This is a genomic window from Enterococcus sp. GC34 (assembly GCF_040886645.1).
Classification (GTDB): Bacteria; Bacillota; Bacilli; order Lactobacillales; family Enterococcaceae; genus Enterococcus; species Enterococcus faecalis.
This window is the reverse complement of record NZ_JBFOEF010000008.1, coordinates 1-57,671: the sequence shown is the minus strand read 5'-3', so window position 1 is coordinate 57,671 and position 57,671 is coordinate 1. Positions and strand designations below refer to the sequence as shown.

Below are 57,671 nucleotides of genomic sequence, written 5' to 3'. Positions count from 1 at the left end.
TAGTCTTGCGCTATGCGTATGCTAGTAATAGCCAACCAGTTATCGATTCTATGAAGAAATTCGGTGAATTGGTAGAGGAAAAAACAGATGGTAAAGTTCAAATTGAATACTTTCCAGATGGTCAATTAGGGGGAGAAACAGAACTAATTGAATTAACACAAACAGGTGCAATTGATTTTGCAAAGGTCAGTGGATCAGCATTAGAAAGTTTTTCTAAAGATTATTCTGTATTTGCCATTCCGTATATTTTTGATAATGAAAAACATTTTTTTAAAGTAATGGATAATCAAGCGCTAATGCAACCAGTGTATGATTCTACAAAAAAATTAGGATTTGTTGGTTTAACTTATTATGACTCTGGTCAACGAAGTTTTTATATGAGCAAAGGGCCTATTACATCTCCAGATGATTTGAAAGGTAAAAAAATTCGGGTCATGCAAAGTGAAACCGCCATCAAAATGGTAGAACTTTTAGGGGGTTCGCCAGTACCTATGGGTAGTTCGGAAGTATATACTTCTCTACAATCTAATCTAATCAACGGTGCAGAGAATAATGAGTTCGTTTTATATACAGCTGGCCATGGCGGTGTGGCTAAATATTATTCTTATGATGAGCATACTCGAGTGCCAGATATTGTGATTATGAACGAGGGGACAAAAGAACGTTTGACAGCGAAACAAGAACAAGCGATCGAAGAAGCAGCAAAAGAATCGACCGCTTTTGAAAAAACGGTCTTTAAAGAAGCGGTTGAAGAAGAAAAGAAAAAAGCACAAGCAGAATATGGCGTTGTGTTCAATCAAGTAGACAGTGAACCATTCCAAAAACTCGTTCAACCGTTGCATGAATCATTCAAAAATAGCTCAGAATATGGCGAACTGTATCAGGCTATTCGCCAGTTGGCGGACTAATTAAGGAGGTAATTATGAAAGGTTTTAGAAAATTTTTAAATCGACTTTTAGAAATACTTGGATCAATCATTCTTGCTACAATGGTTTTGGTCGTTTTGTACCAAGTGTTTGCCCGGACAGTGTTAAAAAATCCTAGTACCTTAACAGAAGAATTTGTTCGCTTTGCATTGGTCTGGCTGGCGATGTTAGCTTCTGCTTATGTGGTTGGAAAAAAGGGACATTTAGCAGTAACTTTGTTAAGTGAAAAATTACAAGGGAAACAAAAACGCTTTTTAGAATTTATTGTTCAATTGTTGTTCCTACTTTTTGCAGGAGTGATTATGATATTTGGCGGTTGGAATGGTGTAGTAATTACGTTAGGACAAATTTCACCATCTTTGGCAATTCCTATGGGTTATGTCTATTTAGCCGTTCCAGTAGCAGGTGTTTTGATGTTTATTTATAGTTTGATGAATTTGCTAGAGTTATTCACGCAATCAAAAGATTCTTAATGCGTTTATAGAAGAAAAAGAATAGGAGTAAAAATATGGCTTTAGAAGCAGGCATTATCTTATTTGTAGTTTTTGCAGTCTTATTGGTAGTTGGTATGCCAATTGGTATGAGCATTGCGGCATCTTCAATTGCAACATTGTTATTAGTAATTCCTTTTGAAGCAGCTGCATTTACCTCAGCTCAAAAAATGGTCTCTAGTTTAAATAGTTTCTCTCTCGTAGCAATTCCGTTTTTTATTTTTTCTGGCGTGATTATGAATAATGGAGGAATTGCCCAAAAGTTGGTAAATTTTTCTATGTTATTTGTTGGTCGTGTTCCCGGCGCGCTAGCACATACTAATGTGTTAGGGAACGCATTATTTGGTTCGATTTCTAGCTCTGCAATTGCAGCATCTACTGCTATTGGTGGCGTGCTAATTCCGCAACAAGTAAATGAGGGCTATGATCGGAAATTTGCAACGGCTGTAAATATTGCCTCTGCTCCTACAGGAATGGTTATTCCACCAAGTACAGCGTTTATTATGTATTCATTGGTGGCTGGTGGGGCCTCTATTTCTTCTTTATTTTTAGGAGGTTATTTGGTAGGTTCTTTGTGGGCGTTAGGAATTATGGTGGTAGCCTATGTTATTGCAAAACGTCATAATTATCCTACTGTGGCAAAAGCAAAAAAAGGAGAAGTCAGCAAGGTTCTGCTAGAAGCAGTTCCCAGTGTATTGTTAATTGTCATTATTATTGGCGGTATTTTGACGGGGTTATTTACAGCGATTGAAGCATCAGCAATCGCTGTCGCATACTCATTATTGATTTCAATGTTTTACTACAAAACAGTGAAAATAAACGATTTACCTAAAATGTTAAAAGAGGCTGTCTTGATGAGTGGAACCATTATGTTCTTGTTGGCAACTTCTTCAATGATGTCTTTTGCGATGGCTTTTACAGGGATACCAGAAGCAATCAGTACAGCTATTTTAGGAATCACAGACAATAAATACTTAATTCTATTACTAGTAAACGTTGTCCTATTGTTTGTGGGAATGTTTATGGATGTTGGTCCAGCTATTTTGATTTTTACGCCAATCTTTTTACCAATTGTTATGAATGTTGGGGTGGATCCAGTTCATTTTGGTTTATTTGCGATTATGAACTTGTGTGTTGGTTCAATTACACCACCTGTTGGAACAGGATTATATGTTGGTGCTAGTGTTGGGGGTGTTAAAGCTGAGCAAATGCTGAAACCACTAGTTCCATTTTATCTGGTAATCTTAGCAATTTTACTTTTAATCACATATGTACCTGAACTTGTCATGTGGTTACCAAATCTAATTTCTTAATTCAATACAAATTGTCTAACAACCCCAATTGAGCGAAATATAAGTTGTTCAATCAACTAGATTTGGTAATTTACTATAAAATATTGAGTTTAGGAGGCATAGAAATAAAAAATCTCTCTATGACGTTATGTGTCATAGAGAGATTTTTTAGAAGCCACTTTTACGGTATTGACTAGGAGTTAATCCAGTTCGCTTTTTAAATAATCGACTAAAGTAAGCATAGTTTTCTAAACCAACATCTACAGCAATTTCTTTCACTGTTTGATTAGAATAGCGTAGTAAATCTTTTGAATAAGAAATTTTTTTACTAATTTGATATTTAATTGGCGGTAATCCAATGTATTTGGAGAACTCTTTGTTCAATTGATATTTATTTAAATGAAAGAGTTGAGCCAAGTCTTCTAAAGAAATTGTTTCTTTGAAATGTTGATCAATGTAAGCTTTCATTTCCAAAACCAATGATGGAATCGTTTCGTAGGTAAAGTCTTGACGATACTTTTGCAACAATAATTCGTTCAGTAATTGATGAATTAAAACGGAAGACTGGTAATCAGTTTGCGCATGTTGTAAATCTTGTAATTGTAATAGCTGCTGAATGATTAAATGAATAGGATTATCTTCTGGAAGCTGATTAGTGGAGAAAACCGGTGAACCATTTTTCATAAATTCTTGGAAAAAAGCACCAGAATTTCCTCCTTCAAAATGAATCCAGTCCATTTCCCAAGGCTCTTCGCTGGTTGCTTGATAGTATTGATAATCCCGACAGTCAATAAAGAATAAATCACCTCTCTGTAAGCTGTATGTGTGATAACGGTAGCGTAATTCCCCAGTACCATTTAGCGTAAATTTAATTAAGTATGATGGTAAATGTGCCCGCTCCGTATAATAAGGGCGCGAGGCTTTAAACTGTCCAATTTCCTGTATGTAATAAAAAAGTGTGCGACTTTTGCTGCTAGGTGTCAAAATATGTCGCTTAGAATCGTCTGACCAAGAGTAGTCGGCTTTTTCCCAATAATCCATAAGAACCTCCTAATTACCAAGATAGTACAATTATATCTCAAAATTGTGAGAGGTGAAAGCGCTATTTTTTGTTTATGATAATACATAAAGTTAGTCTAACGTACAAAAAATAAAAATAGTGAAAGGATTGACAACTATCAACAAAGTGAAAAAAGAACAAGTTGAGAAACGAACCTATTTAGCGGTTGATATTGGCGCTTCTAGCGGTCGCATAATGAAAAGTCAACGCTTAGCGAATGGTCAGATAACAATAGAAGAAATTCATCGTTTTAAAAATGGTTTTCATCAAAAAGATGGGTATCAGCGTTGGGATATGGCTAGTTTAGTCCATGAGTTACTGCTTGGTCTGCAAAAAGTTAAACAATTAGGTATCAAGGAATGTTTTATTGGAATTGATACTTGGGGTGTTGACTATTGTCTGCTGGATCAATCTGGACAACTTTTGGACGAACCGATTGCTTATCGAGATGGATGGACAGAAGCAGCTGTAACAAATTTTTCAAAAGGCTATTCATTAGAAAAATTGTACCAACAAACGGGGATTCAAGTTCAACCTTTTAATACCATTTTTCAGTTATTTGTAGAGGAAAAGGAACGTTTGGCTGCAGCCAGTCAATTGTTGTTAATCCCTAATTACTTAGGTTATGTCTTTACTGGAAAAGCAGTCATCGAAGCAACCAACGCCTCCACCACGCAACTGTTGAATGCTGGAACGAAACAATGGGAAAGTGAATTACTGGATTTCCTAGGAATTGATGAAACACTATTTCCAACATTAGTAGAGCCGGGCACGATTTTAGGCGACCTGCAAACAGCGGTTTTTCCAGACTATGATTTACCAAATGCAACGTTGATTACGATAGCTAGTCATGATACAGCTTCAGCAATTTTAGGTACGCCAGGCATTGGCGATGACTGGGCGTACATTAGCAGTGGTACTTGGTCTTTATTAGGCATTGAAACTACTGTTACAACAATTTCTGCTGAAGCTTTCCAAGAAAATTACACGAATGAATGGGGCGCCCAGAACACAATTCGTTTCTTAAAAAATATTATGGGTATGTGGCTAATTCAAGAAGTGGCACGGCACCAAAACTACCAATATAGCTATGCTGAATTGGCCGCCTTAGCTGAAAAAGAACCAGCATTTCAACAATTTATTGATGTAAATGATCCTCGTTTTTTAAATCCAGGAAATATGATTACTGAATTACAAGCTTATTGCCGTGAAACACAGCAAACAGTTCCTGAAAGCCCTGGTGAACTCGCTCGTTGTATTTATGATAATTTAGCATTGTGTTACAGCGTAGAACTAGAAAAATTAGCTCAATTAACAGGAATCGAACGGAAAATTACAACTTTACATGTTGTCGGTGGTGGTTCCAATAATCGTTTATTGAACCAGCTAACTGCTGATATTGCTAATGTTACAGTGAAAGCGGGACCTGGGGAAGCAACTGCTTTAGGTAATCTTTTGATGCAGATGATTGCAACAGGTGAACTTAAAGATATTCCAGCAGCTCGTACTTGTATTCAAACATCTTTTCCCACGGAAATCTATCAAGCAAATCCAATTGATTCAACAATAAAAAATCGCTATCAAGCATTTATGAAAAGGAGCTCATTATGACAACCATTACACAAAAATATGAAGAAGCGAAAGAAAAATATGCCAGTATTGGCGTAGATACCGAAGCTGTATTGGAAAAAATGGCTGATGTCAAAATTTCAATGCATGTGTGGCAAGGAGATGATGTGAGAGGCTTCTTAAGTGAGGATGAACTTTCTGGCGGTATTTCAGTTACAGGGAATTATCCAGGCGTTGCTCGAAGTCCCCAGCAACTACGTCAAGATTTAGAAAAAGCGTTTTCTTTAATTCCAGGAAAACACAAATTGAATTTGCATGCTATTTATTTAGACACAGAGGAAAGGGTGGATTTAAACGAACTGGAACCAAAGCATTTTGAACCATGGGTAACGTGGGCAAAAGAAAATGGCTTAGGATTGGACTTTAATCCAACTTTTTTCTCGCATCCAATGTACCGCGATGGCTTTACTTTAGCTCATCCGAATCCGCAAGTTCGAGACTTTTGGATTGAGCATGGGAAACGTTCACGAAGAATTGCTGAATATTTTGGAAGAGAATTAGGACAAGTAGCTGTCAATAACTTTTGGGTGCCAGATGGCTTTAAAGATAACCCAGTTGATCGTTTAACGCCGAGAAAGCGGCTAATGGCTTCGCTAGATGAAATTTTTTCAGAGGAAATTGATCCAGCTTATACAGTCGATGCGGTGGAAAGCAAGCTCTTTGGGATTGGTTCAGAAGCCTATACAGTTGGGTCTCATGAATTTTATATGGGCTACGGTTTAACGCGGAATAAATTAATTTGTTTAGATGCTGGTCATTTTCATCCAACAGAAGTGATTTCTAATAAGTTATCCTCATTATCCTTATTTGGCGAAGGAATGCTATTACATGTCAGTCGTCCAGTTCGCTGGGATAGTGACCACGTTGTCATTATGGATGATGAATTGCAAGAAATTGCCAAGGAGTTAGTTCGCAATGATTTATTAGGAAAAACACACGTGGGCTTAGATTTCTTTGATGCCACAATCAATCGTGTTGCCGCGTGGGTGATTGGCACTCGCAATACACAAAAAGCGTTAATGAAAGCGATGCTTGAGCCAACAAACGTCTTAAAAGAAGTTGAATTTATAGGAGATTTTACCACACGTTTAGCCTTAACGGAAGAGTTAAAAGACTTTCCATTCGCCGATATCTGGAACTACTACTGTCAAGAAAATCACGTACCTATCGGCTTAGATTGGTTAACGGATGTTCAAGAATACGAAAAAGTGATTTTACCAACTCGTCAATTGCCAACAGGTAAAGATAGTTGTCGTTTTTCATAAAATTAACAAACGAGAGGAACTTCTAAAATGAAAAAAATGAACGTGTTACAAGCACCATTTGTGGAAGAAATGGTCAAAACGACCAAAAATTTATATCGTTTAGGTTGGGATGAACGAAATGGCGGAAATATTTCGTATTTATTAAAAGAGGAGGAGATTTTACCTTTTCTAAATCCAACACAAGTGCTCCGAAAGATTCCAATGAAATTTGATGCAACGAAATTAGCAGGAAAATATTTTATCGTGACAGGCTCAGGAAAATATTTTAAAAATGTCTGTGATGCACCAAGCGAAAACTTAGGGATTTTACGAGTTAGTGAAAATGGCCAGGAATTGGAACTATTGTGGGGCTTAGAAGATGAAGCTGTGCCAACGAGTGAATTACCTAGCCATTTTATGAGCCATATTGCTCGTTTAGCTGTTGATCCAGAAAATCGCATTGTCATGCATAATCATGCGAGTCATTTATTAGCAATGAGTTTTACCCACGAATTAGATGAAAAAGTCTTTACTAGAACATTATGGCAAATGTGTACCGAATGTTTAGTAGTATTTCCAGACGGTGTTGGTATTATTCCATGGTTGGTTCCTGGAACGAATGAAATTGGTATAGCAACGGCTGAAAAAATGAAAGAATCTCGTTTGGTTTTATGGCCGCAACATGGTATTTATGGTACTGGCCGTGATATGGATGAAGTATTTGGTTTAATTGAAACTGCCGAAAAAGCCGCTGAAGTGTACACTTATGTTTGTGCGCAAGGAGGCGTTCGCCAAACAATTTCAGATGCAGATTTATGGCGCTTAGCAGAAGCGTTTGGTGTGACACCGAAAGTTGGCTATTTGGAAGAGAAAGTATCAAAACGGAGAAAGCTATGATAAAAAAAGCCTTTTGTATGCAAGTATATCCTGATCAACATGCCGAATATCAACGACGTCATGAGGAGTTATGGCCAGAAATGCGTCAAATGCTGAAAGAACATGGGGCAATTAAGTATCAAATTTTTTTAAATTCTGAAACCAGTACACTTTTTGGTTATTTAGAAATAGAAGATGAAGCTCGCTGGGAGCAAATAGCACTGACGCCAATCAATCAAAAATGGTGGAACTATATGGAAGATATTATGGAAACAAATCCTGATTGCTCGCCGGTGACGACTGAATTAAAAAAAGTTTTTGAATTATAATTTAAAATAGAACAGTTTGTTATAGTGAATCGTATGATTGTACACAAAACAACTTACTTGAGTAGAGTTGTTTTTAAGGAATTGTTCTGGAACTTACAAAGAAAGCCTTTGTGGTAACGCCTGTTCCAGAAAGTAATAAATTGTACCAACATTAGCTGTAACTGTGTATTCAAAAAATATTTAACTTCTAAAAAAAGAGGTGAATCTTGTTGAAGAGTGTAAAAGAAATCCGGAAATCACAAGTAAATAGTATGATTTCAGATCAATATGAGATCTTTCATGTAAAAGATATGGTTAGTCCAGAAAAAACCATCTATCATTACCACGATTTTTATGAAGTCCATTGTACGTTAAAAGGGGTAGCAACGTTCTTTTTAGATGGACATCAATTTGATGTTGAAGCAGGGACCGTTTTACTCATTCATTATCATGATTTACATCGAATTATTAAGCAGAGTACTGATGATTTCGAACGGATGTATATTTTTTTAACACCCGATTTTTTACAACAACGATCTAGTAAACGGACAAACTTGTCTGCTTGTTTTCAACATTTTGGTCAGCGTCGTAGTAAAGTTATCAAAGTGGATGTAGCAAAATTAGCAAACTACTTGACCCCGTTAGATCATTCTCCTTTGCCAGAAGAATATGGTGCGGATGTTCGTTATGAACAACAACTGTTAGACTTTTTAATTTACTTAAATCAATTAGTTCTGAAAGAAGAGAATGAGAGCCAACCAAAACAAATGATTGAAAATGAACGAATTGAAGCAATGATTACCTACATTTCTCAAAATTTGGATCAACCATTAACCTTAGAACAGATGGAAAAAAATTTTTTTGTGACTAAGTATTATATAACGCGGGAATTTAAGAAACATACAGGATTTACTTTCCATCAATTTGTGCTGAAAAAGAAACTACTTTACGCTAAACAGTTATTAAAAGAATATCGCAGTGCTAGTGATGTTTACCTGAAATGTGGATTTAAATCATATCCACACTTTTTGAAATCCTTTAAAAAAGAGTTTAATATGACACCAAAAGAATTTTTGGTGCAACATAAAAATAATCAGATCATTCATTTTGATCATTACGAAGAATCTATCAAGAAAGTGAGGCTTGAATAAAATGTTGACACTTGCAGTACGTGCCCATGATGTTGGCACCAAAATATCTCCTGTGGAATTGGCTAAAAAAATTGCTGAAACGAACATAACTTCAATTCAATTTGCCTTAGGTATTTCTTATCCAGAATATGCAAGTGCTGCTGTTCTATCTCCAGGACTAGGAAGCCAATTGAAGAATATTTTCGAAGATGAAAAGATTACGATTAGTGTCCTAAGTTGTTATATTAATCTGATTCATCCAGATTTAGAAGAGCGAGAAAAACGACTGCATCAATTTGAAACATACATTCGTTACGCTTCAATGTTTGGGGCAAAAATCGTTGCAACTGAAACAGGCAATATATATGAAACGATTTATTACACTGAAGATAATTATACAGAAGAAGCCTACGAAGAAGTTTTATTTTCTGTTAGAAGATTATGTCGAGAAGCTGAAAAGTATGGGATAATTGTTGGGATTGAACCAGGAATCAATCATCCAATTCATACAATTGAAAAAATGCAACGATTGATTGACGAGGTTGCTTCAACTAATTTAGGCATTATTTTGGATCCTACCAACTTAATTCGAGTAGATATAGATAAAACGTATTTGGAAATAGTAGAAGAAGCGTTTGAGTGTTTTGGTGAAAAAATCGTTGCTTTTCATTTGAAAGATTTCATTATAAGAAATCAGCAGATATTTCCGGTAGCCATTGGCGAAGGGCAGGTACCTCTTAAAGAAACCATTCAATTTTTGAATAAACATAAGCCCGGACTGTTCACTATTTTTGAGGAAACACCATTTGAAAAAATAGCAAGTGCCTATCAAAAAGTTTCGCAATATCATTCCATTTAGATAAAAATGTGCAACAAAAAACATCTCGATTTTTTGAGATGTTTTTCGTTGCTTAATAAGACAAAATATAAAATATACTTGCCTTAAAAACTCACATAAAAGAAAGAAGCAATCGCCACAGCAAATGAAATAATAGCAAACACTAAACTACTCCATAGTCCTAACAGAATAAATGGTGAGGTTCTTTTGCCGCCCTCTTTCTTTAAGTAGGCAAATGTCCGTCCAGTAACAATGAATTGCCAGATACTAATCAATAAAAAAATACCGCCAATTAAGTAACGCATGTCCTCGTCCTCCTTCTATTTAGTATACCACTTGATGAAAACGTTATCAAAAAGCTGTATAAAAAAGTTGCCTTTCAAAAAAGAGAAAGGCAACTTTTTTGACGGTTTAACGGACGTCACCCATTAAGTTTTGGATTGGTTTTTTCACAATGAATAAGAGAATCCCAGCAACGACAGCTACAAGTCCGACAATCCCAAAATATGCTGACTCTGTTCCAGGTGTATAGAAACGAGCAATTTGAGCGTTAATGGCTTGTGAAGCGGCATCTGCTAATAACCAAATAGCAACGGTTTGAGCTTCGAAAGCTTTCGGTGCTAATTTTGTAGTAATCGATAAGCCAACGGGAGATAAACACATTTCTCCGACAATCATAATGAAGAAACTAAAGAATAACCAAAGTGGACTCACCCGTCCTTCGGTACCATAAAGTAGACCTGGCAACATTAATAAGACGAAGGAAAGACCAGCAAAGACTAGCCCTAGTGAAAACTTCACAACTGTTGATGGTTGACGTTTACCTAGTTTTGTCCATAATGTAACAAAAATAGGGGTCAAAATAACTACGAATACAGGATTTAATGATTGGAACCAGCTAGCGGCAATCGGGAAGCCAAACAAACTCGTTTGCGTCCGTTCATTTGCAAATAGAGCAAGAATAGACGAACCTTGTTCTTCCAATGACCAGAAAACAATTGCTGCTAAGAATAATGGCAAGTAAGCCAGAACTTTTGGTTTTTCTTCAGCAGTGACATCTTTAGACGTTAACATTTTGCTGAAATAATAAACAGGTAACAGGATTCCTAACACGCTGATGGTATTAATAAAGAAATCAATTGTTAAATGTCCTGTGACATAGGCTCCACCAAAAATAAGTAAAGCAACGACAATTGCCAACATAAATGCTTTAGCAAATTTCTTTTGCTCTTCTTTAGACATTGGATTAGTTGGGGCCTGACCAATCCCAGCAAGAGATTTACGTCCTTGGAAATAATATTGTAGTAGCCCGAAGAACATCCCAACTGCGGCAACGGAAAAGCCTAAATGATAATTATATTCTTGTCCTAAAGTTCCGACAACAAGGGGAGCGATTAAGGCTCCGATATTAATCCCCATGTAAAAAATGGAGAAGCCTGCATCTCTACGTAAGTCAGTTTTTGAATAAAGATGGCCAACCATCCCTGAAACGTTTGGTTTTAACATCCCAGTCCCAAATACAATTAACATAATAGAAACGAATAAGGCGGGGACACCAAATGGGGTAGCGAGAACAATATGTCCAGCAATGATTAACAAACCACCAATAAAAACAGTTTTCCTTGAACCTAAGACACGGTCAGAGACCCAACCGCCAATGATACTGGACATGAAAACCATTGATCCATAAATGGACATGATGGCTAAGGCAGTTGCTTTGGGGAGACCTAAACCGCCATTGGCTACGGTATCGTAAATGTAATACATTAGAATAGCACGCATGCCGTAGTAACTGAAACGTTCCCACATTTCTGTGAAGAACAGTGTTGCTAGTCCTTTCGGTTGTCCCAGAAAGGATTTGTCTAATTTCTCAAGTTGTTCTTTGTCACTCATAGATAAAACTCCAATTCTTATAATATTCAGAATATTTGATAATAAAATGACTTAAATGTAGATTCATATATTTTATTACTCATAGATTGGAAAATAGAAAGAGAAAAAACTGATTATGTTTTTAAATAACAAGTGTTCGAGCGATTGTTTGTTTTTTATTCGTGAATTATGATAAAAATGAATATTTATTCTGCTTTATTTTCAATAATTTGTTTTCACAGTCGTTTTAGCTGTTCTTTTTTTGAATAAGATTAAAATGAATAAATAACAAGCAAAATATAAGATTTTTTTGTTTAACTCTTTTTGTTTCAATAGGAAGTGCTTAGTGTTTTTTCAGAATCGAAAAATGAATACGACAAAAAATTTATCTATATAATAGAAGGAAAAATAAAAATAGTGAATGATAAAAAAATTCAAAGAAAACACCTGTTCTTTTTAGGCGTGAGTTTTTGAAAAAAACATTCTCATGTCTAGTATCTTTAACATTTTGTTACTTTTTGACTGAAACGAATGTAAAAAAACCGACATTTAATGGCTAATCAAGGGTTGGAAAACGGTTTCTTAAAAATAAAATCCTGTTTTTTTAACTTTTTTTCGCAAAATATAAACAGGATAATATCAAGCTTCCAGTAGCTTTTTATTACAAAATGTAACAAAACCGACATTCTAGTAATAAATTGTCACGAGATATTCACCTACGGCCGGCCATTCGATGATAAAGTATGTGAAGTCGTTTCGATAAAGCGAAGCAGACGTGGTTGTTGCCGAGAGCTAAGAGCAACAATCAAATATTTTTAATTACAAAGGAGAAACATACATGAAATCAATCAAAACGATTTTACTTGGAACAACTTTGGCCGCAGGTTTAGGATTATTCTTAGGAACAGACGCAAACGCAGAAAGCTTATATACAGTTAAAGCAGGAGATACTTTATCAACAATTTCTCATCAATTTGCAGGAGACAATAGCTTAATTCAAAAAATTGCTTCTGATAACAAATTGCCAAACCTTGATTTAATTTTTGAAGGAGAACAATTAGTTATTCGTTCAGAAAAAGAAGTTGCTAATACTCCAGCACCAGCTGTAGAAGTTGCACCAGTGCAACAAGTAGTTGAACAACCTGTTGCTCAACCAGTACAACAAGAAGTACAACAACCTGTTGCTCAAGAAGTAGCGCAACCAGCAGCACCTGCCGCAAGCAGTGATGCAAAAGAGTGGATCGCACAACGTGAATCTAGTGGTTCTTACGATGCAACAAACGGTCAGTATATCGGTCGTTACCAATTATCTGCCTCTTATTTAAATGGTGACTATTCACCTGCCAACCAAGAACGCGTGGCAGATCAGTACGTAGCAGGTCGCTATGGTTCATGGGATGCAGCTAAATCATTCTGGTTAGCAAATGGTTGGTACTAAAATTAAATAAACGAAGTAATCTAATTACTTATTAAAAACCATAAACAAAAAAACAGTAACCTGTAAAGATTACTGTTTTTTTTGTCGATTTGTTAAGGTACAACGCCCAACGCTCGTCAATTGGTGGTCTGCGTTATAAATTTTTGCTTCCCAAACTTGAAGGGTCTTTCCCGAGTGATTGGGCGTCGCAATCACGGTAAGGCTACCATCATGGACACTGCGAAGATGATTTACTTGTAAGTCTATGCCGACAGCAAAAGTGTTTTCAGGAACGTTTTCGTTCGCACCTAAACTACAGGCAGTTTCAATTAAGACGCCGTTTAAGCCCCCGTGGACAAGGCCATAGGGTTGTTTATGCACGTCTTTTACCGTTAAAGTAAGCTGACATTTCTCAGCAGAAACGTGTTGAATCGTGATGCCTAAATACTCTAAAAGATGAATAGTAATCAGTCCTTTCTAATAAAAGAGAGAATAAAAGGTTTTTTATTTATTATACAGGAATGAAGAAAATTTGAAATAGCCATGTTTTTTCTTAAAATTCAAGCGACTTTTTCTCTAAAGTGCCGATTCTTGTGTATAATAGAAAAGATGAGATTAATGAAGGAGGTTTCCTAATGAGAAACTGGACAACAATTAAAGAATATGATGAAATTTTATTTGAGCAAGCAGGCAAAGTAGCAAAAATTACTATCAACCGCCCGCATGTTCACAACGCATTCACACCAAAAACAGTCATGGAAATGATTGATGCATTCAACATTAGTCGTGATAAAGAAGATGTCGGGGTTATTATTTTAACAGGCGCAGGTGACCAAGCATTCTGTTCTGGTGGCGATCAAAAAGTTCGAGGTAATGGTGGTTACGTTGGCGAAGACAACATTCCACGTTTAAATGTGTTAGATTTACAACGGTTAATCCGTGTCATTCCCAAACCAGTCATCGCAATGGTGAAAGGCTGGTCCATTGGCGGCGGCAATGTTTTACAATTAGTTTGTGATTTAACAATTGCGGCGGAAAATGCTAAGTTTGGGCAAACAGGACCAAATGTCGGTAGCTTTGATGGTGGATACGGCTCAGGTTACTTAGCGCGTGTTATCGGCCATAAAAAAGCGAAAGAAGTTTGGTTTATGTGTAAACAATATTCTGCTCAAGAAGCTTTAGATATGGGCTGGATTAATACCGTTGTTCCATTGGATCAAGTAGAAGATGTGACAATGGAGTGGGCAGAAGAAATGTTAACCAAAAGCCCGATTGCTTTACGGATGATTAAAGCCTCTTTAAATGCCGATACAGATGGCTTGGCTGGTGTGCAACAATTAGCTGGTGATGCGACACTTCTTTACTATACAATGGCTGAAGCACAAGAAGGCCGAGATGCATTTAAAGAAAAACGGACACCAGATTTCGATCAATTCCCTAAATTCCCATAAACCAATGACTTGGTTAAATAAACAAGTACAAAAACGTCCCGATCATCCTGCTTTTTATTTTCAGGATGAATCTTGGACGTTTTTAGAAGTGCAACAAGAAGTCAGCCATTGGGTAGCCACATATCAACAGGTGCTTGCACCAGAAGAAAAACGTGTGGCTTTATTCAGTAAGAACAGCAAAGAGTTGTATTTTTCAATTCTAGCCTTATGGGAATTGGGGAAAGAGTTATTATTTTTAAATACGCATTTGACACTTGCTGAACTGACTTTTCAGTTAAAAGATGCGCAAGTTAAAACGATTATTGGTGCGCCTGAAACGCAGGCTTTGTTAGAAGAAATTTCTTTTGTCGACGTTCAGCCAATGATTAAAAAACAGCATAGTCTTTCACATCAGGAGTTTCAACAGCCAAGTGACTTAGAGTCGGTGGCTTCTATTATGTATACATCAGGAACTACAGGACAGCCTAAAGGGGTCTTGCAACGGTTTAAAAATCATCTGGCCAGTGCTAGAGGCACTCAAGAAAATATGGGGATTACTGCTGAAGATTGTTGGTTGTGTGCAGTCCCATTATTTCATATTAGCGGATTGTCGATTGTTGTTCGACAACTCGTCTTAGGTTGTAGTATTCGCCTTTACGATAAATTTGATGAACAGCAAGTGACACAAGATTTACAAGAAGGCCGTGGAACCGTCATTTCAGTGGTTGCGACAATGTTGCAACAATTATTGTCTGTCTATCCTGAGGCTGGCTACAGCGCCAGCTTTAAAGGAATGCTATTGGGCGGCGGACCGATTGCACCGGATAAATTAGCGCAGTGTGAGGAAAAAGGGATTCCAGTTATTCAATCTTATGGGATGACGGAAACGTGTTCGCAAGTTGTTGCCTTGAAATTTGAAGATGCGGCACTGAAAATCGGCTCTGCTGGGCAACCGTTAAAAGATATGCAGATCAAAATTGTTGATGAACTAGGACAAGAACAGCCAGAAAAACAAGTCGGGGAAATTTTACTTAAGGGACTAAACGTTGTTTCAGGTTACCTTAACCATCGTCAACCTGAAAAATGGACAGCGGATGGTTGGTTTAAAACAGGCGACATGGGCTATTTAGATGCACAAGGTTACCTGTATTTGGTTAGTCGTTTAAGTGAACTCATTATCTCTGGTGGTGAAAATATTTACCCTACTGAGGTTGAACAGGTGTTACAGGCGATAACAGGAATTAAAGCAGCGGCAGTTGTAGGAGAACCAGATGTGCAATGGGGAGCCGTCCCAGTTGCTTATGTGATTAGTGACCAAGAACTCACCTTAGCGCAAATTCAAGACCAGTGTTCACGAAAACTGGCAAAATATAAACGACCGAAACGCATTTATTTTTGTCATTCTTTCCCGCAAACAGCGAGTGGAAAGATTGCCAAACATCGTTTCATGACAGAAGAAAGAGAGGCGTTTTTAATCAGATGAAATTGCCTGATGAATTACGACAAGCCTATCAGAAGAATGCCCGTCAGTTCAGTTGGGTTTTTCCATTAGAAACAGAACAAACAGCCTTGGCAATTTTTGCCGCTGGTGAAAAGGCATACCAAGGAGAACGTTTTTTTTGGCAAACGCCGAAAAAAGATTTTGCTTTGGTTGGCTTCGGATATGAAACTATCTTAAAAGGCGCAGAAACAGAAACGCATCAATTGAACAACTTTTTAAAAAAAGAGGCGGCAACTCGTTTTCAAAATATGTCTATTTCTGGTACGGGGGCTCTTCTGTTTGGCGGTTTGCCTTTTGATACAGAACAAACGCCTACTGAGGCCTGGGGAGAGTTAGGGGAAGGTTGGTTTTATCTACCAAGTATTCTATTTACTTTTTCAGGTTCACGTATTTATGGAACGCTGAACTTTTCAGGTTCTAGTGAACAAGAAGTCGAGGAACGTTGGTCGACTTTGGTGGCTCAGTTTGATCGCTTGTTAGCTACCTGTGAGGAGTTGCCAGCTGTAGCGGAAACAAAGATTGAAAAGGAAGAAGTTGCCGTGACTGAATGGCTACAAGCTGTCAACGAAACCGTAGCAGTCTTAAGAGAAGATGGCCCTTTAAAAAAAGTGGTTTTGGCTCGACAACTTGCTGTGAGCAGTCCTGAAAAAATTCGAAGTAACCAAGTGCTCGTTAATTTAATAGCACAACAACAAAATACGTATTTGTTTGCTTTAGAAGCCAACGACACAAGTTTCATTGGTGCAACACCAGAACGACTTCTGTTGGGTACTAGAGAAACGTTTGCGACCGCTTGTATTGCAGGAACCATTAAAACGGGTCAAACACCAGAAGAAACGAAAACTTTAGGAGCACAACTTTTGCAAGACCGCAAAAATACCGGAGAACACCAAATTGTGGTGGAACGTTTAGCGAAAGAGTTGGCGAAGATGACGACTTCTGAAAACAGTATTCAAGCACCCATTATTTTGGAAAATCGAGATGTACAACATCTTTATGTGCCAATCTCGGGTCAACGTAAACCGGGAATTTCGTTTTTGGAAAGTGTGATGCAGCTACACCCAACGCCAGCTTTAGGCGGTGAGCCCAAAGAGTTGGCAGTCGAATGGATTCGACAATATGAGCCAGGGAGTCGTGGGTTATATGGTGCGCCAATCGGTTGGATTTCAGGGAATGATGATAGTGGCGAGTTCGCTGTGGCCTTGCGTTCAGGTGTCTTTGCTGGTCAGCAAGGCGTTCTTTATGCAGGTTGTGGTATTGTTGCGGATTCCCAAGCAGAGCTAGAAAGAGAAGAAACGAAAATAAAATTTCAACCGATGTTACGAGGAATTGGAGGGCAGGTTTAATGAATCATCAAGAAACAATGACCGATTATTTAACGGCCTTTATTGAAGGCTTAAAAAATAGCGGGGTTGAACAAGCAGTCATTAGTCCAGGGTCCCGTTCCACACCACTGGCTTTATTACTTCATCGGGAAACTGCAATCCAAACATTTGTCGATGTCGATGAACGTTCCGCTGCTTTTTTTGCTTTAGGATTAAGTAAAGCGAGCCAAAAACCAGTGGTCTTACTTTGTACCTCTGGAACAGCAGCTGCAAACTATTATCCAGCAATTTGCGAAGCCAATATTAGCCATGTGCCTTTAGTCGTTTTAACAACGGATCGGCCGCATGAGTTACGTCAAGTTGGTGCTCCTCAAGCCATGGACCAATTACAAATGTATCAAAATCATGTGAAATTATTTGTTGAAATGGCTTTGCCAGAAGCAACAGAAGAGATGTTGAATTACGCCTATTGGCAAGGCGCTAAAGGAGCAGCATTCGCGCAACAAACGCCTGCAGCACCTGTTCATTTGAATTTTCCTTTGCGGGAACCATTATTACCTGACTTAGAGAGAAAAACAAAGAGTTCTCAACAAACGGCTTTATTCGCTGGTCAATCAATCCTTTCTACAGAACAAGTGCAACAGTTAGCGGATCAATGGTACCAGAAAAACGGCGTCTTGGTTGTCGGTGGCAGTCATACAGAGGAAGAAGCGACGTTATTTATTCAATTAGCCGAAGCTTTGCAATGGCCGTTACTAGCGGATCCTTTAGCAAACATTGTGACACATGGGCAAAATAGTGAAGTTGTTATTGCACACAGTGATCTGTTTCTAAATGTGGCGACCTTGCCGCAAGAACCAGAAGTGGTAGTGCGTTTTGGTTCGCTGCCAATTTCTAAAAACATCATGTTATGGTTGAAACGCTTAGCAACGACAGAGACTGCTTTTTATTTTGTGGACGAAAATGGTCAATGGCAAGAGCAATTGAAAAAATCACAAACCGTTATTCAGGCAAAGGAAACCACGTTTGTAGAACAACTACTAACGGTTGTCAAAACAACAGAAGCGACTTGGTTAGCACAATGGCTCCTGCTGGAAAAAACGGTCTCTGAAGTTCTTCTAGAAACGCTGAACGCGACAGAATTAAATGAAACAACAGCCAGCTTAGCTGTTCACCAAACGATGAAAGAGAACGGTCAGTTATTTGTATCTAATAGTATGGCTATCCGCTACTTAGATCGATTTATGGATAGTCGCCCTTATCGGATGTTTGGAAATCGCGGCATCAACGGGATTGATGGGATTGTTTCAACTGCTTTAGGAATGAGTGCCATAGAACCGACACAGCAAAACGTTCTACTGATTGGTGATTTAGCGCTATATCATGATATGAATGGTTTATTTTTGGCTAAACGTTATCAGTTGCCGTTAACAATTGTTTTATTAAATAACAATGGTGGCGGGATTTTCTCTTTTCTATCTCAACGAACTTTACGTGAGGACGATTTCGAGCCTTTATTTGGAACACCGCTTGATTTAGATTTTTCGTTAGTTGCTGAACTTTACGGTGCTTCGTACCAAGAAGTCAAAACAATCGTGGAGCTCAAGCAAATTTTACAAGCAGCGGCTGAAGAACCACAATTTCAAGTGATAGAAGTCAAAGGAAATCGCCAAGAGAATGTTCATTTGTACGAATCAATTTTAGCTGAAATTGGTAGACGAGTAGAAAGACAGGGGATTTCATGGAACGGTTAATTCGGGGGATGCAGTACCATTATCAATGGTTAACACCTTTTGATGCAAAGCGAACGACACTAGTCTGTTTACATGGTTTCACAGGAACGTTAGCCACGTTTGCAGCTGTTTTTCCCAGTCAAACACCTTATAACGTTTTAGGCATTGATTTACCTGGGCATGGCGCGACTGCTAGTTTGGTAGCACCAGAGCGTTATACCATGAAACAGGTTTGCCATGATCTTGCTGAACTAACCGAATCGCTAAATTTGCCTTGCTTTTGTTTACTAGGCTATTCAATGGGCGCTCGAACAGCTTTAGGTTTTGCATTACATTATCCACAAAAGGTACAGCAGCTTTTATTGGAAAGTGGATCACCAGGTTTGGCCACCGCCGCAGAACGTCAGGCTCGTATCTGTCAAGATCATCGTTTGGCGGAACGTCTCTTAGAGGAACCGCTGGTGGATTTTATTGATTTCTGGCAAGAATTACCGTTATTTCAAACGCAAAAAGCCTTGTCTGTGGCACAGCAAATGGCCATTCGTCAGGAACGTTTGAGCCAATCGGCCTTTGGATTGGCTAGTAGTTTGTGGTATATGGGTACAGGAGCGCAAGAGAGTTACTGGGAACGTCTAGCAGAATTGCAGCCGATTCCTACCGATTTATTGGTAGGCGGCGAAGATCAAAAGTTTATTGGAATTGCGAAAAAAATGCAGGCACGTCAACCGTTGTTGAGGCTGACAATTTTTTCTGAAGCAGGACATTGTATCCATTTGGAACAACCAACGATTTTCTATGAAAAGGTGACAGCATTATTGGAAGGAGCTATCTGAATGAACATTCAATCAATTGAAACCTATCAGGTTCGTTTGCCTTTAAAAATGCCGTTTGTCACGAGCTATGGTCGCCTGGAAGAAAAAGCGTTTGATCTATTTGTAATAACGGATGAGCAAGGAAATCAAGGGTTTGGCGAATTAGTGGCTTTTGAGCAACCTGATTATGTGCAAGAAACGTTGGTAACCGAACGCTTCATCATCCAACAGCATTTAATTCCGTTACTTTTAACAGAAGCGATTGAACAGCCGCAAGAGGTTTCAACAATTTTTGAAGAAGTTAAAGGACATTGGATGGGAAAAGCTGCGTTAGAAACTGCCATCTGGGATTTATATGCCAAACGGCAACAGAAGAGTTTAACTGAATTTTTTGGACCAACGCGGAGGGAAATTCCTGTAGGGATTAGTTTAGGGATTCAAGAAGAGTTACCTCAATTGCTTAAACAAGTTCAGTTAGCTGTAGAAAAAGGGTATCAACGAGTGAAGCTGAAAATTCGTCCCGGTTATGATGTGGAACCTGTTGCTTTGATTCGTCAGCATTTTCCTAACTTGCCTTTAATGGTCGATGCAAATTCAGCGTATACATTGGCAGATTTGCCTCAATTGCAACGTTTAGATCACTATCAATTAGCGATGATTGAACAGCCTTTTGCTGCAGATGATTTTTTAGACCACGCACAATTACAAAGAGAACTGAAGACAAGAATTTGTTTGGATGAAAATATTCGTAGTCTCAAAGACTGCCAAGTGGCGTTAGCATTGGGCAGTTGCCGTAGTATCAATTTGAAGATTCCTCGTGTAGGTGGGATTCACGAGGCGTTGAAGATTGCCACATTTTGCCAAGAAAATGATTTATTGGTTTGGTTAGGTGGTATGTTTGAGTCTGGTGTTGGTCGCGCATTGAATTTGCAATTTGCGTCACAGCCTACCTTTTCCTTTCCAGGTGATATTTCAGCAACGGAACGCTATTTTTATGAAGATATCATCACGGAACCTTTTATTTTAGAGCAAGGGACAATGACCGTGCCTCAGGGACTTGGTATTGGTGTTACACTTTCCCAGACGAATTTGCTAAAATACAGTCAGTATCAAAAAATCATGTAATGATAACAAAATTGCGCCTATGACTATGCAGAGAAGCATAATCTAGGCGCAATTTTTTATTTTTCTAATTGACTCGCTGCGGCTTCATCCAAGAGAACCGTTAAATTTGGATGGAGTTGAAGAATAGAGGCAGGATATGTTTCTGTGACAGGTCCTTGGAGCACTTGTTTGACCATCTGAGCTTTTTGTTCACCATTTACAATTAGGACAAGATGCTTAACTTTCATGATGCTGGCTGGCCCCATCGTAACAAAGGTCATGCCTGGCTGCATCATTTCAGGAACAAACCAAGGCTCTGAACCAGTGACGGTCACTTGATAGGTTTCATTTTTAAAATGAGTGGTAGTGGGCATGTTCCCACAAAAATGACCATCTGCTCCTAAGCCAATTAACATCAAATCTAAGCCGCCTGCGTCAGCAATCCGTTGTTCTTGTTGTTGAAAGTTTTTAACAGTTAATGGATGGATGTTTTGCTCGGATATTTCTGCAGGTGTCAAATACAGCGTCCGCAAATCTGTCAGGGTAATGCCTTCCTTTTGATGAGGAACTGGGATTTCATCAAAGTTATAATAATGAACATTATCAAAGTCAGATGAATTTTTCACAATCGAGGCTAATTTTTGGTAAACAAGTGTTGGCGTTTTGCCAGCGGTAATTGATAAATTCACTCGTTTATCTTGGCTCATCGTGCTTAGAAGTAACATTTTTGCCCATTCACTCATCGTGTCGAAATCTTGTTTAATTAAAATTTTCATACTTGCACACTCCATTCTTTGAATAAGCTAAGTATAATTTGTGGGAACCATCCCATGTCAAGTTCTTCACAAAAAGGATTTAATTAACGGTAGACAAAAGAAAGAGGGGCAGCCGTCAAAACGACGACTGCCCCTCTTTTTAAAGCTTAAGATAACCTACAACGAGTTAACTTTTTAGCTTTCTGTTCCACTTGCTCCACTTGCTCCACTTGCTCCAACGCTGGTCTAAACGTTCTTTTGACCAACACTGTTTAACAAAGAATTTTATTTTATTGTTCTTTTAACCATTTTTCTAGTTGTAAACGTTGCACTTTCATAGTAGCTGTGTGAGGGATTTCATCAAAAGCCATAATGATAGGTTCGTTTAAATGTGGTAAATCGGCTACTTGTGTCCACCAAGCGTCCCAATCCATTTCTTCCCCAGGAACAACCGCTAAAATTGGCTGAGGTTCATTTTCTTTGCCACGGACAATAATCACTTCTTCTAAGAAATCTAATGCATCCAATAAATGATCTTCAATAGCTAAATTACTGTCGATGTTTTCAATTAGATCTACTTGGCGATCTTTCAAGAATAAGTGGCCGCGTTCATCTAACATTCCGTAATCGCCGCTGTCCCACCATTCGCCGTAGACATTTTCTGCAAAGCGGGCATCTTCTTTGTAATACGTTAAGGCCCGTCCTTTTGATAAGAATTGGATATGGCCATCCGTCATCGCAGGTAAAACTTGTCCTTTTTCATCGGTAATTCGAGCTTGTGTTAAATCCTCTAAACCAACACCCATGTCACGAGCATCTGAATCTTTTAAGGAGTCTAAAGTATGCGCTCGTAAGATCATTGGCCCGCATTCGCTTTGTCCATAAACTTGTAGGAAAATTGGTTCATTGGCAGCAGATGCTTTTAAGAAAGCCACCATTGTAGCGTTGTTAATTGCATCAAAAGTAGAATGATAATAATGGACACTAGCGAAAGCTTCAGGTTTTTCTTTGGCCAAACGAACCCATTGAACGAAGTTATTGGGGTGTGTTTCTACAGCGATTGGTTGATAGGTGCTGAACATTTCAGCGACTTTTTCGCTCGAAGCATTTGCTAAAGGCATCATAGGGAAGCCCATGGCCATTAAAGAAGACACACCAATGTTAAAACGAGAATGAACTGGCGAAATATGAAAGCCAACTAATTTCTTTTCAGCAATTTTTGTAAAAATGGTTTTTTGCCATTTTGTACGCCAACCCATAGAGTGATTGGAATGACAGATAAGTTTAGGAATACCTGTTGTTCCAGAGGTGTGGGTCATGTAGGCAATTTCGTCTTTAGTCAGTTCGTCTTGAGGAACTTCCGTGGCATCAGCTTCTAAAAGAGAAGCAACCGAAAGTTTTTTATTGGCAGAGCTGTTACGAACAGCTTGAACTTTTTCAGCAGTCACATCATCAAATAAAATATAAGGATCTTCTAAACGATCAACGAATACTTCAATTGTTTCAAAAGGTAAATGGTATGAAACCATTACAGGAACGGCTGCTAGATATGAGGCTGCAACAGCTAGTAAATACGTGTCGAATTTAGGACTTTTATAAATAATAATTTTGTCGCCTTTTTTTACACCTAAAGCGGCTAATTGATATGCCCGTTTCAAAATTTCTTGATGGCTTTCACCATAAGTTGTTTCTAAGCCAAGTGCAGGAAAAGCAGGCAAGGATTCATCAAAAATAATTGGAACAGTTGGTGTTTTTTCTGCGGCTTCTTGATAGTTTGTGTAGAGGTTTAATGGTTGATAATCAAGTAAGTGTGTCAAGGGAAAGTCTCCTTTGTAAAATAGTTTGTGTACAAATGTACAAGTTCACTTTATCCTATCATAGAATGGGTTCTTTTTCTACGTCAAAAATACAACATTAAATGTTATTTTTTATTATTCACAAGCACAACGTTTGCTGTATCTGACAAAGTTTCCTACAATAATTATGTAAGTAACAAGTTCTCAGAAGTGTAAAACTTTACAAAGGAGAGGAATTTACATGAAAAAAATCTATGAAACAACTATAATTAATACGGGTGGACGTGCAGGAGAAGTTCACTCACCGGATAAATCATTTTCTTATGCGGTTGCTTCGCCAGGTGTCAAGAAAGAAAATACAACAAATCCAGAACAATTATTCGCAGCGGCTTACAGTGCTTGCTTTAACGGTGCATTAGAATTAGTGATGGATCAAGAAAAAGTCGAAGGTAAAAGTACAGTAACTGCACGTGTTTCCTTATTCCAAGGAGAAGATGGCTTTAGCGTTGGTGCTGAATTAGAAGTTCATATTGATGGGGTAGATCAAGCTAAAGCAGAAGAACTTGTTAAAAAAGCCCACGAAATTTGCCCATATTCTAAAGCAACAAGAAATAATATAGATGTTAAATTAACTGTGATTTAATTAAAAAAGAAGCGCTTTGTCGTATAGACAAAGCGCTTCTTTTTTAGATAACAGTCCACAAATTATACATATTTAACAAAATAACTAAAAAAACAACTAAACTATAAATTTGGGCGACCCGTTGTTGAGATAATTTTTTACTGAAAAGACCGCCGACATAACCACCGAATAAAGCGGCAGGAATAATAGCCCAAAGCATTGTCAAATCAAAAACCGCAAACCCTGTGGTCAAGCCGATATTGCCAAGTTTGGCGAGTTGGGAGAAAAAAATAGTAATGATGGAATAAACAGTTGCTGATTTGATATCCATTCCAAAAAAGAGAATAAGGCAAGCTACATTAATGGGACCGCCACCGATGCCTAAAAAGGTTGATAGAATCCCTAAGCCTAATCCGACAATCAGAAAAATGCTCAATCCGTTGAGGTGTAAGTGCCAGTTGGAAAATTGATTGTAGAGAAGAACCAAAACCAAGGTCAGCAACATGATGATATATTGGATTAGTTGTACTTTTTCTTCATTTGGCGCTAGTGCAATCGCCTGATTAAGAAGTAAATCACCCAACATACCGCCGACTAAGGAACCAAACGAAATACTCGCGGCTTTTTTCCATTCAATTTGGACACCATTTTGATACTGTTTATAAGTCGAAGAAATGGACATGACAAAAACAGCGACACTTGAATAGAACGCAATACTATTTAACGAATGGAACCCAAGAAAATCCAAAACAGGCTTAATAATGACGCCTCCACCCATCCCAGAGAGCGCCCCAACTGTATTGGATAGAAAAATAGTTATGAAATAAATCAGCAAAACCCGCACATAATCACTCCTAAACCGTTTTCTTTTAGTATAGCACAAAAATTATATAAGAAATGCAATTTCATTTAAAAATATTTTTAAAAAGAACTTGAAATGATATTTCTTTAATGGTATTCTACAAATACAAAAAAGAAAACGCATTCAAGGAGGATGAGAAAGCATGACAGTATCGATTGGTATTATTTTGATTTTATGTCTTTACACAGTTGTTGGTGTACTTGACCAAATTTCTATTCAGATTGGTCCATATACACCATTGTTTGCTGCAACGTTTACTGGCCTAGTCTTAGGGGATGTTCAAACAGGTTTGATGATTGGGGCAACGCTTCAATTGATGACATTAGGTGTAGCGACTTATGGAGGAGCAACAGTCCCAGACTTTCTTTCGGGGGCCATTATGGGAACGGCTTATGCAATCATTTCAGGGAAAGGGGCAGAGTATGGTATCGGAGTTGCGGTTCCGATTGGGTTATTATTAACACAACTAGATATTTTAGGCAGAATGGCTAATACGTTTTTCCAACATAAAGCAGATCGCTATGCGGAAGAAGGAAATTATAAAGGGGTCGAGCGCTGCAATGTTTTAGGAATTTTTCCTTGGACGATTTCTCGTGTCATCCCAGTTTTTATTGGCCTAGCTTTTGGTGAACAAGTTGTAAACGCTATCAATAATTGGATTCCTATTTGGGTGATGAATGGGTTAAAAGCAGCAGGTGCTATTTTACCAGCGATGGGGATTGCTATTTTAATGCGTTACTTACCAATTAAAACATACTGGCCTTATTTTATTATTGGGTTCGTGTTACTTGCTTATGGGGCCCAATTCTTCTCAGTTTTGGGTGTCGCACTGGTTGGCTTGGCTTTAGCAGCGATTTATGTGATGAATCATAACAAAGGCGGTGCAGCTACAACAAGTGGCACGGTTATTTACGAAGATGATGAGGAGGTTGAGATTGATGACTAACAAATTAACAAAAAAGGATATTAATAAAGTTTACGTCCGTAATCTTTTTGGCTATCAGTGGGGCTGGAACTATGAAAAAATGCAAGGACTTGGTTACGCTTGGGTGATGATGCCTGCATTAAAGCGACTATACAGTGAAGATCCAGTAGCTATGAAGAAAGCCTTGAAGACACATCTTGGCTTTATGAATACGACGCCAGCCATGTCACATTTAATTGTCGGAGCTGATATGGCTTTGGAAGAAGAAGTTGGCATTGAAGATGAAACGGCCATTACTGGCTTGAAAACAGGTCTAATGGGTCCGTTTGCTGGTGTTGGTGATACCATTTTTATCGCGATTTATCGTGCGATTGTTTTTTCGATTGCAGCTTACATGGCGCAAGGGGGCCAGGTTGTTGGGTTACTGATCCCGTTAATTGCCGGAGCAGTGGTCTTATGGGTTCGCTATAAATTCACTTGGATTGGTTACCATCAAGGGAAAAAAATTGCGACAGAATTTGCGGATAAAATGAAATTGTTTACGCAAGGTGCAGCTATTTTAGGGTTAACGGTGGTCGGCGGTTTGATTCCTTCGGTAATTACTTACAAATTAGATTTAACTTATAAAATGGGAGATGTAACATTATCTGTTCAAGAAATGTTGGATAAAATTTTACCCGCATTAATTCCTTTAGGGATTGTTCTTTTATCCTATTGGTTACTAGGGAAAAAGAAAATGAATTCAACACGGCTAATCTTTGTTTTAATTTTAATTGGCATGGTTTTAGGCAATTTACAACCAATGTTGGCTTGGGTTGGCGGTTTATTTTAAAAAAATAGTATATAATAGGAGAGATTTATTATGACAATTGTACATGCAAGAGTAGATGAGCGTTTAATTCACGGACAAGTTGCAACCGTTTGGACGAATACGGTTGGCGCACAAAGAATCATGGTAGTAAATGATGCCGCTGTCAAAGATCAATTACAAATTGGTGCCTTAAAAATGGCTAAGCCTGCAGGAGTTAAATTATCCATTTTATCAAAACGTAAAGCGATTGAAAAAATTTTAGCAGGCAATTATGATGAAGAAAAAGTCTTTTTAATTACGAAAGACATTGCAGACATGGCGGCTTTAATTGATGGCGGTGTTCCGTTACAGAGCTTCAATGTCGGCAATATTTCTCAAAAAGAAGGCAGTCGAGCAATTAAAAAATCTGTTGCATTAACCGATGAAGATATTCAAACCGTTCGTCGTTTAACAGATAATGGGGTGACTATTACCGCACAGATGATCCCTTCTGAACCAAACGAAGCAATTTTAACTTTCATAAAATAGAAATGGAGATGAGAAGATGGAGCCAATCCGTTCAATCAGACAAAAATATAAGGACTTTTCCAAAGTAAATAAGAGAATCGCAGACTATATACTGAAGGATCCGACCCGTCTTCTCTCATTAACAGCAAACGAAATTGCTAGCAATAGCGAAACTTCTCCGGCGTCAGTTACCCGTTTTTCTAAACAATTAGGGTTTGACAGCTGGGAAGAGTTAAAACTATCCATTGCAGCGGTACAAGCTGCCAGTAACGGTAAAAAAGATATTGATCCAATTGTAGCGGCGGATGATTCGGTGGATACTATTTGTATGAAAGTGGAATCTTTATTAAATGCTACGATTGAGGATTTATTTTATACAGTGGATAAACAAGCCTTGGAACGAGCAATTGCGCATGTTAAAAAAGCGGAAAAAATTCATTTGGTTGGAATTGGTGCCTCTTCTTTAACGACTTATAATCTTTATCACAAGTTTAACCGCGCTGGTCGCCAAGCAATTTTTAATTATGATAGTCACATGATGTTGGAGTTTTTAAATTATGCAACGGCACAAGACATTTTGATCACGGTCTCCTATAGTGGTTTGACAAAAGAAGCCTTAATCGCCTGTGAAATTGCCAAAAATAGAGGCGCAACGGTTATTTTTATTACCAGTAATGATGGAGAAAACGTGCGATCATTGAGCGATGAAGTTCTTTTAGTCCCCAATAATGAGCACCTCATTCGAGTTGGGGCTATTTCATCGATTGCTTCGTCAATGGCAATTGGCGATGTTCTGTATTTAGGTTCAATTCAAGATGATTTAGACACAGAAATTGAACGCAATATGATTGAAACGAGTCAACTTGTCAGCCGTCTAAAAGAGAAGTAGGGGTGTGCAAGCAAATGAACTTAGAAGGATTAACGACAGAAGCCAGAAATGAAGCGACTAAAAAGATTGACCAAGTGTCAACATTAGAAATGGTAACTTTAATAAATCAAGAAGACCAAAAGGTAGCACAAGCAATTGAAAAGGTGCTTCCGCAGATTGCTGCAGCAATTGATGCAGCGGCAGAACGATTTAAAAAAGGGGGCCGTTTAATCTATTGTGGTGCAGGAACGTCTGGACGTTTAGGTGCTTTGGATGCGATTGAATTAACGCCCACATATAGTGTGTCGCCAGAACGCGCATTTGGTATTTTAGCTGGTGGTGAAAAAGCAATGTATCAAGCAATTGAAGGCGCTGAAGACTCGAAAGAATTAGCTATCGAAGATTTAACGCAACATCAATTGACCGCCCGAGATGTCGTAATTGCGATTGCTGCTAGTGGTCGGACACCATATGCCGTTTCTGCAATTGAATACGGAAAAAAAGTGGGCGCTCTAACTATCTCAGTGACCTGTAATAATCAAAGTCCGATGAATCAATTGGCGGAAATTGGGATTGCGCCAATTGTCGGACCGGAAGTCATTACAGGGTCAACTAGAATGAAAGCGGGGTCAGCACAGAAAATGGTGTTAAATATGTTTTCAACAGGGATTATGGTTAAAGTAGGGAATATCTATCAAAATTTGATGGTCAACGTACAACCAACGAACGAAAAATTAATGCAACGTGCCACGAATATCATTAAAGAAGCAGCAGAAATCGAGGAATCGCAAGCCAAAGAATACTTGGAGGCAGCACAGCTAGAAGTGGCACCAGCCATTGTAATGGCAAAAGCCCACGTTGATTTTCAAAAAGCCAAACAACTATTAGCAGAACATGACGGACGGATTTCAGAAGTTTTAGCATAGAAGTGGTGAACAATGAATCAAATCGCAATTCAAGAAACAATTCAGAGACTGATTAATCAGCAAGTCGTTCCGGGTGTCGCTTGGGGGACGATCACAGAAGATAGCTTATCAGAACAGTATACGGGCTTTTTAGGTAATACTGGTCCATTTGCAAGACAAAAGGTTTCATCAGCTAGCCTGTATGATTTAGCGTCCTTAACGAAAGTTATTGGGACAACAAATCGAATGTTACAATTAATCGATACAAATCAGCTTGCTTTTTCAACCACTGTGGGGGAAATCCTACCTGATTATCAAGGACTATCTTGTTCGATAGGGGAGCTTCTACTGCATCAGAGCGGACTGCCAGCTGATGTTGCTGATAAGAAAAATGTTACAAAAAAAAGCTTGCAAGAAATCATTTTAACGCATTCGTTATCTGAACGAGGGAAAACCACTTATTCTGATTTAGGGTATTACTTATTGGGAGAAATTATTCAAGTGTTGGATCGCTGCTCATTAGAAGAGAGCTTTCAAACATACGTATTTCAACCAATGAACCTACAGCATACAAGTTTTACGGTCAGCGATTTTGCCCAGGCAGTGCCCACAGAGATTACAAAACAACGCGGCGTTATTCAGGGAGTGGTCCACGATTCGAAAGCCTATCAACTGAAAGCGCCAATCGGCAGTGCAGGTTTATTTGCAACTTTACCAGATTTACTCACTTTTGTTCAGTGTTTTATGAACAATCGATACCCGTCTGGCAAACCATTATTTTCTGAAAAAATGTTCACTGCTCTCTGGTCTATGAACCAAGGGGGACGTACATTTGGTTGGGAAGTGAAAAAGACGCAAGCAGGGGCAGACTATTTGTATCATACTGGCTTTACTGGAACGGCGATTGGTATGAAAAAAGAGACCAAAGAAGCCCTAATTTTGTTGACGAATCGGATTCATCCCACTCGTGAAGAACGTGGCTTTCTGAAAGCGCGAACAAAAATTTATCAGCAGTATTTTTAGGAGGATATGATGAAACCAAAATTAATTTTAATGAGCCATGGACGGATGGCAGAAGAAACCTTAGCTTCTACTCAAATGATTGTCGGGGAATTAGCAGATGCTGCGATTGTGTCAATGACCGCAGAAGATGGCTTGAGCGGCACGCAAGCAAAACTGGCAGCAATCTTAAAAGAAGCTGGCGATGTCCCGACGCTTGTATTAGCTGACTTAAAAGGAGGAACACCTTGTAATGTGGCTATGATGGCCATGGGCACTTATCCGCAATTGCGAGTAGTCGCCGGACTTAATTTAGCAATGGCAATTGAAGCAGCCGTGTCACCTGTGGAAAATGTGGATGAATTAGCTGCATATTTAACGCAAATTGGCCAATCTGCGGTGACCACGATTGACTTACCTGAATTAACAGATGAAGAAGAATTTGAAGAATAGCAAAAAGGTGTTGTCTCAAAGACAACACCTTTTTTAAGAACCAGGGATATTCCGTGGTTCGTTTTTGGTTGTGACAAAGAAAAAGAACAGACTTAGTAAAATAACTAGGATGCCATCGTTAAACATCGGATTTACGAAGTTTAAAATAGCACTTAAGATAACTGGCACGGTAGCACAATACGTAATAATTTTTAAACAATCAATCAAACGTAAAGAATAAAAACGTAATTTTGAATAGAGAGATGCACCGATAGCGGCAATCAGTAAGTCTAAAACTAAACCGATTAGAACAGGGTAGATAGCCACTAAAAAGACAATAAGTTTTGTCCACCAGGGGATCGCTGCTTCACTTAGCGCAGTCTTGATACTCTGAGCATTAACGCCATCTAAGGTTCCTTTACTATAGGGGAAGATAAATTGGTCGGTGCCTAGAATTGATTCAGTTGCTCCTGAATTTGGTAAGGCGACTACAAATTCATCTTGTAAAAAAGCTAAACCAAACGCATTACCAATTAAATCCTTTTGGACATCAGCGGCTGTACGCTTTCCATCTGGATCAAACGTAAAAATAATCGAGTCGGTTTGATAAATAAAACCAGATTCTTTGGCATTTGTTTGCAACGTGCCATTTTCAATAGAAAAGTCAGGCAACTTTTCTGCAATTTTTTGGCCATCTTGTTGCACCTCTTGTAGCACAGAAAAGACTTGTTTGGTAATAGGTAGTGCTAAAATAGCACTTAAAAAAACAGCATAGAGAATTACTTTCCAAAACGCCATTCTTTTCGCATGCCGTAATTCTGAAACTGAAAAAAAGGCCTGCTTAAATAATTGCAATGTATTCATTTATTTACTCCTCACATCATTCTTCTACAGGTCATTCTAGCGAATTTATGAGGGAAACACAAGGTAATCTCCCTCTTTTGTAAAACTTTTCTTTTGGCAAGCAAACTATTTTGTAGAAAGCGGTTCACTCTGTTATCATAATAGTTGTATGAAAGACGTATGTTACATACTAAAAAATAGGGGGATTTAAAAAATGACTTACACATTACCAGAATTACCATATGCTTATGATGCATTAGAACCTTACATTGACGTGGAAACAATGCACTTACACCATGATAAACACCACAACACTTATGTGACTAACTTAAACGCAGCGATTGAAAAACATCCAGAATTAGGCGAAAAATCTGTAGAAGACTTAATTTCAGATATGAATGCTATTCCTGAAGATATCCGCACAGCCGTTCGTAACAATGGTGGCGGTCACGCAAACCATACATTCTTCTGGGAAATTATGGCACCAAATGCTGGTGGTCAACCAACTGGCGCTATTAAAGAAGCAATCGATGAAACATTTGGTAGCTTTGATGAAATGAAAGCTGCTTTCAAAACAGCTGCAACTGGCCGCTTTGGTTCAGGTTGGGCTTGGTTAGTTGTGAATAACGGTAAATTAGAAATCACTTCAACACCAAACCAAGATTCACCATTAATGGATGGCCAAACACCTGTTTTAGGTCTTGACGTTTGGGAACATGCGTATTACTTAAAATATAAAAACGTTCGTCCAGATTACATTGAAGCATTCTGGAACGTTGTTAACTGGGATAAAGTAAACGAACTTTTTGCAGCAGCAAAATAAGTTTGCCAATTGTGAAGGAAAGAGTCAAATGACGGCTGTCATTTGACTCTTTCCTTTTACAAATCCAGGGTCGAAATAGTTGTTCGTTTATGGCATACTAAAGTAAGTAGGGAAAGATAACGGATACATAAAGAAGGAGCTAAAAAAATGAATGTTATGATGCAAAAAGTACACGGGTCAGAAAATGATTTCTTTTTATTGGATGAGACACAGTTTGAGCGTTCTTTAACCGCTGAGGAAATTGAGCAATTGCGCATCCAGTTATGTTCGCGGGAAACAGGATTATTGGCGGGAGCAGATGGGTTACTTTTGGTAGGAGAAGGGACTCACGGCACGTCCAATGCTAGAATGCGAGTGATTAACAGCGATGGTAGTGAAGCAAGCATGTGCGGGAACGGCTTGCGTACGGTTGCCCGTTATTTAGCTGAAAAAAACCAAGAAAAATCATTTACAGTTGAAACAATGTTTGCAGATTTGAAAGTACGTCAAGCCCCCAATTTAGCTGAAGAAGTAGCGACTTACCAAGTGGAAATTTCGCCAGTAAGTTTTGAAGCAGTGACTATCCCAATGCATTTAGGGGTCCAAACATTAATTGATGAAATCGTACCAGCCTTATCTAACACCATTCGCTTTACAGCGGTAGCAGTGCCTAATCCGCACCTTGTAGCATTTGTGGATCATGAAACCTTAAATGGGCCAGAATTTGAACGAATCGCTACCTATGTAAATAATGAAAATCCATATTTTCCAGAAGGGATAAATGTGAGTTTTGTTGAAATTCTTGGCAAAAATCAACTATTTGTTCGAACGTATGAACGTGGTGTAGGTTTTACAAGTGCTTGTGGGACAGCCATGTGCGCAAGTAGTTTACTTTATACGTTATTGAAAGATGGTGTTTTTTATGAAGAAATAACCGTCAAAAATGCTGGGGGTATGGTGAAAACAGTCGTTCACGAAACGTCAGATGGCAGTTATTGGATGGAATTAATTGGGAATGCCACGATTACGCATTTGATTGAAGGATCACTGACTGATTTACTAAATGGTGCATTTGAGAAAATAACTATCACTGAAACGAATGAACAGAAACATTATCAAGAATTTCTGCAAACACTTTCTCAAAAATAACAATTGTTCCTTGATAAAGCGCTCTTTTATTTTACAATTGTGTTAAGTTCTTGTTCCAAAAAATAAAAAATATTGCTTGAATAAGCAAACTATGAGAAAATAAAGGGCATGAATTAAGAATTATTCTTAGATAAACGAGGAAGTGTCTTATGAAACTATGGAAAAAAGTAGTACTGGGCTTCTTGAGCGTCTTGCTAGTGGTAGTAGCTGGGGTATGTGCTTACGGGATTAAGATGTATTCAGATGCCAATTCAACAATTAATGGGATCTATCAATCAGTTAACCGTAAGTCCAATAAAGGAGCCACGGCCAATATTGATGCGCAAGAACCATTCTCTGTTCTTTTAATGGGGATTGACACAGGCGATTTAGGCCGAACAGAACAAGGTCGTTCAGATACTACAATGGTTGTAACCATCAACCCGAAAGAAAACAAGTCCACAATGATCAGTTTGGATAGAGATATTCTAACAGATATTGTTGGAAATGACACACAAGATAAATTGAACCATGCCTATGCATTTGGTGGCGCCGAAATGGCGATTAATACAGTCCAAGAATTACTGGATATTCCCATCCATCACTATGTATCCATCAATATGAAAGGGTTAAAAGACCTGATTGATGCGGTAGGCGGTATTGAAGTAGATAATACGATTGGTGAATTTACGTTGGACGGTATTACTGTTCCAGCAGGTAAAATCAAGTTAGATGGCACGACAGGTTTGGCTTATGCGCGGATGCGTCACGAAGATCCTGAAGGAGATGTGGGTCGTCAACGCCGCCAACGAGAAGTTGTTGAGAAAATAGTGCGCAAAGTCATGAGTTTTGATGGTGTTTCAAAATATCGAAAAATTCTTGATGCTGTTGAAGCCAACGTAAAAACAGACTTAACTTGGGATGATATGATGGACATCCAATCAAAATATTTGTCTGCCTTTAAAACAATTGACTCTGAACAATTACAAGGATACAGTGCAACTATTGATGATATTTATTATCAAGTCCTAGATCCAAATAGTTTATACAAAACACAAACAACACTTAGAAAACAACTTGGTTTAAAAGAACATGCTTCTGAACGTGAAAAAGATTTAGCCTTTTATAATCAGTTTAGCTATGCTGTTACAGATACTGCACTGATTGGTGAATCTGGTGATTCAAGTGCCAATAGCTCTACTAGTTCGAGTAGCACAGCGGACACTACAGCCGGTCAAACAGAATACAACGGCAATACGCAACAAGCAGCAGAAGGAGCCTATGATCCGAATACGTACGTTGACCCAAATACGTACACAGATCCAAACGCTTATGCTGATCCAAATACGTATGTGGATCCCAACGCACCACAATATTAATCTGTTAAACAAGCTCGAAAACTTCTATTTCTGATGGAAATAGAAGTTTTTTTCTTTTATTCTAGAAATTTTTTTCAGAAGGTGTTATAATTGGACTATACCAAAATAAACCGTAAGGAGCGTGTCAAAATGCAAATTATCCGTGTAGCAAATGCAGAAGAAGGCGGCAAAAAAGCGTTTGAATTAATTAAAGAAGGTATGAACAATGGTGCGAAAGTTTTAGGCTTAGCAACAGGTAGTACACCAGAAACATTATATAAAGAAATGACAGCAAGTGATGTCGACTTTACAGAAATGACTTCTGTAAACTTAGATGAATATGTTGGTTTAGGTGGCGAAGATGAGCAAAGTTACCGTTATTTCATGAACAAACACTTATTTGACAAAAAACCATTTAAAGAAACATTTGTACCAAATGGTAAAGCAGAAGATTTAGATGCTGCTTCCGCAGAGTATGAAAAAATTATCGATGCACATCCAGTAGATATCCAAATCTTAGGCATTGGTCAAAATGGACACATCGGTTTCAACGAACCAGGCACACCTCTAGATAGCTTAACACATGTCGTTGAGTTGACTGAATCAACAATCAACGCAAACAAACGTTATTTTGACAAAGTAGAAGATGTCCCAACACGTGCTGTTTCTATGGGGATTGGCTCAATCATGAAAGGTAAAAAAATGATTTTAATGGCTTATGGCGAAGCAAAAGCAGAAGCCATTAAAGGAATGATTGACGGACCAGTAACAACAGACATGCCAGCAAGTGCATTACAAAACCATCAAGATGTTGTTGTAATCATTGATGATGCAGCTGCAAGTAAATTATAATCGTTGATGAAAAAGGACTTGAAACATAAGGATTTTCTTATGTTTCAAGTCCTTTTTTTGTTATACTGGAAGTAATAGAAGAAGAGGTGAAAAGGATGTTACAGCTAACAATTCCAGAAATTATTTTACGGTTAGTCCTAGCGATGGTGATGGGTGGAGCAATTGGTTTTGAAAGACAATATAAGAATCGCCCAGCAGGGATGCGCACTCACATTTTAGTTTGTATGGGCGCGGCTATTATTGCGTTAATTCAGTCGCAAATTGCAATCAATGCATTGAAAGATGCGTTAGCTAATCCGGCTTTGACGGGGGTCATTCGTTCAGATCAAGCAAGATTGATCGCACAAGTTGTAAGTGGAATCGGCTTTTTAGGTGCTGGAACCATCATTGTAACGAAACAAAGTGTCACAGGATTGACGACAGCCGCGTCACTATGGACCGTTGCTGGTTTAGGGATTGCGGTGGGCATGGGCTACTATACGATTGCCTTAACAAGTTTTATCGGTGTATTATTTGCCTTAACCATTGTCAAACGAATTATTCACGTACCAACAATCAAAAAATTAGAAATTCGCTATCAACATAAACAAGAAACCAAAGAATTTATTAATCAGTATTTTGAAGAAAAACATATTGAAATTTATGATGTGAACTTCAATGTTTCTTGGGTGGATGATACAAAAATCTATACGAATATCTATACTATTGATTTGCCTAAAGGCCTAACGTATGCCGATGTTATCGAAGATCTATCTGTTTCAAATAATGTAACAAAATTACGATTGATTAATGTGTAGAAACATCTATTTATAATTAATGACAAGAGGTCGGGACAGAACCGTTTAGCTCCGAGAAATAAGAAGGAATTTCCGAAAATTGCTCTTTAATTTTTGGAGAATTTCGGCTTATTTCCGAAGGATTTGGTTCTGTTCCCGCCGTTTATCAGTTTTGAGCGTGGAACAAAAATCCAAAGTGATTTTTGTCCCACGCTCTTTTCTTCTAGGACCTAGGACTGATTTTTTAAGTTTAATATTTCAAAAAGATTACAAAAGAGTTATGATTATATTACGAGTTAGAAAGAAAGGTGATAAGTAAGATGAATAAAAAAAATAAATTTCTTAGTATTATTGTTGTTGTCGTTGTGATTATTGGTGCATTTGTGATGAAAGCTTATAATCAATTGATTACTTTAGATAATAAAGTCGAAGCAGAATGGTCACAAGTAGAGAATGTAATGCAAAGACGTGCTGATTTAATTCCGAATCTTGTCAGTAGTGTTCAAGGCAGTATGACTCAAGAAAAAGAAGTTTTAAAAGAAATAACGGAAGCACGTAAAGCATACGCAGGAGCAAAATCTTCTTCTGAAAAAGGGCAAGCAAATGAGCAAATTGAAAAAGGATTAGGTAATTTTGTTACAGTATTGAATGAAGATTACCCAAAGTTAGCTTCTTCTGAAAATGTCAAAACCTTAATGACTCAATTAGAAGGATCTGAAAATCGAATTTCTGTTGAACGCCGTAACTATATACAAGCTGTTGAAACATATAACCAACAGATTTCAAAATTCCCTGATAAAATAATTGCAAAACTTTTAGGATTTGAGAAGAAAACTAACTATGTTGCGACAGAGCAGGGAAAAGAAGTGCCGCAAGTAAAATTTAAATAAAAAATTTATAGAAAATTTGGGTTAAAAAGAAAGAAGTGAGGAAGGTTGGATAAAAAAGTCGAAAAAATTCAAGAAAAAGTTCGTTTGTTTTATAAAAAGCATCAGCGGAATACAACGATTGTTGTGGTAATTAGTTTAAGTATGATTTTAATATTAGGAATGGCTGCTTGGCATGAAGGAAAGGGAATCTCCTATGAAGCAAAACAAACTGCACTGAGAGAGAAGCAACATGCCTTACAAAAAAAGAGAGACGATATCTTAGCAGGGAAAATGACTGAAGCGTCAACCCAGACAACAATAAATAACTTTTCTAAACAAGAAATAACTGGTGAAAATGAATTAGTGACAATTACTGGAACGAATGGGCAGTTGAACATTAATGATGCTAATATCTATGTTTCAGATAATGCAGGTATTGTCTCAAATCAACTTAAACAGAAAATGTTTCAATTGAATCAACAATTGTTGGAAAATGCGAATGGCGCACAATTTATGCTTATTACCGTTCCTGCGTTACCTAGTGGGGAATCTGTTGAATCTTACAGCAATAAGATTGCTAATCAATTAGGTGTAGGGGATCGTGAAAAAAATAATGGTGTGGTTTTTCTAATGGCAATTGAGGATCGCGAGTCTCGCTTGGAAGTTGGATATGGCTTAGAGAGTATTTTAACGGATAGCTATGCGGATGATATTATTAATAATGAAGAAGTAAAAGAGGCTTTTAGAGACGAGGATTATAATACAGGTCTCAATAAAATTATTGATCAAGTATCGGCTGCAATCAATTCAAAAACCGCACAAGTGGATAATGAATTAACAAATATACAAACAGAGTTAAACACTAACACAACGAAAAGAAATGTTCTTTTAATGGCAAGTATTGCTGGGATGCTCATTTGTGCTGTTTATATTTTACAAATTTTAAGAACAAGAAAACTTGTTAAAAAAATGTATCAAGATTATTTGAATTGTTTACCAACAAAGGCTGTCCTAAATAATTCAGAACAGACAAAGGAAGTATTAAATAAGATGAAAAAGACTTCTTTTTATTGTTTATATCTTAATGGAGCAACGTTATTTGCCACAAAAGGGAAAATAAGACGTGCCACTAAGCGTGGTTCTTTACTAAGTATATATCCAAATGCAAAAAAACAATCTTTTGGGCGTTTATTAGTAGGAGATACTTTATATAGTTATGATGGTAGTGTTTTGACGTATGCTTATTTAAACTCACAATACAATCCGTCTAATCATAGTAGTTCTGGTAGCGGCAGTGGCGGTTCATTCGGTGGCGGCTCATTCGGCGGTGGCGGTGCCTCAGGAAGTTGGTAAAATAAAAAGCTAGAAACGTTAATCGTTTCTAGCTTTTTGCTATTTATCTAAACCGTAAAGATAGTCATCATCTTTCATGGCTTCAACCGTTCCTAGTAAATAGCCATTTCCTACTTGGGAGAAGAAGTCATGGTTGCTAGTTCCTGTCGAAATACCATTCATTACAATCGGGTTCACATCATTGGCTGTATCCGCAAATAAGGGATCCATACCTAAGTTCATTAGAGCTTTGTTGGCGTTGTAACGTAAAAAGGTTTTTACTTCTTCGGTCCAACCTAAGTCATCATATAATTCTTCTGTATAACGTTCTTCGTTTTCGTACAATTCGTAAAGTAAATTATACATCCAGTCTTTTAGTTTATCTTGCTCATCTTCTGGTAATTCATTAAATCCTAATTGGAATTTATAGCCAATATACGTGCCGTGCACTGATTCATCACGGATAATCAATTTAATAATTTCAGCGACGTTCGCTAGTTTATTGTTTCCTAAATAGTAAAGGGGAGTGTAGAACCCAGAATAGAATAAAAACGTTTCTAAAAATACACTAGCAATTTTTTTCTCTAACGGAGTGCCGTTTTTATAAATTTCGTTAATCCGTTCTGCTTTATATTGCAGATGTTTGTTGGTATTTGTCCACTCAAAAATATCATCAATCTCTTTTTTTGTATTTAATGTACTGAAGATAGAAGAATAACTTTTGGCATGGACAGATTCCATGAATTGGATGTTATTTAAGACGGCTTCTTCATGAGGCGTCCGCACATCATTTCTCAGTTGATCCATGCCGCTTTCTGATTGAACAGTATCTAATAAAGTTAAACCGCCGAAAACGTAGCCGACAGTAGTTTTTTCTAAATCGGAAAGGGTCCGCCAATCATCTAAGTCATTGGATAACGGAATCCGTGTATCTAACCAAAATTGTTCGGTTAATTTTTCCCAAGTGGATTTATCAATGACGTCTTCAATGGCGTTCCAGTTAATTGCTTCATAATACGTTGCCATGGTTATTCCTCCTGTATGCTGGGACAGCAGTCTGTTTGACTAGTTGTCTCGTTTCTTCGCTTAAAACGTTCTACAGAGTCCAAATAGGAGCGTGCAGCCGTTCTTCTTTGTCCAGTATATCTGAAAATGTCCTGTTTAAAAAGAGAACATTCCTAAAAAATAAGACGCTCAAGCAGAACGCCTTATTTAAGTGCTTTTCATTAAATCACGCAAGACTCACATTGATTGCTGCCAATTTCTTCAGCATCATCTGTAAATGTACGAATATAGTAAATTGATTTAATCCCTTTGTTGAACGCATAATGACGTAAAATGTTCAAGTCACGGGTTGTTTGTTTTGGTGTTTCTTTCCATTCATACAAGCCTTCAGGAATTTCTGAACGCATAAACAAGGTTAAACTCATTCCTTGATCAACGTGTTGTTGCGCTGTTGCGTAGACATCAATCACTTTGCGCATATCCATGTCGTAAGCAGAAGTATAGTAAGGGATTGTATCATTCGCTAAATAAGGCGCTGGATAGTAAATCTTACCAATTTTCTTCTCTTGACGTTCTTCAATCATGCGAGTAATTGGATGAATGCTGGCACTAGTATCATTAATATATGAAATTGAACCATTTGGCGCTACGGCTAAACGATTTTGATGATAAAGACCATCTTTTTTCACAGCATCGCGTAACGCAGCCCAATCTTCAGCCGTTGGAATCTGAATGTCTTTAAAAATTTCTTTCACTTTATCAAATTTTGGTGTAAAGTTGCCTTCAATATATTTATCGAAGTAAGCACCAGAAGCATAATCTGATTTTTCAAAATTGTGGAAGACTTGGTTACGTTCTTTCGCAATTTGGTTACTTTCCATTAAAGTCCAGTAATTTAATAACATGAAATAAATGTCTGTAAAGTCTAATGATTCTTCAGAGCCGTATTCCATATGATTTTTAGCGAAGAAGGTGTGTAAGCCCATTGCGCCTAGCCCGATTGTATGGCTTAAACGATTTCCATTTTGGATAGTTGGCACGACATCAATTTTAGAAGCATCTGTTACAAAAGTTAACGCACGCGTCATAGCGCGGACAGATTTTCCAAAGTCAGGACTTTCCATTAAATTAACAATGTTAGTTGAACCTAAGTTACAACTAATATCTGTTCCTAAAACTTCATATTCTTGTTTCCCATTAATAACAGAAGGCGTTTGAACTTGAAGAATTTCAGAACATAAGTTACTCATGATAATCTTGCCATCAATCGGATTGTTTTTGTTAGCAGTATCAATATTGATGATATAAGGATAGCCAGATTCTTGTTGTAATTTAGAAATTTCATTTTCTAAGTCACGGGCTTTAATTTTACGTTTACGTATGTTTGGATTGGCCACTAGGTTATCATATTCTTTGGTAATATCTACATAGGAATAAGGCACACCATATTCACGTTCCACACTATAAGGACTAAATAAATACATATCTTCGTTGTTACGTGTTAATTCGTAAAATTTATCTGGAACAATAACACCAAGAGACAACGTTTTTACACGGATTTTTTCATCAGCGTTTTCTTTTTTAGCAGATAAGAACATTTCAATATCTGGATGGAAGACGTTTAGATAAACCACACCAGCACCTTGACGTTGACCTAGTTGGTTAGAGTAGCTAAAGCTATCTTCAAATAATTTCATAACAGGGACAACACCACTTGCTGCGCCATCATAACCTTTGATTGGTGCGCCCGCTTCACGTAAGTTGGAAAGAGTAATTCCTACGCCGCCGCCGATTCGTGATAATTGAAGGGCAGAATTAATTGAACGCCCAATGCTGTTCATATCATCTGTTACTTGAACTAAGAAACAAGAAACCAATTCACCTCGACGTTTACGCCCAGCGTTTAAGAAAGAAGGTGTGGCTGGTTGATACCGTTGATGGATCATTTCATCCGCCAATGTTAAAGCCAACTCTTCATCGCCATCCGCAAAATACAAGGCATTAAAGGCAACCCGATCTTCATATGTTTCTAAATACTCTGTTCCGGCGTTGTTCTTTAAAGCGTATTGAGAATAAAATTTATAAGCCGCCATGAAAGACTTGAATTGGAAATGTTGTTCATCTAAGAAAGCATATAATTTTTCAATAAAGTCCATTGAATATTTTTCGATGAATTCAGTTTCAATAAAATCTTCTTTCATTAAAAAGTTGATTTTTTCTTCAGCAGAGCTGAATTTACGTGTATTCGGTTCTACATTTTCTTTAAAGAAGGCTGCGAGTGCTTCTTTATCTTTATTTAAAGGGATTTGACCATCAACAGGACGGTTAATCTCGTTATTCAGTTTGAAATAGCTGACATCTTTAATTTCTTTTAGACTCAATTTCTTCCACTACTTTCTTAAAGGTCTCCACGTCTTCGTCTGTTCCACTAAACTCAAAGGAGTATAGAAGCGGAACGTGGTAATCGCGGGCAATATCTTTGGCGGTATAGACAAATAATTCAGCAAAATTACGGTTGCCCCCACCAGCTACACCAACTAACAGTTCTTGATTACTTTTATAATCAAGAAAGTCATTCACTACCTCTGTAATTTCTGCATCATAGGTAGGAATGACAAGAATAAAAGGCTCATTTATTTCAAAAAAAGGATTCGCTGGCTCAAGTTCATAAGCAGGCAAATCCAATTTTTTAATAAAGCGCCTTGTTTGACCGGTGACTGAAAAATAAACAAGTTTCATCTTAGCTAGCCAATTGTTTTAATTGGTCTGGACGGAAGCCAACAACGGTTGTTGCTTCAGATGTGATTACCGGTACGCTTTGGAACCCTTGTTCTTTTAACCAGTCGATAGCATCTGGTTGTGCGTCGATATTGATTTCTTCAAAAGCGATGTTATTTTCACTTAGGAAACGTTTCGCCATTTTACATTGGATACAGTTATTTTTTGAAAAGATTTTTACGTTCATTGAAAGTTCCTCCTCTTTTTTTCTACATAGACTAGTATAAATCTATGTAGAAAAAAGTCAACACTTTAACACTATATATTGTGGTGCATTTTTCTCATAATACTAGTTTTTGTGTTTTTGAAAGAAAAATGAAAACACGTGAATCCTCGTTTTTGGGAGAAAAAACACATTGGTCAGTGTTTGACAAACAAAAAAATTAAAATTTTGAAAGAGAACATTTAGTGAAAAAACACTAAATATTGTGTTGACATTTGAGTTAGGCACAAGAAGAAAAAATAAGCGGATTTGTTATTGAATGAGTGGAATTTTACAGTAGCTAGTAACATAAAAAACAAGAGCTGACTTTTTTTCAAAAATGGTAACCTGAAAAAAGTGTCTCTATATAGAAGGAAAATAGAAGAAAACAGGAGATACATCCAGAAATTCATTGACTTTCCGTGTAAGCAAGCGTATTCTTTTAATTGAGAACGATTCTCATTTTCGTTTGAAACTTTTTCACATGGAGGAAAGTAAATGATTACGTTAGCGCAGGCAGAAGTTGGGAAAGTCTATACAGTCGAAAGCGTCCAAGCAGATGTTCAGACAAAGAAACATCTGAACAATTTAGGTGTCGTTGCAGGCCAATCAGTTGTCCTTGTCAATTATCAGAATCAAAATGGTATTGTTTTATTACATAATAGTCGAATTGCGCTGACAGATACGATTTTACAAGCGATTCATGTGGAGGAGCGCTCGGCGAATGAGAAAGTTTGGGTCTCCTTGGATACCTTGAAAGTTGGAGAACGCGCTACAATAGTAGGGATCCACGGACAAGGAGCGGTGAAACGTCGGTTGATGGACATGGGCTTAACAAAAGGAACAGTAATTTTTATTCGCAAAGTGGCTCCTTTAGCCGATCCAATTGAAATCAATGTACGTGGTTACGAACTAACGTTACGAAAAAGTGAAGCGGAACTGATCTTGGTTGAGAAGGAGGAAAGCGAATGACTCATCAAATTGCACTAGCTGGTAACCCTAATAGCGGTAAAACGACAACGTTCAATATGTTAACAGGAGCCAACCAATATGTTGGAAACTGGCCAGGGGTGACTGTGGAACGCAAAGAGGGGGTGGCAAAGAAAGATAAGACACTCATTATTCAAGATTTGCCAGGGATTTACTCTCTTTCTCCTTATACGCCTGAAGAAATTGTGGCACGAGATTATCTTTTGGAGGACCAACCTTCAGTGATTTTGAATATTCTCGATGTGACCAACTTGGAACGAAATCTTTATTTAACAACACAATTAATTGAAACCGGATTACCGGTTGTTTGTGCGTTAAACATGATGGATTTGTTGGAAAAAAACGGCCAAACATTGAATAGTGAAAAGTTAAGTTATGGCTTAGGCGTGCCTGTCGTTGAGATTAGTGCTTTGAAGAATCGTGGGTTGGATCATGCTTTAAAACAAAGTAAGCAGCGAGCGAATGCCATAGAGACAGAGGTTATTTATCCTTCTTATGATAATCGCTTAGAAGCAGCACTTGCTGAAATTGTTGATATTTTAGGGAATACTGTTCCTGAAACGCAACAGCGTTGGTATAGTTTAAAACTTTTTGAACGAGATGTTCGAACCAAAGAGCAATTATTATTGAGTTCTTTTCAAGAAAAAGAAATTGAAGAAGTCATTCAAATTACTGAAAAAATCTTTCAAGATGAAAGTGAAGCGATTATCATCAATGAACGCTATGCCTTTATTGCTCGATTAATTGCTTTGTGTGCGACGAAAAAAACAGAAATGACATTTACTCACAGTGATAAGATTGACCGAGTGGTAACCAATCGGTGGTTGGCGTTGCCAATCTTTGCGTTTGTGATGTGGTTGGTCTATTACTTATCTATTCAAACGGTTGGTATAATGGGAACAGACTGGTTAAATGATGTCTTTTTTGGGGAATGGGTTCCTCAATTTGTGGGAAATTGGTTGGCGCAATGGCAAGTAGCGCCATGGATGCAAAGTTTAATTTTAGATGGGATTATTGCAGGTGTTGGGGCTGTGTTAGGCTTTTTACCGCAACTGGCCGTCCTGTTTTTATGTTTAGGTTTTTTAGAAGATTGTGGCTATATGGCACGGATTGCCTTTGTCATGGATCGCTTGTTTCGGAAATTCGGCCTATCTGGTAAGTCATTTATTCCGATGTTAATTGCGACAGGTTGTGGGGTCCCAGGCGTGATGGCTAGTCGAACGATTGAAAACGAACGCGATCGGCGAATGACTATTATGGTCACGACTTTTATGCCGTGTTCGGCGAAGTTGCCAATTATCGCTCTGATTGCAGGTGCATTTTTTCCTAACCAAAGTTGGGTCTCGCCCTCTGCTTATTTCTTAGGGGTTGCTTCCATTGTGTTATCAGGGATTGCTTTAAAAAAGACCAAGCATTTTTCGGGAGATCCAGCACCATTTATTATGGAACTTCCCGCCTATCATTTGCCACAGCTTAGAAGTGTGGTTCGACATGCCTATGAACGATGTCGCTCATTTGTAAAAAAAGCAGGTACGATTATTTTTGTTTCCAGTATTCTCATTTGGTTCATGTCCCATTATTCTGTGACGTTTCAACCCGTTCCAGAAAGTCAAAGTATTCTAGCATTTCTAGGTAAAGGGTTGGCGGTGCTATTTATCCCATTAGGCTGGGGGAATTGGCAAGGGGCAGTTGCCACAATTACAGGATTGATAGCGAAAGAAAATATTATTGGCACCTTAGGCATTTTATTTGGCAATGTGAAAGATGTTTCTGAAAACGGGGTAGAAGTCTGGGGCGCATTGCAACACACCTTTACGCCAGTCGCGGCCTATTCGTTCTTAACTTTTAACTTATTATGTGCACCTTGTTTTGCTGCAATTGGCGCAATTCGTCGTGAAATGGGAGACCTCAAATGGACATTAGGAGCCATTGGTTATCAATGCGGTTTGGCTTATATGGTTAGTTTTGTGATTTATCAATTAGGCCATGTGTTAGTCGAAAAAGGCACACTAACTCTGGGGACTTTTTTAGCGATGGGTGTTGTTTTAGCTGGATTTTATTTCCTTATAAGAAAACCAAAGCCAGGCAAAGAAAGTGTCCAAGCAATCACTTCTTTAGAAAGAGGGTAATAACGGATGGCAACAATTATTTTATCCATTTTAATTTTTGGAACAGCAGGAATCATCACCTATCGACGAATCAAAAAAGGGGAAAGTTGTGAAGATTGTCAAACAGCTTGTCCTGTAAAAAAAGAACAATCTTCACAAGAATAACAACTGAAAAAAATTCCCTCTTGTATAAATAATAGCGGAGTGCTACAATATTGAGGTAGCTGAAAAGCCATTTTATACAACGGGGGCATAGCTCAGTTGGTTAGAGCATCTGACTCTTAATCAGAGGGTCTAGGGTTCGAATCCCTATGCCCCCATTGGGTGCCAAACCCACGAGAACGGTATTCTGTCGGCGTCTTAGGACGTTTCGAAGACGGAGTACGCGTTCTCTTTTTTTACATAAAATGTCGAGTGTCGTGAGAGATATACTAGTTAAATCATTTAAAGAATGCTACGCTTAGAAGATAGAAAAAGTGCGTTATATAAAAAAAGTTAAAAATTTTTCAGGCTAAAAAAGCGAATTTACCAAAAAGCGCACTTTTTGGTTCCTATGAAACGAAAAAGTACGTACTATACAGCATGTACGGCACGGTATATGATGATATCAGAAAACGTTAAAGGAGCGAATCAAATGATTACATCACTAGCAGATACAGTAACATTAAACAACGGCACTAAAATTCCAGGAATGGGTCTCGGGGTATTCCAAATACCAGATGAAGAGACAGCAAAAGTGGTCGAAGAAGGGATTATCAATGGTTATCGTTTAATCGATACAGCGCAAATCTATGGCAATGAATCTGGCACAGGAGCGGGAATTAAAGCAGGCTTAGCGGCAACTGGTTTGAACCGTGAGGACTTATTTGTTACCTCGAAAGTTTGGAACGCGCATATTTCCTATGATGAAACAATTCAAGCTTTCAATGATAGTTTGGAACGTTTAGGTTTAGATTATTTAGATTTGTATTTAATTCATTGGCCAGGAAATAATTCTTACAAAGAATCATGGCAAGCTTTAGAAACTTTATACGCCGAAGGAAAAGTGAAAGCAATTGGTGTCAGCAACTTCCAAGTTCATCATTTAGAAGATTTACTTTCTTATGCAAAAGTTGTTCCGGTAATTAACCAAGTGGAACTACATCCAAAATTGGATCAAAAAGAAGTGCGTGATTTCTGTGAAAAACATGATATCAAAGTCCAAGCTTGGTCACCATTGATGCAAGGTCAATTATTATCGAATGAAACCATTTTGGCGATTGCTGAGAAACATAATAAATCAGCAGCGCAAGTGATTTTACGTTGGGATATTCAACAAGATATCTTATTAGCCGTGAAATCTGTCCACAAAGAACGGATGATTAGCAATGCAGCGGTCTTTGATTTTGAACTAAGTGCAGAAGAAATGGCACAAATTAACCAATTGAATGAATCGTTACGTGTGGGACCAGATCCAGACACGTTTGATTTCTAAAAATTAACTAGGAGGAGATACAATGAGTGAAGCAGTTAAAGGTTTTTCAGTAGTCAACCACGTGGGGATTACAGTCAGTAATTTGGATGAATCAGTGAAGTTTTATGAAGCATTAACAGGAACAAAAATCGCAAATCGTGATGAAATTGGTGGAAAACGGATGGCCCAAACACAAGGGTTAGATGATACATTAATCAAGTATGCTAATGTGCATCTAGAAAACATCAATATTGATTTATTAGAATATGTTAAACCAAAATCAGAAAAAGCTTCTTATTCCAACGAACAAATTAGTGCAATGCATCTGTGTTTCGAAGTGGAAGATATTGATGCAGCTGTTGCACGTTTAAGAGCGATTGGCGTAGAACCTGATGGAGAGCCGATTACATTCCAAGAAGAAGATGGCTTGAAGAGCGGTTTTGGTACAGGGGTCGCTTACTTTACCGATCCAGATGGTACAAATTTAGAATTGATTGCTCCTAAAGGTCCATTTACACGAAATTAAGTTAAAGGACTTTCAAACAAACATCAAAAAGCCCCCCTCATTCTAGTACCAGTAACTAGAATGAGGGGTTCTTTTTATTTTTTTAGACAGAAGCAGCTAAAGAAAAGATATTCCAAATCCGTAATTGATGGTATACTAAAACATAACAAATAAAGGAGGAAGACAATTGATTCTTAGCGTCTTAACAGTTATTTATTTTATTAATGCAATTATTGCGGGAATTACCATTTTGTTAAAACCTCGAGATGTAGCAGCAATTTGGGCATGGCTACTCGTACTGATTGCTCTACCCGTTTTTGGTTTTTTCTTATATTTATTCTTTGGTCGAGGTTTAACCGACAAAAAGAAATTTTATTTGCAACAAAGTGATTTACGGGAATTAGAGAATTTCCAGAATTTCCAAGAAGAAAGTTTTGAACTTTATAGTCAAAAGATGCCGACGGAGGAGCAACAACAGTTTACAGACTTTTTTTCCTCGTTAAATAGGATGCCTCTGACTAAGAAAAATGATGTTGAAATTTTTACGGATGGTACGGAAAAATTCAATGCGTTGATGGCGGACATAAAAAAAGCTCAGCACTCCATTCATATTGAATATTATGCCTTTGTAACGGATCATATCGGTACCAAAATTTTGAACTTATTAGAAGAAAAGGCGGCTGAAGGGGTTGAAGTGCGGTTGCTTTACGATGCCTTTGGCTCAAAGGGCACCAAGGTTCATCATTTGAATGAATTGAAAAAAAACGGCGGTTTTGTCCAAACGTTTATTACTTCTCAAAAAGCACTCTTGAAGTTTCGTTTGAATTATCATGATCACCGGAAAATTGTTGTTATTGATGGGAAAGTAGGCTACATTGGCGGCTTTAATGTTGCCGATCAATATGCCGGGACGACTAAAAAGTTTGGCTATTGGCGGGATACACATTTACGGATTCAAGGGCCAGCAGCCTCATTACTGCAAATGCGTTTTTTAATGGATTGGAACGTCTCTTCCCCCGAGAAAAATCGTGTGGCGTATCAATTGGATTATTTCTTTAAACTTGAAGCGTTGGTGCCAGAGGCAAATACATCCATTCAAATGATTGCCAGTGGTCCTAATAGTGACCGTGAACAAATTAAATTGGCCTTTATTAAATTGATTACTTCTGCCAAGAAAAGAGTCTGGATTCAAACGCCGTATTTAGTTCCTGATGATAGTGTCTTGGCGGCTTTAAAGGTTGCTGCGGCTTCAGGAGTAGATGTTAAAATTATGATTCCAGATAAGCCCGACCATCCGTTTATTTATCGAGCAACACAGTATTACGGGCGCTTGTTGATGAAAGAAAATATTGAAATTTTAATTTATAACGGTGGTTTCTTACATGCGAAAACAATGATTATGGATGATGAAGTCTGCACAGTTGGTTCAGCCAATCAAGATATCCGAAGTTACAAATTAAACTTTGAAGCAAATGCTGTGTTATATGATAAAAAAATCATTGATCAATTAGAAGCAATTTTCTTAGAAGATCGAAAAAAATGTACAACAATGACTCCAGAAGTTGTTCGCGACATGTCCAAATGGTTGATTTTTAAACAACAAATTTCACGATTATTTTCACCAATTCTTTAAAACTGTTTTTCACAAAATGACGAACTTCGGATCAGAAGTTCGTCATTTTTCTTCGGGAATTTTATAAAAGTATAGAAAATCACAAAAAAAGTCAAAAAAATTTTAAAGAATATTTTTTAAATTTTTTCGTTATTTTTTTATCTTTAGTTGCTGTTAAAACAAATAAATCTTATTGTAAATTTGTTATTTTATTTTTGCGAAAAAGGGACATCTTTTATAAAAGTAAAAAAAATTAAGCAAAGAGTGTTGACAAAAAAAACGAAAAGGAATATGCTACATGTACAAGTTAAATACAAAGCAATGACAGAAAAGCAGTAGAGAAATAACCACTGTTACAGAAAGCTAGTGGCGCTGGAAACTAGTACATGTTATTTATCGAATTACATTCTTGAGCTTCTGCCTACAGGGCACGGGTAACAGCGTTATTTGTTAAGAGGTATATAGTATTTTAAATAAACTAAACTATGTATAAATTTGGGTGGTACCACGAGAAATTCGTCCCTAAGTCGTTTCGACGGCTTAGGGATTTTTTGTATTCTTTTTTTGAATACGTGGCAGACCAAAGAAAATTTCGTGAACCCGTGTATACATAGAAATAAACACGTAATATCGTGTAAAAACAAGTGTGTTAATCGTTTATTTCTTTAAATGAACGATTTCCTATAAAGAGATAATTATAAATATGGAGGGTGATAACATGAATATCATTGACGAGCTAGCATGGCGTGATGCAATCAATCAACAAACAAACGAAGAAGGATTAAGAGAACTTACAGAAAATACGAGCATTTCGCTATATTGCGGTGTCGATCCAACTGGAGATAGTATGCATATTGGACATTTAATTCCTTTTATGATGATGAAACGATTCCAATTAGCAGGTCATCACCCATACATTTTAATTGGTGGCGGAACTGGAACAATTGGTGATCCAAGTGGACGAACAACTGAACGTGTCTTACAAACGATGGAAGCTGTGCAACATAATGTGGACAGTCTTTCAAATCAAATGAAAAAATTATTTGGTAAAGATGCTGAGGTAACAATGGTGAACAACTACGATTGGTTATCAGAACTATCTTTATTAGATTTTTTAAGAGATTACGGGAAAAACTTTAATGTCAACACAATGTTGGCAAAAGACATTGTCGCTAGTCGTTTAGAAAGTGGCATTTCCTTTACAGAATTCACATACCAAATTCTTCAATCAATTGACTTTTACACATTGCATAAAAAACATAATATTCAATTGCAAATTGGTGGCGCTGATCAATGGGGCAATATCACTGCAGGATTAGATTTGATTCGTAAAAAAGAAGGGCCAGAAGCCAAAGTATTCGGGTTAACCATTCCTTTAATGCTAAAAGCAGATGGTACAAAATTTGGGAAAACAGCGGGTGGCACTATCTGGTTAGATCCTAACAAAACCTCACCATTTGAATTCTACCAATTCTGGTTAAACCAAGATGATCGTGATGTCATCAAATACTTGAAATTCTTTACTTTCTTAGATAAAGAAGAAATCGATGCGTTAGCTGAAAAAGTTGAAAAAGAACCAGGTAAACGTGAAGCACAAAGACGCTTAGCTGAAGAAGTGACACGATTTGTTCACGATGATGCAGCATTAGAAGAAGCGCAAAAAATTTCAGAAGCTCTTTTCTCAGGCAACATTAAAGACTTAACGATTGAGGAAATCGAGCAAGGTTTAGAACATGTGCCAACTGTTGAAATTACCAAAGATGCTAAAAACATCGTAGATTGGTTAGTTGACACAGAAATCGAACCATCCAAACGTCAAGCTCGCGAAGATGTGAGCGGAGGAGCTATAAGTATTAACGGTGACCGAGTTACCGATTTAGATTTTGCAGTCGATCCAACACAACATTTCGATGGAAAATTCGTTGTTGTACGGAAAGGGAAGAAAAATTACTTTTTAGCAAAAGTAATGGATTAGAAATTGATAATAATTTCACGAAGAGAAGACGTGTGATTATTTGATCAAAGTTAAAATTCTATTTCTCCTTACAGGTAGTGGTGAAACCGTTAATACACCTAATAAGAGTGGGATTGTACACACAATCCCACTCTTATTTTTTTATATAATGGTTCTGACAAGACACCTTGTGAAAAAATTATAAAATTAAAGAGCTATGATAACCATTGTTATTTTTCTTCTTTACACTTTAGCCGTTTGGGTGTAAGTTGTGAATGCAAAATCTAATTCATTAAAATTTGTAAGGAGGAATTTTCGTATGAAAAACGAAAAATTAGCAAAAGGCGAAATGAACCTTAATGCACTATTCATTGGGGACAAAGCCGAAAACGGACAATTATATAAAGACTTGTTGATCGACTTAGTAGATGAACATTTAGGATGGCGTCAAAACTACATGCCACAAGACATGCCAGTTATCTCTTCTCAAGAACGCACATCTGAAAGCTACGAAAAAACTGTCAACCATATGAAAGATGTATTGAATGAAATCTCTTCTCGCATGCGTACACATTCAGTTCCATGGCATACAGCAGGTAGATATTGGGGACATATGAACTCAGAAACATTAATGCCTTCTCTATTAGCTTATAACTTTGCAATGCTATGGAACGGGAACAACGTTGCCTATGAATCTTCTCCAGCAACTTCTCAAATGGAAGAAGAAGTAGGACATGAATTTGCTCACTTAATGAGTTACAAAAATGGTTGGGGACACATCGTTGCTGATGGTTCTTTAGCTAACTTAGAAGGCTTATGGTATGCCCGTAACATTAAATCATTACCATTTGCTATGAAAGAAGTAAAACCAGAATTAGTTGCTGGCAAATCAGATTGGGAACTATTGAACATGCCAACAAAAGAAATTATGGACTTATTAGAATCAGCTGAAGATGAAATTGATGAAATCAAAGCTCATTCAGCTCGTTCAGGTAAACATTTACAAGCAATCGGTAAATGGTTAGTCCCACAAACTAAACACTATTCTTGGTTAAAAGCTGCTGATATTATCGGTATCGGTTTAGATCAAGTTATCCCAGTACCAGTTGACCATAACTACCGTATGGATATCAACGAATTAGAAAAAATCGTTCGTGGCTTAGCAGAAGAACAAATTCCAGTGCTAGGTGTTGTCGGTGTAGTTGGTTCTACTGAAGAAGGTGCCGTTGACTCAATCGATAAAATTATTGCTTTACGCGATGAATTAATGAAAGACGGTATTTACTATTATGTACACGTTGATGCTGCTTATGGTGGTTATGGACGTGCCATCTTCTTAGACGAAGACAACAACTTCATCCCTTACGAAGATTTACAAGATGTTCACGAAGAATACGGTGTCTTCAAAGAGAAAAAAGAACACATTTCAAGAGAAGTGTATGATGCATATAAAGCAATCGAATTAGCAGAATCAGTAACAATTGACCCTCATAAAATGGGTTATATCCCTTATTCAGCTGGTGGTATCGTTATCCAAGATATCCGTATGCGCGACGTTATTTCTTACTTCGCAACTTACGTATTTGAAAAAGGTGCCGATATTCCTGCGTTACTAGGTGCTTATATCCTTGAAGGTTCAAAAGCTGGTGCAACAGCTGCTTCTGTATGGGCTGCACATCACGTTTTACCTTTAAACGTTGCAGGTTATGGTAAATTAATTGGTGCTTCAATTGAAGGATCACATCATTTCTATAACTTCTTGAATGATTTAACATTCAAAGTTGGCGACAAAGAAATCGAAGTCCACACATTAACTCATCCAGACTTCAACATGGTTGACTATGTGTTTAAAGAAAAAGGCAACGATGATTTAGTAGCAATGAACAAATTAAACCATGATGTATATGACTATGCATCATACGTTAAAGGAAATATTTACAACAACGAATTCATTACTTCACATACTGACTTTGCTATTCCAGATTATGGCAACAGCCCATTAAAATTTGTAAACAGCTTAGGATTTAGTGACGAAGAATGGAACCGTGCAGGTAAAGTAACTGTGTTACGTGCTGCTGTAATGACTCCATACATGAACGATAAAGAAGAATTTGATGTTTACGCTCCTAAGATTCAAGCTGCTTTACAAGAAAAATTAGAACAAATTTACGACGTAAAATAATTGAATCTTAAACGGAAAAAAGAAATGGTAACCGAATGAGGGAACGTTCGTCTGATTGATTTATTTAAGAGATAAATCAATCAGACGGCTAACCTCTTAACCAATTCTTTGTCTGGGTAAGAGGCAGTCGAATGACTGTTTTACTCAGCGTATAACAGTCATTCATGCTCCTTATCCAAAATCTTATAAGGAGTGTACAAAATTGGATAAACAACAAGTTAAAAAAATTGAATTAGGTACTTTTATCGGTTTAACAATGGCATTGTGTGCAACTGTACGTAGTATCCCAACACTTGCTGCTGTTGGTTGGACATTAATTTCTTACACAATTTTCGCGGTCTTATTCTTTGCTGGTCCAATCGCATTGATATCTGGTGAATTATCTACGATGCTTCCTCAAGAAGGTGGCCCTCAACTTTGGGTTAAAACTGCCTTAGGTAGCAAATGGGGTTTTGTTGTCGCTTGGTTACTATGGGTGCAAATGTTCCCAGGAATGGTAATGGTTGCTTCTACATTAGGCCCTTTGCTAGGTAATACATTTGGTAATGTTCACTTAGGTGAAAATCATTGGTTCGTATTAGGTTGTATCTTAGTGATTTACTGGATTATTACAATCTTGAACTTGAAATTTGACATGGCGAAAGTTGGCGGAAATATTGGTGTTTGGCTAGGTGTTTACATCCCAGTATTAGTTATGTTTGTTTTAGGTCTTCTTTCAATGATTAAAGTAGGCTTAACACCTGGTGGCTATTTAGGTGCCTTCTCTTGGTCAAAAGTTTTACCAAACTTAGAAAATATGGACACATTTAAATATCTAGCAGGGATTGCGTTTATCTTTGTTGGGATTGAAATGTCTTCTGTTTATATTCCTCGTTTGAAAGATGCAACAAAAAATTATACAAAAGGCGTTTTCATTTCATTAATTGGTTTAGTTTTATTAAACGTTATTAATGCAATGTTTGTTGCTAATATTGTTCCAAATGGCAAAATGGAATTGTCTAACATTACACAACCAATTTTGCTTTATTGTGACGTTTTAGGTTTACCAACAATTATTGGTAATATCTTTAGTTTCATGGTCTTCTTAGGTGTGTTATTACAATTATCTGCTTGGGTTACTGGACCATCAAAAACAATTATTCAAGTTGCTCGTGATGGCTTATTGCCACCAAAATTTGGTTTCCATCGCGAAAATAAATATGGCGTTTCTCGTAACGTTGTGTTAACACAATCTGTGGTTATCTCATTATTCGCTTTACTTTATGGGGTAATGGATGATGTCAACGCTGTATTCTTAACTTTAACAAATGCAACAACAATTATTTATAGTATTGTGTATGTATTGATTGCGATTTCCCTAATTAAATTACGTAAATCTCAACCAGATACACTACGTCCTTACCGAATTGGTAAAAAAGGTAATGGCTTAGCTTATTTAGTGGCAGCAATGTTAATTTTTAGTGTTATCATTGTTATTTTCGCCACATTAGGTACAACAACCGTGACTGATGCAGTCTTAGTTGCATTAATCACTATTGTCATGTTTGTGATTCCGTTAATCATTAATCGCTTTAAAAAAGCAAGTTGGGCAACGGAAGTAAAAGAAGATTTAGGTGAATAAAAAGGCTAGCAATTATTTTGCTGAGTGCCTCTTCATCTGATGACTATAGTAAATTGTCGTTTGGAAACTGAAGCAAGTTCGATTATTGCTTCAGTTTTCGCTTTCCATAAAAGGAGGTTTTCATATGAAATCAACGAAACCCACTGTTTCGTTCGCTGAAAGTTTAGGCATTTTGATTGCCTTGTTAGCGATTCTCGGGTACTTAATTATTGGTCAAAAATTAACCCCTCACATACCGATTCTTTTTGTATTCATGTTGTTGTTGCTTTATGGCAAATGGAAAGGATTTTCTTGGGATGAAATCCACGAAGGCATTGTGGAAGGGATTAAACCAGGGATCATTCCGATTATTATTTTCTTGTTGATAGGTGTCTTAGTTGCTACTTGGATCTTGTCTGGGACGATTCCAACAATTATGGTCTATGGTTTTAAAATTATCTCAGTGAAGTTCTTCTTACCAACCGTTTTTGTGGTCTGTGCACTAGTTGGTGTGACGGTAGGGAGCTCCTTTACGACTGTTTCAACTATGGGGATTGCCTTTCTAGGTATTGGACATATTCTTGGATTCGACAATGCGATGACAGCTGGCGCAGTTGTTTCAGGTGCCTTTTTGGGGAACAACATTTCACCATTATCTGATACAACAAACTTAGCTGCTGGAATTGGTGGCGTGAACCTTTTTGAACATATACTAAACATGATGTACACTGTTATTCCGGCGTTTATTATTTCGATTGTCGGCTATATCTTCTTGGGACATCAATCTGGCTCGGCGGATTTACAATCGGTTGATGCAATGGTCCAAACGTTACATCAAGGATTCTGGATTTCACCGATTACATTGTTGCCAGTAGCGGTTTTATTCTTATTCGCCTGGAAAAAGGTACCGGCTATTCCAACGTTACTAGTCGGCTCTACAGTGGCGGTCATCTTAGCTTTTATAAATGATCATCACCTAAGTTTAGCGAAAGTTTCTACCATCTTAATGAGTGGTTATGTGGCAGATACAGGGGATCAAAGTATTGATACACTTTTATCTCGTGGTGGGATTGAAAGCATGTTAGGTTCTGCTGCGTTGATTATTTTGGCATTAGGTTTAGGCGGCTTGTTGATTAAGTTTAACATCGTGGCTACTTTAATTGATAAAATTAAAGGCTATGTGAATAATCCAGCCAAATTAATCGCTTTAACTGCCTTAAGTTCTGTGGGAATTAACTTACTAGTTGGCGAACAATATTTGTCAATTATTTTACCAGGGGAAACATTTAAATCCTCATTTACTCGTTTAGGTATTGATAAAAAATATTTAACTCGTACTTTGGCAGATGCTGGGGCGGCAGTCAACTCGTTAATTCCTTGGGGAGTTAGTGGTACCTTCATTATGGGAACGTTAAAAGTTGGTGCACTAGAATACTTACCGTATGCCTTTTTCCCATTGCTTTGCCCTATTATTACCGTCATTCTGGGGATATTCTTAAAAAAACAACAAGGGGAAAACAAAAAAGCACCAGGGACTAACGTTGAATTGTGAGTTTTTTCAGATAATTAAACAATTGGTTACGATTGAACCTCAGTGTCTCTGCTGATTGGTTCAATCGTTTTTTCGTCACAGATTTTTTACAATTCTTCATATAATCTTTGAAGCTCCTTAAAGGCAATTTAATTATTCTAAGTTATGATACAAAGGATCAATCAAATAGGTGGATGAACGTGGTGTTAAACTCATAGAGACTAACAGTAGTTTATTCTTGCTCAATGTTGAGGTGTAGGTTCGAATCCTACCGTCCACTTTCTGTTATTTAAACCAACTAGAACGAAACACAAACAAGTGACGGATACACATGATTAAGGTACAATAGGGGTAGGTAAAACAAGGAGGAATTCTTATGAAAAAGATAGGGCTTATTTCTAGTGCTTTTCTTTTAACCCTTGCTTTAGCAGCATGCGGCGGCGGAAAAAGTACAGAAAATACGGATAGTCGTTCCAGTGCTGCGGAAAGTACCACAGTCGAGAGTACAAAAGCATCTGCTACAAAAGAATCAAGTAGCAAAGCAGCAACAAAATCTAGTGATGCGAAACCGTCAGGAACAACGACAGCTGATTCGAAAGCAACAGCTTCTTCTACGAAGGAAGCGACAAATAATGGCTCAGCAGTAAAACAATCACCAGCGAAAAATGCGAATCCAGATGACCAAGCCAAGCAAGTGCTTAACCAGCTAGCAAACATGTTTCCTGGTCAAGGCTTACCGCAGGCAATTTTAACGAGTCAAACGAATAACTTTTTAACTGCAGCGACAACTTCACAAGCGGATCAAAACAATTTCCGTGTTTTATATTATGCAGAAAAAGAAGCGATTCCAGTGAATGATGCACGTGTCAATCAGTTAACGCCAATTAGTTCTTTTGAGAAAAAAACATATGGCTCTGATGCCGAAGCAAAAAATGCAGTGAACCAAATCATTGACAATGGCGGTCAACCAGTAGATTTAGGTTACAATATTACTGGGTATAAACAAGGGGCGGCAGGTTCTAGTTACTTATCTTGGCAAGAAGGCAATTGGAGTTTAGTCGTACGGGCCTCAAATATCAATGGTGAATCGCCTGATGATTTAGCGAAAAATGTTGTCAACATTTTGGAACAAGAAACGTTGCCAGCACCGAATACCGTTGGTCAAATCACACTGAACGTGGCAGAAACCACTGACTATAATCGAAACTCAGTAGTTTGGCAAGCCGGTACAGTCGTTTACTCTGTCCATCATTTTGACCCAATTCAAGCAGTGAAGATGGCAACATCAATGTAATTAATAAAAAGAAAGCGTGCGACAATG

At 37.7% G+C, this 57,671-nt stretch carries 54 protein-coding genes, 1 tRNA gene and 1 other annotated feature (1 of these 56 running past the window's edge); of the genes, 43 read left to right on the top strand and 12 right to left on the bottom strand.

All coding sequences use genetic code 11. The annotated features are described in order from the left end of the window. The 3 genes in view from AB3I72_RS09500 to AB3I72_RS09490 are tightly spaced (at most 35 nt apart) and all read left to right on the top strand, a layout consistent with a single transcriptional unit that may run on beyond the window. A protein-coding gene (locus AB3I72_RS09500; protein WP_368023866.1) for a TRAP transporter substrate-binding protein crosses the window boundary here: on the top strand, positions 1–908 show its 3' portion. It extends 100 nt beyond the left edge of the window; the window shows 908 of its 1,008 coding nt (coding positions 101–1,008); its start codon lies beyond the left edge, outside the window; it ends in the stop codon at positions 906–908. Positions 909–922: 14 nt separating this feature from the next. After that, the gene (locus AB3I72_RS09495; protein WP_033601166.1) at positions 923–1,399 is read left to right on the top strand and encodes a TRAP transporter small permease; all 477 of its coding nucleotides are present in this window, start codon (positions 923–925) and stop codon (positions 1,397–1,399) included. Between the two features lie 35 nt (positions 1,400–1,434). Then, positions 1,435–2,730 (top strand): TRAP transporter large permease, encoded by a 1,296-nt coding sequence (locus tag AB3I72_RS09490; protein ID WP_104806446.1) that lies wholly within the window; start codon positions 1,435–1,437, stop codon positions 2,728–2,730. Between the two features lie 147 nt (positions 2,731–2,877). Here AB3I72_RS09490 and AB3I72_RS09485 read toward each other — a convergent pair whose 3' ends face one another. Beyond that, positions 2,878–3,750 carry an AraC family transcriptional regulator gene (locus tag AB3I72_RS09485; RefSeq protein WP_002386087.1) on the bottom strand — a complete coding sequence of 291 codons (873 nt, stop codon included), beginning with the start codon at positions 3,748–3,750 and terminating at the stop codon, positions 2,878–2,880. 118 nt (positions 3,751–3,868) lie between these two features. Here AB3I72_RS09485 and rhaB point away from each other — a divergent pair, with 118 nt between their 5' ends. From rhaB to AB3I72_RS09455, 6 genes are all read left to right on the top strand, one after another. Then, the gene (gene rhaB, locus AB3I72_RS09480) at positions 3,869–5,380 is read left to right on the top strand and encodes a rhamnulokinase (protein ID WP_368023865.1); all 1,512 of its coding nucleotides are present in this window, start codon (positions 3,869–3,871) and stop codon (positions 5,378–5,380) included. Next, positions 5,377–6,663: an L-rhamnose isomerase gene (gene rhaA / locus AB3I72_RS09475; RefSeq protein WP_368023864.1), complete on the top strand. Its 1,287-nt coding sequence runs from the start codon at positions 5,377–5,379 to the stop codon at positions 6,661–6,663. Before rhaB ends, rhaA begins: the two co-directional genes overlap by 4 nt. 27 nt (positions 6,664–6,690) lie before the next feature. Beyond that, positions 6,691–7,539 carry a rhamnulose-1-phosphate aldolase gene (gene rhaD, locus AB3I72_RS09470; protein ID WP_181035415.1) on the top strand — a complete coding sequence of 283 codons (849 nt, stop codon included), beginning with the start codon at positions 6,691–6,693 and terminating at the stop codon, positions 7,537–7,539. After that, the gene (gene rhaM, locus AB3I72_RS09465; RefSeq protein ID WP_104806444.1) at positions 7,536–7,847 is read left to right on the top strand and encodes an L-rhamnose mutarotase; all 312 of its coding nucleotides are present in this window, start codon (positions 7,536–7,538) and stop codon (positions 7,845–7,847) included. The genes rhaD and rhaM overlap by 4 nt, the downstream gene beginning before the upstream one ends. A 251-nt stretch (positions 7,848–8,098) precedes the next feature. After that, entirely contained in the window at positions 8,099–8,977 is an 879-nt protein-coding gene (locus AB3I72_RS09460) for an AraC family transcriptional regulator (protein ID WP_181035418.1), read from the top strand. A gap of 1 nt (position 8,978) precedes the next feature. After that, positions 8,979–9,815 (top strand): sugar phosphate isomerase/epimerase, encoded by an 837-nt coding sequence (locus AB3I72_RS09455; protein WP_181035413.1) that lies wholly within the window; start codon positions 8,979–8,981, stop codon positions 9,813–9,815. An 83-nt stretch (positions 9,816–9,898) separates the two neighbouring features. Here the strand turns inward: AB3I72_RS09455 and AB3I72_RS09450 are convergent, their stop codons facing one another. Both AB3I72_RS09450 and AB3I72_RS09445 read right to left on the bottom strand, forming a co-directional pair. Beyond that, the gene (locus tag AB3I72_RS09450) at positions 9,899–10,099 is read right to left on the bottom strand and encodes an immunity protein PlnM (RefSeq protein WP_010717459.1); all 201 of its coding nucleotides are present in this window, start codon (positions 10,097–10,099) and stop codon (positions 9,899–9,901) included. 106 nt (positions 10,100–10,205) lie between these two features. Beyond that, entirely contained in the window at positions 10,206–11,687 is a 1,482-nt protein-coding gene (locus AB3I72_RS09445; RefSeq protein ID WP_002355315.1) for a peptide MFS transporter, read from the bottom strand. An 817-nt stretch (positions 11,688–12,504) separates the two neighbouring features. Here AB3I72_RS09445 and AB3I72_RS09440 point away from each other — a divergent pair. Further along, positions 12,505–13,104, top strand: coding sequence for a LysM peptidoglycan-binding domain-containing protein (locus AB3I72_RS09440; protein WP_002355317.1), 600 nt, complete (start codon positions 12,505–12,507; stop codon positions 13,102–13,104). Positions 13,105–13,173: 69 nt separating this feature from the next. Here AB3I72_RS09440 and AB3I72_RS09435 read toward each other — a convergent pair whose 3' ends face one another. After that, a complete protein-coding gene (locus AB3I72_RS09435; RefSeq protein WP_179189531.1) occupies positions 13,174–13,554 on the bottom strand; it encodes a PaaI family thioesterase in 381 nt (126 codons plus the stop codon). 164 nt (positions 13,555–13,718) lie between these two features. On the opposite strand from AB3I72_RS09435, the gene menB reads away from it, so the two are divergent. From menB to menC, 6 genes are read left to right on the top strand one after another with little or no spacing between them, the layout of a single operon-like run. Next, positions 13,719–14,534 (top strand): 1,4-dihydroxy-2-naphthoyl-CoA synthase, encoded by an 816-nt coding sequence (gene menB, locus AB3I72_RS09430; RefSeq protein WP_002361188.1) that lies wholly within the window; start codon positions 13,719–13,721, stop codon positions 14,532–14,534. 4 nt (positions 14,535–14,538) lie between these two features. Further along, complete coding sequence (locus AB3I72_RS09425) at positions 14,539–15,996, top strand: o-succinylbenzoate--CoA ligase (protein WP_174121416.1); 1,458 nt, start codon at positions 14,539–14,541, stop codon at positions 15,994–15,996. Next, positions 15,993–17,360, top strand: coding sequence for an isochorismate synthase (locus AB3I72_RS09420; RefSeq protein WP_368023863.1), 1,368 nt, complete (start codon positions 15,993–15,995; stop codon positions 17,358–17,360). Before AB3I72_RS09425 ends, AB3I72_RS09420 begins: the two co-directional genes overlap by 4 nt. After that, on the top strand, positions 17,360–19,093 hold the full coding sequence (gene menD, locus AB3I72_RS09415; RefSeq protein WP_368023862.1) for a 2-succinyl-5-enolpyruvyl-6-hydroxy-3-cyclohexene-1-carboxylic-acid synthase: 1,734 nt from the start codon (positions 17,360–17,362) through the stop codon (positions 19,091–19,093). The genes AB3I72_RS09420 and menD overlap by 1 nt, the downstream gene beginning before the upstream one ends. Further along, positions 19,081–19,905, top strand: coding sequence for a 2-succinyl-6-hydroxy-2,4-cyclohexadiene-1-carboxylate synthase (menH, locus tag AB3I72_RS09410; RefSeq protein WP_368023861.1), 825 nt, complete (start codon positions 19,081–19,083; stop codon positions 19,903–19,905). The genes menD and menH overlap by 13 nt, the downstream gene beginning before the upstream one ends. Next, complete coding sequence (gene menC / locus AB3I72_RS09405; protein WP_368023860.1) at positions 19,906–21,009, top strand: o-succinylbenzoate synthase; 1,104 nt, start codon at positions 19,906–19,908, stop codon at positions 21,007–21,009. Between the two features lie 56 nt (positions 21,010–21,065). Here the strand turns inward: menC and AB3I72_RS09400 are convergent, their stop codons facing one another. Next, positions 21,066–21,764 carry a glucosamine-6-phosphate deaminase gene (locus AB3I72_RS09400; RefSeq protein ID WP_368023859.1) on the bottom strand — a complete coding sequence of 233 codons (699 nt, stop codon included), beginning with the start codon at positions 21,762–21,764 and terminating at the stop codon, positions 21,066–21,068. Positions 21,765–22,033: 269 nt separating this feature from the next. Then, a complete protein-coding gene (locus AB3I72_RS09395) occupies positions 22,034–23,560 on the bottom strand; it encodes an acyl-CoA synthetase (RefSeq protein ID WP_002366111.1) in 1,527 nt (508 codons plus the stop codon). A gap of 220 nt (positions 23,561–23,780) precedes the next feature. On the opposite strand from AB3I72_RS09395, the gene AB3I72_RS09390 reads away from it, so the two are divergent. Further along, positions 23,781–24,182: an organic hydroperoxide resistance protein gene (locus AB3I72_RS09390; protein WP_002355332.1), complete on the top strand. Its 402-nt coding sequence runs from the start codon at positions 23,781–23,783 to the stop codon at positions 24,180–24,182. Positions 24,183–24,225: 43 nt separating this feature from the next. Here AB3I72_RS09390 and AB3I72_RS09385 read toward each other — a convergent pair whose 3' ends face one another. After that, positions 24,226–24,996 (bottom strand): sulfite exporter TauE/SafE family protein, encoded by a 771-nt coding sequence (locus AB3I72_RS09385; protein WP_225581367.1) that lies wholly within the window; start codon positions 24,994–24,996, stop codon positions 24,226–24,228. A 169-nt stretch (positions 24,997–25,165) separates the two neighbouring features. On the opposite strand from AB3I72_RS09385, the gene AB3I72_RS09380 reads away from it, so the two are divergent. Genes AB3I72_RS09380 through AB3I72_RS09350 form a run of 7 tightly spaced genes read left to right on the top strand, consistent with a single transcriptional unit; the run spans position 25,166 to position 30,491 of the window. Next, positions 25,166–25,969, top strand: coding sequence for a PTS sugar transporter subunit IIC (locus tag AB3I72_RS09380; protein WP_002358431.1), 804 nt, complete (start codon positions 25,166–25,168; stop codon positions 25,967–25,969). Beyond that, complete coding sequence (locus AB3I72_RS09375; protein WP_196782459.1) at positions 25,944–26,780, top strand: PTS system mannose/fructose/sorbose family transporter subunit IID; 837 nt, start codon at positions 25,944–25,946, stop codon at positions 26,778–26,780. The genes AB3I72_RS09380 and AB3I72_RS09375 overlap by 26 nt, the downstream gene beginning before the upstream one ends. Positions 26,781–26,810: 30 nt before the next feature. After that, positions 26,811–27,287 (top strand): PTS sugar transporter subunit IIB, encoded by a 477-nt coding sequence (locus tag AB3I72_RS09370; RefSeq protein ID WP_002355337.1) that lies wholly within the window; start codon positions 26,811–26,813, stop codon positions 27,285–27,287. A 16-nt stretch (positions 27,288–27,303) separates the two neighbouring features. Then, the gene (locus AB3I72_RS09365) at positions 27,304–28,155 is read left to right on the top strand and encodes a MurR/RpiR family transcriptional regulator (RefSeq protein WP_002355339.1); all 852 of its coding nucleotides are present in this window, start codon (positions 27,304–27,306) and stop codon (positions 28,153–28,155) included. A gap of 14 nt (positions 28,156–28,169) precedes the next feature. Further along, entirely contained in the window at positions 28,170–29,060 is an 891-nt protein-coding gene (murQ, locus tag AB3I72_RS09360; RefSeq protein ID WP_002361198.1) for an N-acetylmuramic acid 6-phosphate etherase, read from the top strand. A 12-nt stretch (positions 29,061–29,072) separates the two neighbouring features. Beyond that, a complete protein-coding gene (locus AB3I72_RS09355; RefSeq protein WP_061100670.1) occupies positions 29,073–30,062 on the top strand; it encodes a serine hydrolase in 990 nt (329 codons plus the stop codon). A gap of 9 nt (positions 30,063–30,071) precedes the next feature. Beyond that, positions 30,072–30,491 carry a PTS sugar transporter subunit IIA gene (locus tag AB3I72_RS09350; protein WP_010708253.1) on the top strand — a complete coding sequence of 140 codons (420 nt, stop codon included), beginning with the start codon at positions 30,072–30,074 and terminating at the stop codon, positions 30,489–30,491. A gap of 33 nt (positions 30,492–30,524) precedes the next feature. Here AB3I72_RS09350 and AB3I72_RS09345 read toward each other — a convergent pair whose 3' ends face one another. After that, positions 30,525–31,334, bottom strand: coding sequence for a DUF1189 domain-containing protein (locus AB3I72_RS09345; RefSeq protein ID WP_368023858.1), 810 nt, complete (start codon positions 31,332–31,334; stop codon positions 30,525–30,527). A 193-nt stretch (positions 31,335–31,527) separates the two neighbouring features. Here AB3I72_RS09345 and AB3I72_RS09340 point away from each other — a divergent pair, with 193 nt between their 5' ends. From AB3I72_RS09340 to AB3I72_RS09310, 7 genes are all read left to right on the top strand, one after another. After that, a complete protein-coding gene (locus AB3I72_RS09340) occupies positions 31,528–32,136 on the top strand; it encodes a superoxide dismutase (RefSeq protein ID WP_002361201.1) in 609 nt (202 codons plus the stop codon). A 147-nt stretch (positions 32,137–32,283) separates the two neighbouring features. Further along, positions 32,284–33,264 (top strand): diaminopimelate epimerase, encoded by a 981-nt coding sequence (dapF, locus tag AB3I72_RS09335; protein ID WP_002361202.1) that lies wholly within the window; start codon positions 32,284–32,286, stop codon positions 33,262–33,264. 149 nt (positions 33,265–33,413) lie between these two features. Next, positions 33,414–34,622: an LCP family protein gene (locus tag AB3I72_RS09330; protein ID WP_002383706.1), complete on the top strand. Its 1,209-nt coding sequence runs from the start codon at positions 33,414–33,416 to the stop codon at positions 34,620–34,622. 129 nt (positions 34,623–34,751) lie between these two features. Next, entirely contained in the window at positions 34,752–35,453 is a 702-nt protein-coding gene (gene nagB, locus AB3I72_RS09325; protein ID WP_002355352.1) for a glucosamine-6-phosphate deaminase, read from the top strand. Between the two features lie 95 nt (positions 35,454–35,548). After that, positions 35,549–36,250 carry an MgtC/SapB family protein gene (locus tag AB3I72_RS09320; protein ID WP_002355354.1) on the top strand — a complete coding sequence of 234 codons (702 nt, stop codon included), beginning with the start codon at positions 35,549–35,551 and terminating at the stop codon, positions 36,248–36,250. A gap of 299 nt (positions 36,251–36,549) precedes the next feature. After that, positions 36,550–37,119 carry a LemA family protein gene (locus AB3I72_RS09315; protein ID WP_002385314.1) on the top strand — a complete coding sequence of 190 codons (570 nt, stop codon included), beginning with the start codon at positions 36,550–36,552 and terminating at the stop codon, positions 37,117–37,119. A gap of 45 nt (positions 37,120–37,164) precedes the next feature. Further along, a complete protein-coding gene (locus tag AB3I72_RS09310) occupies positions 37,165–38,451 on the top strand; it encodes a YgcG family protein (protein WP_368023857.1) in 1,287 nt (428 codons plus the stop codon). A 39-nt stretch (positions 38,452–38,490) separates the two neighbouring features. Here the strand turns inward: AB3I72_RS09310 and nrdF are convergent, their stop codons facing one another. From nrdF to AB3I72_RS09290, 4 genes are all read right to left on the bottom strand, one after another. Beyond that, positions 38,491–39,456, bottom strand: a complete 966-nt coding sequence (gene nrdF, locus AB3I72_RS09305) for a class 1b ribonucleoside-diphosphate reductase subunit beta (RefSeq protein ID WP_002355357.1) — start codon at positions 39,454–39,456, stop codon at positions 38,491–38,493. 200 nt (positions 39,457–39,656) lie between these two features. After that, positions 39,657–41,816, bottom strand: coding sequence for a class 1b ribonucleoside-diphosphate reductase subunit alpha (nrdE, locus tag AB3I72_RS09300; protein WP_368023856.1), 2,160 nt, complete (start codon positions 41,814–41,816; stop codon positions 39,657–39,659). Further along, positions 41,797–42,174, bottom strand: a complete 378-nt coding sequence (nrdI, locus tag AB3I72_RS09295) for a class Ib ribonucleoside-diphosphate reductase assembly flavoprotein NrdI (protein ID WP_002355359.1) — start codon at positions 42,172–42,174, stop codon at positions 41,797–41,799. Before nrdI ends, nrdE begins: the two co-directional genes overlap by 20 nt. Position 42,175: 1 nt before the next feature. After that, on the bottom strand, positions 42,176–42,400 hold the full coding sequence (locus tag AB3I72_RS09290) for a redoxin NrdH (protein ID WP_002355360.1): 225 nt from the start codon (positions 42,398–42,400) through the stop codon (positions 42,176–42,178). 513 nt (positions 42,401–42,913) lie between these two features. Here AB3I72_RS09290 and AB3I72_RS09285 point away from each other — a divergent pair. From AB3I72_RS09285 to AB3I72_RS09230, 12 genes are all read left to right on the top strand, one after another. Next, the gene (locus AB3I72_RS09285) at positions 42,914–43,387 is read left to right on the top strand and encodes a FeoA family protein (protein ID WP_086281343.1); all 474 of its coding nucleotides are present in this window, start codon (positions 42,914–42,916) and stop codon (positions 43,385–43,387) included. After that, a complete protein-coding gene (gene feoB, locus AB3I72_RS09280) occupies positions 43,384–45,534 on the top strand; it encodes a ferrous iron transport protein B (protein WP_368023855.1) in 2,151 nt (716 codons plus the stop codon). Before AB3I72_RS09285 ends, feoB begins: the two co-directional genes overlap by 4 nt. 6 nt (positions 45,535–45,540) lie before the next feature. Beyond that, entirely contained in the window at positions 45,541–45,678 is a 138-nt protein-coding gene (locus tag AB3I72_RS09275; protein ID WP_002355364.1) for a hypothetical protein, read from the top strand. An 81-nt stretch (positions 45,679–45,759) separates the two neighbouring features. Beyond that, positions 45,760–45,833 (top strand) — tRNA-Lys (locus AB3I72_RS09270). A 278-nt stretch (positions 45,834–46,111) separates the two neighbouring features. Then, positions 46,112–46,987 (top strand): aldo/keto reductase, encoded by an 876-nt coding sequence (locus tag AB3I72_RS09265; protein ID WP_368023854.1) that lies wholly within the window; start codon positions 46,112–46,114, stop codon positions 46,985–46,987. A 22-nt stretch (positions 46,988–47,009) separates the two neighbouring features. Beyond that, positions 47,010–47,492 carry a VOC family protein gene (locus AB3I72_RS09260; protein WP_002382933.1) on the top strand — a complete coding sequence of 161 codons (483 nt, stop codon included), beginning with the start codon at positions 47,010–47,012 and terminating at the stop codon, positions 47,490–47,492. Between the two features lie 166 nt (positions 47,493–47,658). Next, positions 47,659–49,104: a cardiolipin synthase gene (cls, locus tag AB3I72_RS09255; protein ID WP_002361214.1), complete on the top strand. Its 1,446-nt coding sequence runs from the start codon at positions 47,659–47,661 to the stop codon at positions 49,102–49,104. A 291-nt stretch (positions 49,105–49,395) separates the two neighbouring features. Further along, positions 49,396–49,610, top strand: a binding site (T-box leader). Between the two features lie 191 nt (positions 49,611–49,801). Beyond that, the gene (gene tyrS / locus AB3I72_RS09250; RefSeq protein ID WP_368023853.1) at positions 49,802–51,058 is read left to right on the top strand and encodes a tyrosine--tRNA ligase; all 1,257 of its coding nucleotides are present in this window, start codon (positions 49,802–49,804) and stop codon (positions 51,056–51,058) included. A 298-nt stretch (positions 51,059–51,356) separates the two neighbouring features. Next, the gene (tdc, locus tag AB3I72_RS09245; protein WP_002355450.1) at positions 51,357–53,219 is read left to right on the top strand and encodes a tyrosine decarboxylase; all 1,863 of its coding nucleotides are present in this window, start codon (positions 51,357–51,359) and stop codon (positions 53,217–53,219) included. Positions 53,220–53,421: 202 nt separating this feature from the next. Continuing rightward, complete coding sequence (gene tyrP / locus AB3I72_RS09240) at positions 53,422–54,840, top strand: tyrosine-tyramine antiporter (RefSeq protein ID WP_002355453.1); 1,419 nt, start codon at positions 53,422–53,424, stop codon at positions 54,838–54,840. A gap of 124 nt (positions 54,841–54,964) precedes the next feature. Next, positions 54,965–56,371 carry a Na+/H+ antiporter NhaC gene (gene nhaC / locus AB3I72_RS09235; RefSeq protein ID WP_002363118.1) on the top strand — a complete coding sequence of 469 codons (1,407 nt, stop codon included), beginning with the start codon at positions 54,965–54,967 and terminating at the stop codon, positions 56,369–56,371. A gap of 355 nt (positions 56,372–56,726) precedes the next feature. After that, the gene (locus AB3I72_RS09230) at positions 56,727–57,644 is read left to right on the top strand and encodes a hypothetical protein (protein ID WP_368023852.1); all 918 of its coding nucleotides are present in this window, start codon (positions 56,727–56,729) and stop codon (positions 57,642–57,644) included. The last annotated feature ends 27 nt before the right edge of the window (positions 57,645–57,671 follow it).

What these genes read in the sequence shown, in the direction of transcription:
- AB3I72_RS09340 (WP_002361201.1), top strand. Translation starts at nt 31,528, where the DNA reads ATGACTTACACATTACCAGAATTACCATATGCTTATGATGCATTAGAA.
- nagB (WP_002355352.1), top strand. Translation starts at nt 34,752, where the DNA reads ATGCAAATTATCCGTGTAGCAAATGCAGAAGAAGGCGGCAAAAAAGCG.
- AB3I72_RS09285 (WP_086281343.1), top strand. Translation starts at nt 42,914, where the DNA reads ATGATTACGTTAGCGCAGGCAGAAGTTGGGAAAGTCTATACAGTCGAA.
- AB3I72_RS09390 (WP_002355332.1), top strand. Translation starts at nt 23,781, where the DNA reads ATGAAAAAAATCTATGAAACAACTATAATTAATACGGGTGGACGTGCA.
- AB3I72_RS09380 (WP_002358431.1), top strand. Translation starts at nt 25,166, where the DNA reads ATGACAGTATCGATTGGTATTATTTTGATTTTATGTCTTTACACAGTT.
- AB3I72_RS09330 (WP_002383706.1), top strand. Translation starts at nt 33,414, where the DNA reads ATGAAACTATGGAAAAAAGTAGTACTGGGCTTCTTGAGCGTCTTGCTA.
- nrdI (WP_002355359.1), bottom strand. Translation starts at nt 42,174, where the DNA reads ATGAAACTTGTTTATTTTTCAGTCACCGGTCAAACAAGGCGCTTTATT.
- AB3I72_RS09260 (WP_002382933.1), top strand. Translation starts at nt 47,010, where the DNA reads ATGAGTGAAGCAGTTAAAGGTTTTTCAGTAGTCAACCACGTGGGGATT.
- rhaA (WP_368023864.1), top strand. Translation starts at nt 5,377, where the DNA reads ATGACAACCATTACACAAAAATATGAAGAAGCGAAAGAAAAATATGCC.
- menD (WP_368023862.1), top strand. Translation starts at nt 17,360, where the DNA reads ATGAATCATCAAGAAACAATGACCGATTATTTAACGGCCTTTATTGAA.
- AB3I72_RS09445 (WP_002355315.1), bottom strand. Translation starts at nt 11,687, where the DNA reads ATGAGTGACAAAGAACAACTTGAGAAATTAGACAAATCCTTTCTGGGA.
- nhaC (WP_002363118.1), top strand. Translation starts at nt 54,965, where the DNA reads ATGAAATCAACGAAACCCACTGTTTCGTTCGCTGAAAGTTTAGGCATT.
- AB3I72_RS09290 (WP_002355360.1), bottom strand. Translation starts at nt 42,400, where the DNA reads ATGAACGTAAAAATCTTTTCAAAAAATAACTGTATCCAATGTAAAATG.
- AB3I72_RS09345 (WP_368023858.1), bottom strand. Translation starts at nt 31,334, where the DNA reads ATGAATACATTGCAATTATTTAAGCAGGCCTTTTTTTCAGTTTCAGAA.
- tdc (WP_002355450.1), top strand. Translation starts at nt 51,357, where the DNA reads ATGAAAAACGAAAAATTAGCAAAAGGCGAAATGAACCTTAATGCACTA.
- murQ (WP_002361198.1), top strand. Translation starts at nt 28,170, where the DNA reads ATGAACTTAGAAGGATTAACGACAGAAGCCAGAAATGAAGCGACTAAA.
- AB3I72_RS09495 (WP_033601166.1), top strand. Translation starts at nt 923, where the DNA reads ATGAAAGGTTTTAGAAAATTTTTAAATCGACTTTTAGAAATACTTGGA.
- AB3I72_RS09375 (WP_196782459.1), top strand. Translation starts at nt 25,944, where the DNA reads ATGAGGAGGTTGAGATTGATGACTAACAAATTAACAAAAAAGGATATT.
- AB3I72_RS09400 (WP_368023859.1), bottom strand. Translation starts at nt 21,764, where the DNA reads ATGAAAATTTTAATTAAACAAGATTTCGACACGATGAGTGAATGGGCA.
- AB3I72_RS09315 (WP_002385314.1), top strand. Translation starts at nt 36,550, where the DNA reads ATGAATAAAAAAAATAAATTTCTTAGTATTATTGTTGTTGTCGTTGTG.
- nrdF (WP_002355357.1), bottom strand. Translation starts at nt 39,456, where the DNA reads ATGGCAACGTATTATGAAGCAATTAACTGGAACGCCATTGAAGACGTC.
- dapF (WP_002361202.1), top strand. Translation starts at nt 32,284, where the DNA reads ATGAATGTTATGATGCAAAAAGTACACGGGTCAGAAAATGATTTCTTT.
- rhaM (WP_104806444.1), top strand. Translation starts at nt 7,536, where the DNA reads ATGATAAAAAAAGCCTTTTGTATGCAAGTATATCCTGATCAACATGCC.
- AB3I72_RS09355 (WP_061100670.1), top strand. Translation starts at nt 29,073, where the DNA reads ATGAATCAAATCGCAATTCAAGAAACAATTCAGAGACTGATTAATCAG.
- AB3I72_RS09370 (WP_002355337.1), top strand. Translation starts at nt 26,811, where the DNA reads ATGACAATTGTACATGCAAGAGTAGATGAGCGTTTAATTCACGGACAA.
- AB3I72_RS09275 (WP_002355364.1), top strand. Translation starts at nt 45,541, where the DNA reads ATGGCAACAATTATTTTATCCATTTTAATTTTTGGAACAGCAGGAATC.
- AB3I72_RS09490 (WP_104806446.1), top strand. Translation starts at nt 1,435, where the DNA reads ATGGCTTTAGAAGCAGGCATTATCTTATTTGTAGTTTTTGCAGTCTTA.
- AB3I72_RS09440 (WP_002355317.1), top strand. Translation starts at nt 12,505, where the DNA reads ATGAAATCAATCAAAACGATTTTACTTGGAACAACTTTGGCCGCAGGT.
- AB3I72_RS09450 (WP_010717459.1), bottom strand. Translation starts at nt 10,099, where the DNA reads ATGCGTTACTTAATTGGCGGTATTTTTTTATTGATTAGTATCTGGCAA.
- AB3I72_RS09420 (WP_368023863.1), top strand. Translation starts at nt 15,993, where the DNA reads ATGAAATTGCCTGATGAATTACGACAAGCCTATCAGAAGAATGCCCGT.
- feoB (WP_368023855.1), top strand. Translation starts at nt 43,384, where the DNA reads ATGACTCATCAAATTGCACTAGCTGGTAACCCTAATAGCGGTAAAACG.
- menH (WP_368023861.1), top strand. Translation starts at nt 19,081, where the DNA reads ATGGAACGGTTAATTCGGGGGATGCAGTACCATTATCAATGGTTAACA.
- AB3I72_RS09365 (WP_002355339.1), top strand. Translation starts at nt 27,304, where the DNA reads ATGGAGCCAATCCGTTCAATCAGACAAAAATATAAGGACTTTTCCAAA.
- tyrS (WP_368023853.1), top strand. Translation starts at nt 49,802, where the DNA reads ATGAATATCATTGACGAGCTAGCATGGCGTGATGCAATCAATCAACAA.
- AB3I72_RS09350 (WP_010708253.1), top strand. Translation starts at nt 30,072, where the DNA reads ATGAAACCAAAATTAATTTTAATGAGCCATGGACGGATGGCAGAAGAA.
- AB3I72_RS09460 (WP_181035418.1), top strand. Translation starts at nt 8,099, where the DNA reads ATGATTTCAGATCAATATGAGATCTTTCATGTAAAAGATATGGTTAGT.
- rhaD (WP_181035415.1), top strand. Translation starts at nt 6,691, where the DNA reads ATGAAAAAAATGAACGTGTTACAAGCACCATTTGTGGAAGAAATGGTC.
- AB3I72_RS09455 (WP_181035413.1), top strand. Translation starts at nt 8,979, where the DNA reads ATGTTGACACTTGCAGTACGTGCCCATGATGTTGGCACCAAAATATCT.
- AB3I72_RS09265 (WP_368023854.1), top strand. Translation starts at nt 46,112, where the DNA reads ATGATGATATCAGAAAACGTTAAAGGAGCGAATCAAATGATTACATCA.
- menB (WP_002361188.1), top strand. Translation starts at nt 13,719, where the DNA reads ATGAGAAACTGGACAACAATTAAAGAATATGATGAAATTTTATTTGAG.
- menC (WP_368023860.1), top strand. Translation starts at nt 19,906, where the DNA reads ATGAACATTCAATCAATTGAAACCTATCAGGTTCGTTTGCCTTTAAAA.
- AB3I72_RS09320 (WP_002355354.1), top strand. Translation starts at nt 35,549, where the DNA reads ATGTTACAGCTAACAATTCCAGAAATTATTTTACGGTTAGTCCTAGCG.
- AB3I72_RS09485 (WP_002386087.1), bottom strand. Translation starts at nt 3,750, where the DNA reads ATGGATTATTGGGAAAAAGCCGACTACTCTTGGTCAGACGATTCTAAG.
- AB3I72_RS09230 (WP_368023852.1), top strand. Translation starts at nt 56,727, where the DNA reads ATGAAAAAGATAGGGCTTATTTCTAGTGCTTTTCTTTTAACCCTTGCT.
- AB3I72_RS09425 (WP_174121416.1), top strand. Translation starts at nt 14,539, where the DNA reads ATGACTTGGTTAAATAAACAAGTACAAAAACGTCCCGATCATCCTGCT.